This is a genomic window from Shinella sp. WSC3-e (assembly GCF_945994535.1).
In the GTDB taxonomy this organism is placed as follows: Bacteria; Pseudomonadota; Alphaproteobacteria; order Rhizobiales; family Rhizobiaceae; genus Shinella; species Shinella yambaruensis.
Genome location: NZ_OZ000536.1, coordinates 57,672 through 111,291 on the forward strand (window position 1 = coordinate 57,672; position 53,620 = coordinate 111,291).

Sequence of the window (53,620 nt, forward strand, 5' to 3'; positions counted from 1 at the left end):
TGCTTTCTGGTGGACGTGGCCTGCGGAAGACCAGTTCCACGGCAACAGTTCCGGCAGCCGCGACACGGGGATGCCAGGCATGCGAGCGAGCACGTCCGCCAGCCAGGCCTGCGGATCGATGTCGTTCATCTTGGCCGTGACGATCAGGGAATACATGAAGGCAGCACGCTCGCCGCCGCGCTGGGAGCCGGCGAATAGCCACGCCTTTCTTCCGAGAGCTATCCCGCGCAGGGCGCGCTCGGCCGCATTGTTCGACATGCAGAGCCTGCCATCGTCGAGGAACCGGGTGAAGGCTTCCCAGCGCCCGTCCTTCTCGAACATGTAGTTGATCGCCTTGGCGACGGGATTGTGCTTCGACATCTGGGAACGCTGGGCCATGAGCCAGTCGTGCAGTTCCTCGGCGATCGTACGCGCATGTTGCCGCCTCGCTACCAGTCTTTCCTCGGCGGACTTCCCGTTTATGCCTCGCTCGATATCGAAGAGCGCGTCGATGCGGGCGACGGCCTCGAGCGCGACAGGCGATATCTCGTGGGCAGGTTTGCCCTTGCGCACGTTGCCGGCGATATCGGCCAGTTCGAAGAACTTGCGCCGTGCATGGCTCCAGCAGAGCGCGCTCTTGACCGGTTCGGGGCGGCGACCCGCACGATAGAGATCGTTGTAGCCACCATAGGCATCCGCCTGCAGTATGCCGTGCCATCCGGCAAGATGCGTGTTGGGATGGGTCTTCTCCCGGTCCGGAGAAAAGTGGAAGAGCGCCGCCGGCGGCGCGCCGCCCGCAAAGGGACGATCATCGCGGACGTAGGTCCATAACCTTGCCTGCCTTGTTGCACCCCTGGCCAGAAGCGGCACGGTGGTGTCGTCACCATGCAGCCGAACGGCTGCCAGAACATGGGCACGGATCAGGTCATGGATCGGCTGCAGCGCCGTCGCGCAGGCCCCGACCTGATCGGCCAGCGTAGAGAGGCTGAGATCGACGCCTTCCCTGGCATAGCGCTCGGCCTGGCGGTTCAATGGCTGATGCTGACCGAACTTCTCGAACAGGATCGTGGCGAGCAAGTTGGGACCTGCCCATCCACGCGGAGTCGGATGGAAGGGAGCCGGTGGCTGGCTGATCTTCTCGCAGTCCCGGCAGGTGAACTTCTCCCGCACCGTCTGGATCACCTTCCACTGGCGCGGGATCGCCTCCAGCGTCTCGGTGACGTCTTCGCCCATCTTCACGATCCGGGCCGAGCCGCAGCAGGCGCATTGCGTGGGAGCTTCGATGACCAGGCGCTCGCGCAGCAGATGTTCGGGAAACGGCTTGCGGGCCGGCCGGCGGCGTTCGAAGGCGGAGACATTTGTGATCTTCGCTGCCACGCGTTCAGCCGCGATCTCGTCTTCGGTGGCGTCGGCTTCGAGTTCTTCGAGCTGCAGTTCCATCTGGTCGATCAGCCGGGCGCGCCGTTCCGAGCTCTGGCCATACTGCTCACGGCGCAGCTTTGCGATCTCGAGCTTGAGGTGCCGGATCATCGCCTCCGAAGTCGTCACGACGGCGCGCACCTGCGCGAGATCGGCCTCGGCGGAGGCGGCACGCGCTTCCGATACCGCAAGCGCGGCGCGCAATCTGGCTATCTCCGAAGCAGCATCATCCATGGCCGAAAGCTACCATGGAACCACAGAAAGCCCAACAAAAACAGTGGAACGGTTGGCGACTATCCTGCCGTTGCAGGTCGCTGCGTCCAGCGTGGATTGCGCCAGTCGATCCCTTCCAGAAGATAGCCGAGTTGCGCCGCCGACACTGGCACGGCGGAGCTATTCTGGCTGACCGGCCAGATGAACTTTCCGGCCTCAAGCCGCTTCAGGTAAAGCGACATGCCGATCCCGTCGTGCCACAAAACCTTGATCAGATCACCCTTGCGACCCCGGAAGCAGAAGACCTCACCGCCATGAGGATCGCGGCCAAGACCCTGTTGCACCTTCAGCGCTAGGCTGTTCATGCCGCAACGCATGTCCGTCACGCCGCCCGCGATCCACACCTTCACCCCGGCCGGAAAGGCGATCATGACGCATCCAGGACCGGCAACAGGCCGGCAAGGATGTTCGGATCAAGCGAGGCCGGGATCGTCAGGCGACGACCGTTCGGCAGGCCGATCTCGATCGTCTTGTCGCCGTCCGACCGGAGCGGACCGGCCATCTCGGAAGATGCCGGCGGCGGCAAAATCGAAAGCGGCACGAAGCTTGTTGATGCGGTAACGCTCAGAAGCCCGCTCCGGTATTCCCGACGCCAACGGGTCAACAACGACCGAGACAATCCATATCGCCGCGCCGTCACTGAACCCTGCCGAAAGCCTTGCAAGCTCTCTTCGACGATCCGAACCTTCTCTTCGTCCGACCAATCCCGTCGACGGCCAAGATCGTCCGCGGAATAGACCTCAATAGGGGAAATGATTGTAGCGCATGACATAAGGCATGGACTTAAAGCCAATCACCAAATCAGGGCAGACGGCCTTCGGCGGAGGCATACTGACATTCTGCATGACGGCGTATTGCACATTCGCGAAACCAAGTTCCGTAAAAGCCGGTTGGTGCCGCTGCACGCGACCGTCGTCGAGGCGCTCAAAGGCTATCTTGACGCGCGATGCCAGCTTGCAGGCGAGAGCGATTGGCTCTTCCCATCCGTCAAGCACCGACAGCTTTACCCATCGACGGTGAACTATGCATTCCGCTGCATCCTGCGACGAGCGGGCATCGCGCCGGATCGAAGTCGGCAGCCGCGCATCCATGATCTTCGACATACCTTCGCAACCCGTGTCCTGGAACAATGCGGCGCCGAACGCGGCACGATTGCCAAGCACTTCGTCGCCCTATCGACCTACTTGGGTCATGTCAGTATCCACAATACATACTGGTATCTTCAGGCGACGCCAGAAATGATGGTCGACATCGCAGCGGCCGCGGAAAAGCTGGTTGGGGAGGGCGACGTATGACGAAGCTCGCTCCACTCATCACCAGCTTTCTGCGTGACTATATGCCCCGCCAAAGGGGTTACAGTCCGCAAACCTGCGAGACCTATGCGTACTGCTTCAAACTATTGTTCGACTATGCGGCGAAACGGCTGGGCACTCGTCCGTCTTTGCTGACGATTGAGGACCTCGACGCGCCGATGATCGTCGCTTTCCTTGGTTACATTGAACACGATCGCGGCAATAGCGCGTCCACGCGCAATGTCCGGCTTGCTGCCATCAAGACGTTCATGCGCTATGTGGAGCACAAGGTGCCCTCCGCCCTGGAGCAGATCGGCCGGGTCCATGCGATCCCGGCCAAGCGCCACGACCAGAAGCTCATCCGTCACCTGACAATGGAGGAAATGCGAGCAATCCTCAACGTTCCCGATCTTGCGACACGCTTTGGCGTGCGCGACCGGGCCATGATGCACCTCTGCTTCGGAGCAGGCTTGCGGGTCTCCGAACTGGTCGGCGTTCTCGCAGAAAACCTGTCACTTCAACACGGCGCGACCGTAATGGTTCAAGGCAAGGGCCGTAAGGAGCGCTGCCTACCGCTGTGGAAGGACACGGCTCGGGACCTTCGCGCCTGGCTGAGCATCAGGGGCTTGGTCCGAGTGCCGGAACTCTTCGTCAACGCACAAGGGGATGCGATGACGCGTGCGGGATTCGAGTATATTCTCGACAAGCATGTCCGCAAGGCGGCGGAAACCTGCACTTCGCTGCGTGATCAGAACGTCTCGCCGCACCAGCTTCGACATAGCTGCGCAGTCATAATGCTACAGGCTACCCATGACATCCGGAAGGTCGCCCTGTGGCTGGGTCACACCGACATTCGTACAACGGAGGTCTACCTGCGCATGGATCCTACCGAAAAGCTGGAAGCGGTCGAGGCGGTCGTCCCGCCAGAACTGCGACGCGGACGGTTCAAGGCACCGGATGCTTTGATCGCATCGCTACTCTCGGACTTGGAAACACCGGCGTGATCGGATCGGTTACAGATCTGAGGCGGCTTCGGCGCACCGCGTGAGTCGCTTGGTTCCACCGGCATCCTGCTTGACATGGCCCGCACCATATCGAGCGGGTTTGGTGTCGTCGGCCCGGAGCATGATGGCAATGACATAGGTCAGAGCGATGACGTTGCGACAGCGGTGTTCCTGTTGATGATGAGGCGATCATCCACGTCGTTCTCTGCCGACAATGCAGCGAAGCCCCGATACGGCCTCTCATCTCGGCTGGTCTGGCGCCGGTCCGGCCTTGGCCTGCAACGGCTTCGCCGACCTTCTTCCCCTGACCGCAAGCGGCCATTCCTCGCGAAGCAACAAGCTCGGCTACCGCCGTCCTCCGCTGGCGCTGTGGTCCTTTGGATGCAGCAGGCCAACCCGTCGCCTCTTGACCGCCATCGAGGCCGCATCGGGCGGCTTCGAACAACTCTCAGGAGAAACGACAATGGCTCAGATCGGCACCTTCACCCGCGACGAAACCGGCGCCTACAACGGCACCATCAAGACCCTCACCCTCAACGTCAAGGCATCCATCAAACCCTGCGACCGCGACAACGATCGCGCCCCGGACTTCCGGGTCACAGCAACGGGTGTCGAGTTCGGAGCCGGCTGGAGCCGGACCGCCCGCGAGACCGGCGCCGAATACCTCTCGCTCAAGCTCGACGATCCGTCCTTCACAGCTCCGGTCTATGCCTCCCTCGTCCAGGGCGACAAAGGCGAGCACAAGCTCATCTGGTCACGCTGACCAGAACCACGGCGCTCCGCTCACAGCGGGGCGCCACTCCTCAACCCTCCGGAATTATGCGGAGTAAAATCCACCGCAAACACCGGCAAAAGCAGGCTTCAGCGACCAACACTCCGCAAAATCCCGCTCTCTGCATAATCGACGTTATGCGGTGCACCGCATAACACTGAGCTGGGTGCCGCCTGGCAGAAAACCTCCGAACAGGGCCGCGACTACCTCTCGGTCAAGCTCGACGATCCGAGCTTCCCGGCTCCGATCTATGCAACGCTTGCCGAAGTTGAAGGCGAGGATGGCCTCCAGCTCATCTGGTCCCGCCCGAACCGGGATTGACATCACGGGGTCCGCCACCGGCGGAGCCCTCTCCTCTTCCGAAAATCAAAGCCGGACCCGGCATCGAGCCAGGTCCGGCTTTTTTGGTCGCATACGGAAAGCGAAGAAGCTGCTCAGAATGAGCGATCGTACCAAGCGGGCATCGCTGCCTCAAGGATGAGCGGTTCCCCCATGTGTGGACGGCCCGTGGAATGCAAGACTTTTGCTTGTAAGCGACCAATTAGGTTCAGTCATGTGTCCGGCCTATAATCGTGGCATCAACGCCACTGGCCCTGATGAGATCCGCAGACGGAGAGCCAATCAAATTGTCGCGCTCGAGGCGCTGGGGGAACCCCGGCTTTCCTCCGTCCCCGGTCTAACCGGTTCGCCATCAAACTAAGTCCTTCACTCCTCCATCCGGCCACACTTGGGCCGAATGGATCTTTTCAGGCGGTGGCAAAACGATAGTTTTCCCTCCGCCTGAGTATTGCCCACGCGATGCGTGCGGTTTTGTTTGCGATCGCTACCGAAACCAGCTTGGCGGGCTTGCGATCTAACAAGCGAGCGATCCAGGGAAATGACGCAGCGTCAAGACGGGCTCTGCGCACGACGGCGGTGGCGCCGACTACCAGCAACCGTCGGATCGTGCGATCGCCTTGTTTGCTTATCCGGCCAAGCCTCTCCTTCCCACCGCTACTGTTTTGTCGTGGGGTCAATCCAAGCCAGGCTGCGAACTGACGGCCAGATTTGAACTCGGTGGCGTCACCGACCGAAGCTGCGATCGCCGCTGCCGTTAGGAAACCGACGCCGGGAATGGTCATCAAACGCCGGGCAGCCGCTTCGTTGCGGCACCACCGCAATATAATCCTATCGAGTTCAGCGATCTTGTGGGTCAGCTCCTCCAATTGCTTCCTTATGTGTTCGAACGGTTGCCAGGAGGGCTCTGGAAGGAATTCCTGGGCAGCGCTCAGCGCTTCAATTGCCGCTCTCAAGCCTAATCTTCCTTGCGACGTGACAATCCCGAATTCCGCGAGATGCCCACGCAAGGCGTTGATAAGAGCGGTCCGCTGCCGCACCAGCAGATCCCGCGTCTTATGCTGCATCAGGAGTGCCTGACGCTCACAGCTCTTCACGGGAACGAAACGCATCGTGGGACGAGTCACGGCTTCGCAAATGGCCTCGGCATCCGCCGCATCATTCTTGCCGCGCTTGACGTAGGGCTTCACATAAGCTGGCGGCATTAGCTTGACCTCGAAGCCCAGGCGGACGAGCTCACGTGCCCAATAGTGTGACGTCGAACATGCTTCCATGCCGACAAGGCAGCGGGGCAGGTGCTCGAAGAATTGTAGAAGCTGATTCCGGCGGAGCTGGCGACGGATGATGACATCGCCGGCTTCATCGACAGCATGTAGCTGGAAAACATTCTTGGCCAGATCGAGGCCGATAACACTTATCTTCTCAAAAGCCATGACGTGGTTCCTTGTCCGAATTGTGCCGACTGAGAATAGCACCTTTGCGCTGAGGTCTCGGAGGGCCGTCCACATCATCAATTTGCTCCGCCCGCCCGAAGGGCAGCTTGCGCAAATCGGCTCCCCCACTCCCCGGCTCTGCCGGTCGCTGGCGCGATCCCTGACCCCGCCATCCCCTTCTCGGAACCCATTGTCATCTTTCACAAACGTCAAGGAGACGAAGATGACCTACGAACTCGAGATCCAGATTGAGGAACTGCGAGCTGAACTGCGGGACGCATACGATGCCAGTGAGCGCCGCCAGATCCAAGCCGAGCTGGAATGCGCTCAAGCCGAGCTTGCGATCATCATTGCCGAGCAGGACGGACGCCTGGACGCGGAGCCGCCGTTCTGAGCGGCGCCACTACAAAACAAGTCTCACTTTGAAACTTTAGTGGTGCTTTGAATGAGCGTGATGGGATCAACGCGCTGCATTTCTCCTTGTCGATTGCGGTCATCGACATCGGGGACGTTGCAGTCCGGTCGTCGGGTAAGCAACCCGTCGCCACCAGAATTTTCCCCGCCGCATCGCGTCTCCTCGCGCACCAAAATTCAGGCACCTCAGGGTCCTCCGCTACGTTCCGGCCGTCCCGGTGCAACCCTTCTCGTCCCGGCCTGCGGCCTATCCCCGCGATAACCGCAATCGACAAGGAGAAACCATCATGCAGCGTCTCGCACAATTCCTCGCAGCCACCGGCCGCCAGCTCCGCAACCTCGGCAAGGTCATCTGTCACTTTTTCCGCAAGGGGAGACTCGGCCTGAAACTCGCGATCAAGATCCCGTTCTTCGTCGAGGTGGAGATCTCCTTCGAAACAGATTGGAGCAGGCACCGATAACGGCGTCTTTAAACGGCCCGCAAATGCGGGCCGGTTTCAGCACCAGGGCTGTCTGCGGCCCGTCCAAGTTCTGGCCAGGCCTTCCGATACGAGAATATCGCCGAGGCTCCTGCCGTCACGGATGAGGACGCGGAGCTTGCGACCGTATCTATCTTCGTTGCGTCCGGGCCATGCGCGAAGCTTGAAGGAACCCTGATTGACCAGTTCGATCAGGCGATCGGTCGCTCGATTTCCAAGCGCTAGCTCCGTTGCGCATTCCGGCTCGCTGATCTCGGGAGCGTCGATATCGGCAATGCGGATTTTCGTGCCCTCAATCCAGAGAGTATCTCCGTCCACGACGCAGGTGAAGCGATCACCACCGAAACATTTCCGGTATGTCGTCTTCGGACTGGTGACCATGCTCGCAGCCTCGGCAACTGGAACGATCCCAAATATGTGAGCGCCCAGCGCACAGCCGGATACTGCGATCGCGACGATGATCTTTTTCACGGGATAACGGACCTCTGGCCGAAGGCTATGGTATTCTTCTGCAATTCCATGCGTCTCAATTTGAATTCGATCCGTCAGAGATGGTTTTCATATCGCTCTTCGGTGCAACTGGCGCTAACGCCGCTGCGAGCTTTCGCGATACGTATGTTGCGCCGAGTTGATTGTACGGTATGCCCGGTGACGTTTTTGCCTGACGAGATCAAGGAATAAATCAACCGCGTCCTCCTCTTGCTCGAAGTGATGGACCTTTAGCTGACCTTTGGTTCCGATGCGTCCCCAACGCCGCATAAGACAGGCCTCTCCGAAGAGGGTCGGCTCTATCGATATGGCATAGAAGCGAGCCATATTCTTCTCAGCATCCGTGCGTTCGATATAGAGGTGATAGGGCTGGGCGATCATGGTGAGAGGATCGCGCAATCGGGCCCATGCGTCCAACGACAGTTGTGAATCGATGGTCGCGGAACGATTCAGTTTTGTGAAGTATGAACAGAAGGAGCACTAGGCGGTCCGCCTTTGGCGTACGGCTCTATTCGCTGAAGCGAACGAAGCCCAACTGTGGTCTTCGCCGATCCCGGTAACGATCCTCCCGCGATAGCCGACTGCCATTGATCAGTATCCCAGGTAATCGAGAATATCGGCGCCAGAATAGTCGGCTTGCTCGTTTGGATGAGCGATGACATCACCGGTCGTGACATCCACCAAAGCGCTATCGCTGTCGCGAACGATTGCCTCAATTTGATGGATGCGGCATTCTTCGAGGGCCTCTTCTGCCGTGACCTGTGCCTCGCAGGCTTCCCAATATCTCATCGCTCGATCTCCAGGTCCGGGTTGTCCCTCAGACCTTCATTTCCAATGGTCCACGTTTTCCATGGAAGCGGTTATCGCCAACGCAGGACTTCATGTCGGCTCGCCGGAACCACATCGCGCGACCGCATCGAAGCGGCGCATTTCCCCCTGTGAACACAATCTGCTCATCGGCCCGCATGCGCAGGACTTCGTGTGACTGGATGAATGGTCGGCTTGCCAGCTGTTTCGATCGGGTTCGTGACGAACCCCTCGCCTGAAAGCTGCGGCTGACCTGGTCGATCTCGACTGTCGTTGTTCCACAACGCCGGGAGATATAGTCCGCGGTCTCCGGATCGTTGATCGCTGAGAAACTGATCCAGCTCGCGCTTTCGAACCACTTGCTGGTGGCGTCGCGTCCGCCATAGGTTTCGCGCATCTGGCCAATCGACTGATAGATCATCAGAAGCGTGATCCCATACTTGCGGCCGGCATCGCGTGCCGTCTCAAGGATCCTCATGAAACCCAGGCGCGCGACCTCGTCGAGAAGGAACAGAGCGCGTCCGGGCATCGCCCCGTCACGATTATAGATGGCGTTCAGGAATGAGCCGATGATTACCCGCGCCAGACCTCCATGGGTTTCCAGCGTTTTGAGATCCAGGGCGACGAACACGTCGGTCTTTCCCGACGCGATGTCATCGGTCGAAAAGGTCGAACCGGACACGAGACCGGCGTAGTTCGGATAGCTCAGCCAATGTGTTTCTTTGATCGCATTGGCATAGACGCCGGAGAAGGTTTCCGGCGTCATGTTCACGAACGCTGCCACGTTCTCCTTCACAAAATCGGACTCAGAGTTGTCGTAGATTTCCTGAAGCCGCGCGCGCAGCTTCGGCTCCGGTTCCGAGAGGTTCATGCGCACGGTCCGCAGCGTCTGATCCTTCTTTTCCGTATGACCCGAGAGGCAGACATCGGCGATGATCGCCGTCAGCAACTGCAAGCCGGATGCCCGAAAGAAATCGTCCCGTACGCCGCTGGCGCGGCCGCTTTCGCTCATGATCCACGAAGCGACCGCAGCGATATCCTCTTCCTTCGTCCCGCCATGCTGTCCGATCCAGTCAAGGGCATTAAACCCGATATCCGGATCCTTCGGGTCGAGCACGATCACATCACGACCGGCCTTAGTCCGGTGCGCCTTGACCATCGGCGCCACCTCATTGGATGGATCAAGTACGATCAGCGTGCCGCCCCATTTAAGCGCCGTTGGAATTGTCACCGACGTGGTCTTGAAACCGCCGGAACCGGCGAACACGATGCCATGTGACGATCCGAACGAACCATCGAAGCAGAGCAGCGGTGACTTGCCCCCGGCACCCCATGTCTGAGGTTTATCGGCCCGAAACGAGAGTGCCGCCGTGCTGTCCCGGTCGACACGATACCGCTCTCCGATGACAATGCCGCCGCCCTCTGCGAACAGCTTCTCTGCTTGCGGCAGTTTCATCCATTCCGCCTCGCCATGCAGCGCGCGTTTACCCCGGATACGTTTCGGCTCGGAACGCGAGAATGCGGCGTTGCCGATCACCGCAACGCGAAGCGCGAAGATGCCGGAGACCAAAACTGCCGCAGCACCTGCCATCGTTGCCGGATCGATATAGGACAGGATCGACCCGGTCGCAGGCACCTGTCCGGCAAATTGTGAGAGCCGCATTCCTTCCCGAATGACGGCAAGCACGATGACGACGCCCGATCCGGCAGCGACGCCCCACCCCGCGGTCTTGATGTTGACCGATCCCTGGGCACTGAGGAGAAAGATCAGCCCGATCGCAGCACTCGCCACATAGGGCAACGCTAGGCCGATCCGGCCGAGCGTCAATTTCGCCTCCGCCGCTTTTCCGAACGTCGCGAGCCACTGTTCTATCCCCGGCAACGCGAGGGCGATGGCAATCATCATCAGCGGCGGGACAACGGCGAGCAGGATCCTAGTCGCTGTCATTGCCGAATGCCTTCGCGCCGATTGCGGTCAGACGGGATCGCTCCGCCTCATCGCCCTTGATTTTCTTTTGCGCTTCGATAAGCACACCCAGCAGAAGCGCGCGTTTCTCATAGCGCATCCCGGCTTTGACGATCAGGCCGCCCAACTCGATCTTCTCGCGAGCATCTTTCTTTCTGGCCTCTGCCGTGGTCAGCCGCTGCATCCGCTCAAGCCTCGCCAGCCTGGCCCGCAGCCGCGCCAGCACTGAGCGACGTGGCCGACGATGTTCCGGCAGACTTTTCCTTTCCGTTCGATCCGGCTTTGGTTCCCCGAAACCGCTTCGCCACGTCCTCGAACGTTGCCTGAAGGTCGGCGTCGTCGATTTCGATCTCTCCAAGTCCGGCCTTCAGCGCAATGCGGCCGATGCGTTCGGCGTCACGCGTTTCTGCCTGCTTCAGCTGTTCCTGCAAACGGGCAAGTTCTTCGCGGATTTTCGACGTTGGCTTCTTCATCGGGATGCAATCTCAGCAAGCCACGCATGCTGGAATTCGGGGTGGCCGATGAGACGGCCTGGCAGGTCGGACTATCCTGCGGAGGCCGGATCAAGGTGTACGTGGAGCCACTGGGCTGAGCGCCATGGACCAGCTTGTCCTCGAGCGTCTGAACCGCGAACGCCGCCAACGCCGGGCGGTCGTCCTTGTGACCGATCTCGGAGATGGAGGCAATCGCCTGGTGTGCAGCGGCGACATTGTCGCCGACCATGTGCTGGGCGAAGCCATCGAAACCGCCGTTCGGACCGGCAGGTCGGGCGTAGTTGAGGCCGTTGGCCGGAAGTACTTCCTCAACGTCCATGTCCCGGCGCCGCGCCTGGTCGTCATTGGCGCGGTGCATATCAGCCAGGCTCTGGCCCCGATCGCCAAGGTCGCCGGATATGACGTGGAAATCATCGATCCACGCACGGCTTTCGCCACGCCGGATCGTTTTCCCGGTGTCCCGCTTCACGCCGAATGGCCGGAGGACGTTGTGAAGGCGCAGCCGTTGGACGCCTTCACCGCAGTCGCGGCGCTGACGCATGATCCCAAGATCGATGACTTCCCGCTGATGGCGGCGCTGGACGCGGGCTGCTTCTACATCGGTGCGCTGGGAAGCACCAAAACCCACGCCAGGCGCGTCGAGCGTCTGCGAACACTTGGTGCGTCATCCGATCAGGTAAGGCGGATTCACGCACCGATCGGCCTCGATATCGGAGCCGCGAGCCCGGCCGAGATCGCGGTCGCGGTGCTCGCACAGGTGATCAGGGCGTTGCGTTCGCGAGGATGCGACGGGGAAAGGGAGAAAGCGGCGTGAAGTTCGGCCCGGTTTGCGTCATCGACGCCGAGGGCGCGATCCTGGCTCATGCGATCGTCGCCGGTGCGGTCCGTCTGCGCAAGGCGCATCGCCTGACGGCCTGCGACATCGCCATGCTCGGTGAAGCCGGTGTGGAAGAGGTCATCGCCGCGGTGCTCGATCGGGATGACCTCGACGAAGACGCAGCCGCGTCGGCCATCGTCATGGCGTTGGAGACCTCCGGCGTCGAGGCCAAACCCGCGGCGACGGGCCGCGTCAACCTGCACGCCAGCCGGGATGGGGTCTTCACCGTCGACAAGACTCTGATCGACACGCTCAACCGCATCGACCCGTCGATCACCATCGCGACGCTGGCCGACTATACCGCAGTCGAAAAGAGCCGGATGGTCGCGACCGTGAAGATCATTCCCTTCGCGGTATCCGCGCCATTGATCCGAGAGGCGCGGTCGCAGCTACGAGACCGTGAAGCCTTCGCCCTCCATGCGTTTCAACCGAAGAAAGTTGCACTTGTGCAGACCGTGCTGCCGGGGACGAAGGATAGCGTGCTCGACAAGACGGCACGGATAACCCAGGAGCGACTTGCACGCTCCGCGAGCCGCATCGTTGCCGAGAAGCGCGTGCCGCACAACAGCCATGCGGTGGCGGAAGCGATCGGGAACCTCTCGGTCCACAGCGACATGCTCATCGTATTCGGCGCTTCCGCGATGTGCGATTTCGACGATGTCATTCCCGCCGCCATCCGGTTCGCCGGCGGCGAAGTGCATCGCGCCGGCATGCCCGTCGATCCCGGAAATCTCATCGTCACCGGCCGGCTCGGCGAAAAGCCGGTGCTTGGCGCGCCAGGATGCGCGCGAAGCCCCAAGCTCAACGGCTTCGACTGGGTGCTCGATCGGCTGATAGCCGGCATCGACGTCGACAATGACATGATCGCCGGCATGGGTGTTGGGGGTCTTCTCATGGAAATCCCCGCGCGGCCGCAGCCGCGCGAACCGGCGGTGCCGTCGCGGCAAAGAAAGGTCTATGCGATCCTGCTCGCGGCGGGCCGGTCGAGCCGCATGGGAGCGAAGAACAAGCTGCTCGCGGATTCCGACGGCGTTCCCCTGGTCCGCCGCATGGCGTCGCTCGTATGTGCAAGCAAGGTTTCGGGTGTTTTCGGCGTTGTTGGTCACATGTCGGAAAGGGTGCGACAGGCACTTGAAGGCGTGGACATGGAGCTTGTCGAAAATCCGCATCATGCCGATGGGCTTGCCAGTTCGATCAAGGCCGGGTTTGCCGCGTTGCCCGACGATGCAGATGGTGTGTTGATCATGCTGGCCGACATGCCGAGCGTGTCTGCGGCCGACATCGATCGACTGATCGCAAGCTTTCATAAGCGCGAAGGCCGGGCGGTGGTTCGCGCGACGCACGGCGGCAAGCGAGGAAATCCGGTCTTGCTGCCACGCGCGCTCTTTCCCGAGATACGCAAGCTGACCGGCGACATCGGCGCGCGTCATGTCGTTGAGTCCGGTCTGGTCGATATAGTCAATGTCGAGATCGGCGCCGTCGCCAGCATCGACATCGATACACCAGAAGCGATGCTGCGCGCCGGCGGGGTGCTAGTCGACTGAAACAGGCTCGCCTCGGAGCTAGCGGAGCAAATAGCGTTGCTTGGTATAAGCTTGCCCGCTCCGGCATCCGCGGCAGCAACGCTCGTCCAACGTTTGGAGTGGCACGCGAAGACGAACCCGCTCGATAGCCGACCACCGATACGAGCAAGTGAAACGAGCGGATTGAGCCCCTCCTTGCGCTGATGCGGCGCAGAACCTGAGAGCAAGTGGGATACAACCATCGGGCGTCTTGGCAACGGTTGGATGCGTTTTGCGTTGCCCTGATCGATTTAGAGGGAGAATATCGTGATCGGCCTGCTGGCGCTGGCTTCTGCGGCTGTTTTCTTCGGTGCCGCGGTTTATATCAATTTGGCAGAGCAGCCGGCGAGGCTGAAGCTCGGCGACGCGGCTGCGTTGGCGCAATGGATGCCCGCCTACAAACGCGGATGCGATACAGGCCTCCCTGGCCCTCCTGTCCGGCGTGCTTGGTATCGTCGCTTGGTGTCCACCGTCAACGTTCTGTGGTTGCTCGGTGCGGGTCTTATCTTAGCTACCTGGCCCTACACGCTTATAGTGATCATGCCAGTGAACCGCCGTCTCGAAGATGCCATTAAGTCCGGCACATCCGGTGAGGCGCGCGCCCTGCTCATCAGATGGGGACGCCTCTGCCGGACACAGTCTTCTGAGCGCGACGGCTGCCATCGTCTTTCTCGTCGCTGCGACTTGATCCATACAGTCGAAGTTGTGGTCCGCTTCGCGGTAGCGCAATTTAGGTTCGCGCCAAGCGCTGGCCTTGGCGGGATGTGAGCAGGCTGACCTGCTGTCGCTTGGCAGCTAACCGCGAGAATGCGGTCGATTCCTTGCAGTTTTCCATTTAACCATGAGAATCTGATAGACGTGGTTCTCAAATTAACTGCCTCTGTGAGGCGTACGGGTGTTTACCAGCCTGTGCGATCAGTTTCTCGGCGGCGTCGCTGAATCGAGTCATGTTGTCGCCAAGCATGTAACGGCGGAGCATTCGGAGCATCTCAGGTCCGGCGCGTTTAACTATGGCCACGCCCGTCAATAGGCTTGCCCGCAGGTGGAGCGGCAGGATTGGCCTTGCAGGCGTGGAAAGGTCCACCCGTTCTGCGGCGACCACCCGATCGAGATCGGGGATGATGACGCCGAGGACGCGGAAGAGATAAAGCTCATGCTCTGATGGCACGGGGAAGATTATCCGCCGCATGAGCAGAAGTCGGGCGATTTCAGTTGGCGAAGCCCAGGTCCGAGCACCGCGCTCGATCTCATTGTCGAGAAGCTTCTCGCCCCGTATTGCCATGCTATGATAATGCCGGAAAGGAGAGGGGACTTCGTGCCCATCTCGGTCTCGTAGGAGGTCTCCACAGCGAGAGCATGTGATCCGCCAGCCCAGCAGCTGGCTTCGCAGCACGGGTAGGGGCGCCGCATGGACAGGATTGCAGATTGTGCAACGCTGTGACGGCCTCACGGCGATCCATCGAATGGAACGACGGCGGGACGTTGGTGAAGGTCATACGGTGTATGTCAGCCTGCTCTGCAGCGAACATGTTGGCGAGGCGAACTTCCTGGTTTTCAGCCAGATTGAGGTCAGCTGCTCGCAACGATGCGGCCTCTGGCAAGCAATGCCGAAGCATGACGAGCGACGGCACTGCGTAGAAGTCGGCATGACGTCCGATCCAGGACGACAACAACTCATCCCGATGCGGCTTGAAGCAGACCGGCAGTCTTGAGGGCGGCAATCCGGCGCTGGTGAAGCGGCTCATGCAAATGCGGCTTCGGCGTCGAACTCCGGTACCCAACGCTCAATTGCTTCATCCGTGACCTGCTCGGCCCCAGTCTCAACTGCCTCGACGGCAAGGCTGTTCATCATGTGGAATATGTTGGCCGTGATGCCCTCGGTGATCTGCAGCATTCGCCGCAATGACTTCGGGGTCAGAACAGACGGCTTTCGCAATGGCGTGTTGCGCAGGATCGACGTCACAAGTGTCTCAAACTGCTCATTTGCCGCCCATCGACTCAAGGTGAACTGCTCGAACCGTCGCGCGAGCTGGACATCACCTCCGATAGCCTCGCGGGCTTCGTTGACGCCGAAACAGACAAGTGAGATCTGCAGGCGATTGCTGAGAAAGCGTAGCGTGTTGAGGACGATGCGTTGCTCTCGGTACGTGCCGGCCAGGATATTGTGCACCTCGTCGATGACGAGAACCTGGACGCCGATTGCTTCCATAATGCGAAGGGCGGCCTGTTCCATCTGGGCGATGTCGGCGCGCGGGCGCTGTGGCGCTCCAAGCAACGTCAGAAGTTCGGCGTAGAACCGCCTTTCTCCTGGCCGGCTCGTCATCTCCATCGCCAGAACTGGCGTCTTGAGTATACCTGTCCTAAGATCAAAGCTCGGCGGATGATCGTCGCGAAAGCGCTTCATCAGCATGGTCTTGCCCATGCCGCTATCGCCATAGATGGCGACCGATGGCGACCGATGGCATCCGTGTGCCACGCGGATGATCGAGGAGCCGGTTCAGCCGTTCCAAAACTTGTTTGGCGCGGAGGTAGAGAACCCAGCGGCGTGCCTGGATGGCGCGAACGCGCCGCTCGTCGTTCTCACCAAGCCAGTAGGCTGCGTCAGCGGTGAGATGGGAAATGTCATTGGCCATGGGGGTCAGTCGGTATCCTCGACAAAGGGTACGGGTTTGCTGGAATCGACGCCGCGAAGCGAGCCCCATTCACGGTGATCCACTCTTGGCTTGCGGCTGACGGCCTTGCCGCGCCGCGGTAGTCATTCGTTGCGCACTGTCAACCAACTGGCGTCGGGCAATGGCGGTGCGCACTATTGTTCCCATATCGATTTCGCGCTTCCCCTTTGCCAACAACGAATCTCGCGATGCCTTGGCTTCGGCAAGCGTAATGGAAGGCAAGGTGATGTCGCCGTATCGGGCTTCCACGAAGTTGCCCGACAAACGCCGAACGAATATGCGCGACAAATCCCTGGGATCATATTTGATCAACAGGCGCCGCTTGCCGGTCCGTCCGACATCAGCGGCCAGCGCGGCGGACCAGTACCGCAGTCCGAAGATATGGATGCCGTTAGGCCTCAGTGTTCGTTCGTCTTCGGGCAGGAAGGTGAGCCAGAAGTGCATTCGATCCCGTGGAAGCCGCAACGGGATTGATCCCTCATGCTCGCGCCATACAGCGATCGGCGGCCGCTTGAGGCTACTGTGGATCGATTGATGGTAATCGCCGACGATGTCGAGTGCGATGTAGCGCTCGAGTTCACGCAACGTGAATGCCGAATGCTTGCGTGGATTATACTCTCCCAACTCATCAGGATTGCTGAATGTAGTGCCGGGGAGCAGATGAAGCTTGCCCATCTGTGTGCCAATCAGACGCTCGATGTGACCGCCGAACCGGGGTTCTCCCGGAGGACGCCAGTCGATTTCGATACCGGCATCCTCGCAACCTCGCTGAAAGGCACGGCTGCGGAAGTCCCGGCCGTTGTCGACATGGAGTCGATCCGGCAAGCCAGCGACGGGCCAAGGGTCCGCGATCTCGCGTTCTCGAAGCCACGCAGACTTGTCGAACACCGAATGCAACAGACATAGGCTGGTTGATAGTCGAGACGGCGCCGCCATGGTGAGATAGAAGCCGGTGACCATCCTACTGCAAACATCCATGGCCAGCGTCAGCCAGGGCCGGCCGATCGGCTGGCGGTTTTCTTCATCGACGACAAAAATATCTGCCCTGGTGTGATCAATCTGAACAACCTGCAGCGGCCTCGAAACTTCGAACCTACCCGGAACGGCAATGGTAGACTTCTCGATCTCCGTTTCACCGCGCGCTTTGGCGCGCTTGGCAAGATCGACGACTTCGATACGTGCGACGATCGTTCTCCGATGAGGCGTTGGCAAGCCCGCAACGCGGCAGCTGGCGTTAACCTCCCGCACGAGCGCCGATACGGATGGACGGGTCTTCTTCAGATAGAAACGTTTGATCTCCGCCCTGATAATGTCGTCGCGCGCCTCGTCGAGAACCCTGTGACCGACCGGGCGACCGGCTTTGCGTCCGACAAGTGAGAGTACGGTCCCGCCTTCTCGAAATAGCTTTAGCAACCGATAGGCCGATGCCTGGCTTAACCGAAGCTCGCCGGCAAGCTTACGTATCTGGCCTGTCGTTGTTGGGCCAGACTCTCGACGCAGGAATTCACGGATCACGTCCGCCTTGCGGCACGCCTCGTCCCAGTCAATGTCATCGATCTCATCGGCAAACGGCTCGGACATCGCGGCTCTCGGCGCAAAAACATGAGTACCATTATTCTCGCATTAAGTGCCAAATCAAGCGATGATTATCATCATTAACTGCCAATTATCAAATTAAGTGCTTGCGTAACTCATTGATACCATAAGAATTCGATTCTTGAGGTTTGATGGAAAGTCACAGGTGCTCTGCGTGACGTCGGCAAGGCGCTTGGCCTGCCTGAAGACATGATCGGGCAACTGTCCTCCGGCGTCTGGGGCTGGTCGGAAGGGGTGTCCGAACGCCAGTTGAAGGAGAACAATCTCAACACGGCGGACTATCGGCTGAAACTGACGCTGGAGCTTGCCCAGCAGCTGATGGGCGCGCCGCGACACCTCGGCCAGCATCCGGGCGGCTTCGTGCTGACGCAGGATCGGCTCGACGACCTCGTTCCGATCGAACCGGCTCGCATGGATGACCGGCAGGTCATCGAATGGGACAAGGACGATATCGAAGCGCTTAAGTTCATGAAGGTCGATGTGCTGGCGCTGGGCATGCTTACCTGCATGGCGAAGGCGTTTGCGCTGATGGCGGAGCACAAGGGTGATGTGCGGGACCTCGCTACCATTCCTGCTGAAGACAAGAAGACCTATGCGATGATCAGCAGGGCCGACACGCTCGGCACGTTCCAGATCGAAAGCCGCGCGCAGATGTCGATGCTGCCGCGGCTGAAGCCAAATACCTTCTACGATCTGGTCATTCAGGTGGCCATCGTGCGGCCCGGCCCTATCCAGGGCGACATGGTCCACCCATATCTTCGCCGGCGTGAGGGCAAGGAAAAGGTCGACTATCCGACGCCGGAGCTGGAGGCGGTTCTGTCGAAGACGCTCGGTGTCCCACTGTTCCAGGAAAGCGCCATGAAGGTTGCGATGGTCTGCGCCGGCTTCACCGGTGGCGAGGCCGACCAGCTCCGCAAATCCATGGCGACGTTCAAGTTCACCGGCGGTGTGTCCAAGTTCAAGGACAAGTTGGTTACCGGCATGGTCCGCAACGGCTACAGCGCGGAGCTCGCTGAAAAGACCTTCTCGCAGCTTGAGGGATTTGGAAGCTATGGGTTTCCGGAGAGCCATGCCGCGAGCTTCGCTCTGATCGCCTATGCCTCCAGCTGGGTGAAATACCACCATCCCGACGCCTTCTGCGCCGCTCTCCTGAACTCGCAGCCGATGGGGTTTTATGCGCCGGCGCAGATCGTGGCCGATGCCAGGGCACACGGGGTGGAGGTGCGGCCGGTTTGCATAAACGTCTCTCGTTGGGACTGCACATTGGAGGAGGTCGAGGGGCGTAGCTATCACGCCGTCCGTCTTGGGATGCGCATGGTGAAGGGCCTCTCCACGGCGGATGCGGCGAGGATCGTTGCCGCGCGCGCCGATGAGCCGTTCTCGTCGGTCGATGATGTCTGGCGGCGGTCCGGGGTACCGACAGCTTCACTGGTCAAACTGGCGGAAGCGGATGCCTTTCTATCGTCGCTCAATCTTCAGCGCCGGGATGCGCTCTGGGCGATCAAGGCGCTGCGGGACGAACCCCTGGAGCTTTGGGCGGCAGCCGCAGAGCGGGAGGCGCGGCAGGTCTCCGAGATAAAGGAGCCCGACGTCCGCCTAGCCCCAATGAGAGCGGGACATGAAGTTGTCGAGGATTATTCCCATGTCGGTCTAACGCTGCGGCAACATCCTGTTTCGTTCCTACGGGAGGATCTGCGGCGCAAACGTATGGTGACCTGTGCCGAAGCGATGGCCGAACGCGATGGCCGGTGGCTGATGACAGGCGGCCTCGTCCTCGTACGTCAGCGGCCCGGATCGGCGAAGGGTGTGATGTTTATGACGCTGGAGGACGAGACGGGCATCGTGAACGCCGTCGTTTGGCCAACGGTGTTCGAGCGACAGCGCCGCTTGGTTCTCTCGGCCTCGATGATTGCCATCAACGGCAAGATCCAGCGAGAGGGCGATGTTGTCCACCTCGTCGCGCAACGGCTGTTCGACCTCTCGGAGGATCTCTGCAGGCTCGGCGAGCGAGGCGACGCATTTCCGCTGCCACATGGGCGAGGGGATGAGTTCGCCCATGGCGGCGGCGCGCCCGATTCGCGCGAACGGAAGACGGCAGCAGCTCCGGCGCGCGATATCTATATTCCCGATCTGCATATTGATCGGCTCAAGGTGAAAAGTCGGAACTTCCATTGAAGGTGTGGACGATGCCGCGTAAGCATTTTCGCTTGGCCCCGCGCAATCTCGGACATGCAGTTCACAAGAAGTTCCATAATATGCTTGCGCGATATGTGATTGTAGCCGCAAAGTTAAAGTGTCCTGTTTCTGCAAAGTTGGAATGTCACACTCTCCGGTCTGAATGCGGCCTGGGAGATTGCAGATGGGATTGATAGCGATGAGCGAGCGTGACCTGCAGCGGATCGAGACTTTATCGAAGGTGGTCGCCGGGCGCATGACGATGGTGTCGGCGGCGCATGTGATTGACCTGAGCGAGTGCCAGGTGCGTCGGCTGTTGGAGCGGATACGAACTGGCGGCGCGGCGTCGATCCGGCGCAAGGCGATCGGCCGGCCGTCTAACACCCGGATCAGTGACGGGGTTCGGGATTACGCGATGACGTTGGTTCGCGAACGCTATGCGTACTTCTGGCCGACACCGGCAGCCAAGAAGCTTGCCGAGCGCGATGGATTTCAGAGTATAGCGGTTACTTTGATACGATTGCTCACGACATCAGCAAGGAACAACGGCGGCAACCGCTCTTATCTCGTCCGGCAAAGCGCCGCCACCTTTCCTTCGGGCGTACCGGTCGTCCGCCTGTGCGGTGGCTGAACTGACTGCAAAGGAGAGCGGGAGTGGCTTTGGGAGGGGGATCTTCGACCATCCCGTTACAGGGTTGCTGAACCACCGATAATAAGGCTGCACAGGTCGACGTCGAGCGCCTCGGAGATGACTGCAATTTCCCGAATGGTCAGATTTTCCCAGTCACCGGTCTGAATCAGTTCGAATCTGTTTTCTGGAACTCCAGTCAGTTGTGCGAGCTTTCGGGGACTTGTCCCCTTGTCCTCCATTCGCTGTGCGAGGTGAGAAATTATGTCCGCTGGACTCTCGATAGGCATCGGCGTTCCTCCCTTCTATGCTTGCGATGCTTAGTAGAGGCTACATCAACCATTAGGTGCGGTATTTCGACGTTCCGTAGAGCATTCCGAGGCATCCCACATACCGACAAGAATAATGCAGTTTAGCCAAGTGCGCTGTTTAGCGCCGTACGGCGGGACTAGCCGCCGGCTATGTCTTCCGATCATCCACCCAATTCGCCAGTTCGGTGTAAGGTTCAGGATCGTAGACGTATTCAGTGGGGATTGCGGGCTGCACCATCAAGGAAAGGTAGCGCCAGAGGTTCTCTTTGCTGTTGCTGGCGGCGAGGCCATAGAAGTTGCCGCTATTCCACGTGATGACGCAATGCCTGAAATGTGTGTACACGGCTGCCGCCATTTCGGCCAAAGTGACCTCGCTGTTGTGCATGGTGGCTAGCACCAGCTTGGATTTCCGTTCTATTTCATCGGTGCCGAAATACCGAGTCTTGAAGCCGAAATCCTTTTGAGACTCGCGCCCCTGATAGTCACCGGGATCGAGAGAGCGGAACTTCTCGACAAAGAGGAGAATTCCATCTTCCTTCAGATGTTGGGCCACGAACGCGATCTGTTGGCGCCTGTTGGGTGAGTACATCTGAAATGTCGTATCCTCCAGGATGAAGTCGAAGCCTCCCGTGAACTGCTCCAGGTTGCGCTCGGAATAGAGGTAATCCTTGGTCAATCGATGGAAGGGGCCGAGAAAGAAACTGGCGTGCGGGGGCTCGCCGAACGCCATGAAGCACTTGTAGTTTTCTTCATTGGGACTGCAAGATAGAGACTGGATTTTGCCTCGGCTCATTTCCGAAAGCGTGCGCGCCATCGTGCCTTCGGCGGTGCCGAGGCTATATAGCAACACGTTGGTCATGCTAAGCTGGCCGTATCGCAAGAGCGCGTGAGCCATGCGGCATTCTTCCTCCAGGCGGTACGGAATGCTGCCGTGATAATGCTGATCGAAGAAGCCCTGGCGGCGCGAATGTAGCTCGACAATTCGATGAAGCAACGCGTCGTGGGGCAAGAGGCGCGTGTCCACAATCGGTTTGCGAACCGGCACACCGGCCTTGCCGGCGGCGGTCTCGGCGAAGAAACCCGCCAGATGGTTCAAACGCGGCGCAAGGTTGCATTCGGTGAAAAATTCATTGAAATCCTGCATCACAGCACACCTCGTAGAGAAAGGGGAGGATACGAAGCTGCCAATCGAAAACGCATAAATCGGACGTAATTTCATGCACTTAGGCCTGGTTTTTCGCGAGCGGCGTCGTGGTTCCAGTGGTAATGCTGCATTTGGCAAAGCGCTTTCATGGACATGCCGTTTTTTCATGAAAGTGCCATCATTGTCCAACCGTGGGTTATCCAGCGGTTGTTTAGCAACTCAAGATCATTCTATTGTCGATACGGTTTTGAGATGATTTAGGGGGACTACTTCTCTTGGCCGAGACGCGTGACTTCCAGCCTGATGTGGTTCGCCGTTCCGATCACAGGACGCTTGTGCACCAGCATATAGACTGGGGTCTCGTGCGGGCGGATTTTGTCAAGCGAACCGGGTTGCTCCGCCAGGAGACGCGGATTGAAGCCGAACAGCACGCACTAATGATCAATCTGCAGGGTGATGCTAAATTCGGAGAGGACTATGTGGATGGGCGCCGTGTGGCCTTCACGCCGCGCCGACCAGGATCGGTTGTTTTCTTGCCGGCGCATAGCGAATGGACAGGGTGGGACGAAGGGGACGCGAGAGGTTGCTATCTCTTTGTCTCTATCGACGCTACCTTTATCGAGCAAACGCTCGGCGCCGACAATGTCATGGGATTGCAGCCATCCATCGGGTTTCGCGACGGCATGATCGAGACGTGTCTTCAGACGATCGCAACGGAACTCAAGAATCCCGATCCGGCCAGCGTTATCATGGTAGAGAGCCAAGTGATCCAGATGTTCGTCCAGATGGTCAGACTGAACGGTCTGTACTTGGAACCCGCCAAAGGCGGCCTCTCGCCGTTCTACCTGAAACGGGTGGTGGCCCTGATAGATGCTCGCCTGATGAACCCGCCGAGCCTTGACGAGCTCGCCGGAGAAATAGGTGTCAGTAGGCGTCATTTCTTTCGTGCGTTCAAGCAGTCGACCGGGATGACTCCCTTCGCCTTTGTAGCGGATCTCCGGCTGAAACGCGCTGTCGATCTTCTTCGGGCGACGGATCGCTCCGCCACCGACATTGCACTCGATTGCGGATTCGCGAGTTCCAGTCATTTCGCGTACGCCTTCAAGCGTGCCTATGGTGCTGGCCCGTCGGAGTTTCGTCGAAGGTGGAGAATTTGACGGGCTGTCGGCAGATTATTTGGCACTTTTTCGACAATGTCGTCACGGTTCGAAAGCGGTGTCGCGGGGAGGCCTCTTATCAATATGGCATATCGACCGAAAAGGCCCCGCCAATGTACCCACCAGGTAGTGTCGTAGATCCTCGGACCGCCACTCAAGCATCGCGGTCGTTCAATTGGTTCCTGGCGAGCACTTTCATTTCGGCCGTTGGGCGAAACGGGTACCAAATAGGCTGCGCGTGGATCCTGGTGACGCAAGGATATGGCGCTGCCGCAGTCGCGGCTTTTTTCGCGATCATCAGTGTCACGGAGCTGCTAACGAGCCCCTTCGCCGGCTGGCTTTCAGATCGGTACGACCGCCGCCTCCTGTGTGTTGTGGCTGACGTTTTCCGGTTTGCTGGTGCATTGGCGCTGGCGGTGCTTCTGATCGTAATCGATACGCGCTGGGCGATCTGGTTGTCTGCAATATTATTCGCGACATGCGACCGGATTGCACTTACATCGTCCCAGTCGATGATACCCGCCGTTGGCGCCGGCCTGTCACTACCAGCCGCGAACTCGATGGTGTTCTTTCTCATGCAGTCGGGGAGCCTCGCCGCGGCAGTGCTCACCGGTGTGCTCCTGCACTTCTCCATTCCGACCTACACATTTACTCTACTCGCGGCGGCATTCGTGCTGTCAGTTTGCTTCATGCTGGCAGTGCGGCGCGAGCTGTCTCCTCAATCTGGCACCGGCGCAGACCCAAGATCGGCATTTCAGATCGATGCGCATTTGCTTCAACTTGGTGCTATCTATGCGCTCCTCTATACCGGAGGGGTGCTCGTCAGCGTTACCGGTCCGAGCTTCGTGTTTGTCGAGCTGGCAGGCGACGCGATTGACTTCGGGCAGTTGGAGGGCGCCTGGTCAGCAGGATCCATCCTGGGGACGCTCCTCCTAATCCCGCTGATACGTGCGGTAAGGATTTCTATCCTACAGCTTGTGATCCTTGCCCTGACTGCGATCTCGTTCGCCCTTCTGAAGGTTCTGGATATACCGTGGGCCCTCCTGATTTTCGCTATCCTCGGCGCGCTCTATAATTTGGGCAGGGTCGGAACTGAGGTCATGCTGCAATCCTCCGTTCCTCAGACAGCCCTTGGCCGTGCGAAAGGCGCATTGCATAGCGTTGGCGTTTTGCTTGGGGTGGTCCTGTTTGGGGTGGTTGCAGCCGTGGGGGACGAGATCGCGCCTTCTACCATTTTCCTTGCGTTCTCCTTTATCCTTGCAGTGGGAACTTTGGTTTTGACTATCTGTCGTGTCGCCGACAGGCGATGGACCGCAGGCAAGGGCTAATCTGGCGACGGTTCCAACCGCCGCGGGCCTCACCCATTTGGGTGTGAGTGCCAGAATATCACAATCGTGCCGCGATAGTGATCTTTGGCGGCAATTTTTCCTCACATATCCCTAGCGAAGCACCGTCGGTTTCTCTATTTTCAACGTGAGGCAGTACGCGCTGCCTTGGGGCGTCGAAACCCCTCCGTGCGATTGATGCTGGTCGATTCAGCATCACACTCTCTGATCTTTGGGTCGGGGAGCCTGTGACGTATGTCCAGGTTCTCCGGAACTAAAGGCCACAGGGCTGTCACGGACAGTTTCGAACTCCCCGATCATTCGGAGGTTTAGTGAGTTTCGCGGGGGCGCACCGCGACAAACTCTCTTTCCGGGGAGCGACCGATGTGGAATCGGCAATTCGCGACAACAGCCAGACGTTTACCTGCACTCGACTTGTCTTCGATCAATCAAGTTCGAGATCCCGCCGACCAGAACGGTGGGCGCGTGTCATCGCTTATCGCTTCCATCGGCGACGGCCTACCTCAAATCGGTGAGGTCCGATGCCTGTGAACGCTGCGACCTCGACGCCGGATTCCGTTTTCAAGACCGGCAGTTGCCGAACCATCTCCCGCGAGAACAAGTCTTGGGGCCGTGTGCAAGCCGAACTCGTTCGGCGGACCGGACTGGAGAAGGAAGAAACCGCAATCACGTCAGCCCGGCATCTTGTCGTGCTCAATGTGCAAGGCGAATCCGAGCAAGGCCAACACTTCCTGGACGGAAAACCCGCCAGCTTCGTGCGTCGAAAGCCAGGTTCAATTCTCTTTGTTCCAGCCGGATGCAACTGGCAGGGATGGGAAGCTGGCGCATCAACGGCGGCTTATCTTTCGCTTTCCGTCGAACCGTCTTTTGTGACGGACCTTCTCGGTCGCGCCACGCCCAACCTGCAACCATCGCTGTCGCCGGATCTGGGTTGTGAGGATCCAGTCCTCATGAATGCGGCGCGTGGGATCGGAGCAGAAATACAGGACCAAGGGCCACTCAGCGTGCTTCTGGTCGAAAGCTACGTAGCAACGATTTTCGCACAGCTGCTCCGCAGGCAGAGATACGTTCCCTCCGTCCGCAAAGGCGGGCTGACGCCGGCAAGTCTCAATAGGGTCATCGAGAAAATCGAAGAGAACCTCGACGTTGGTCTATCCCTTTCTCAACTGGCCGAACTGGTGAGCCTCAGCATCCCCCATTTCTGCAGGGCATTTAAGCAGACAATCGGCTGTCCGCCATATGCCTTTATCGTTCGCCGCAGGATCGACAGGGCAAAAGAATATCTGCGCCATTCATCAATGTCCGTTACCGACATTGCATTGGCCTGCGGCTTTTCGAATTCGAGCCACTTCTCGAATGCGTTTCGTCGAGAGGTCGGAATGACACCCGTAGCCTATCGTGCAGCCTGGCCCAAAGAAGCGATCGGATGATTTCTTGATCAGATCGTGCAGATGCATCAATCCACGGCAAGCGCGATCCTTATAGAATCTGCATCCTCGGCAAACAACAGCCGAGGGCTCCAGAGTGAACATCAAAACCATACTCGACGATCCAAATTGTAGCCCACCCGCCACGCGGGTGGCGTTACATGTCCGCGATCTTAAGAAGCGGTTCGGCCGCTTGGAGGTAATAAGGGGGGTCTCCCTCACGGCCCATCGCGGCGATGTCATTTCTATCCTCGGCAGCAGCGGCTCGGGAAAAAGCACGTTGCTGCGATGCCTGAATTTCTTGGAGGAGCCGAGCGGCGGTGAAATCTGGATATCCGGACGACAGATCAATATGCGGGCCGGCCTGACGGGTCAGCGGGAAATCAATGCCTTGCGCATGAAACTCGGGATGGTGTTCCAGAGCTTCAACCTCTGGTCTCACATGACCGTCCTCGAAAACATCGTCGAAGCGCCGATACACGTCCTGGGTCTTCCCAAACGGGACGCCCGTCTTCGGGCGGAGGAACTGCTGCTGAAGGTTGGTCTGGCCGACAAACGTCATTCCTATCCCTCTCACCTTTCCGGCGGGCAGCAACAGCGTATTGCGATTGCGCGTGCCCTGGCGATGGAACCCGAGATCCTTCTTTTTGACGAGCCGACTTCGGCACTCGATCCGGAACTGGTGGGCGAGGTGTTGAAGGTCATTCGGTCGCTTGCAGAGGAGGGGAGGACGATGCTCATCGTTACCCATGAACTCGGCTTCGCGCGGCAAGTGTCCAACCGGGTTGTGTTCCTCCATCAGGGACAGATCGAAGAAGAGGCCGAACCCGAAGGATTCTTCGGCAACCCCACGTCACTCCGCCTTAAGCAATTCCTGTCGGCGCAGCGCGAGGAGTTGCGCCAATGATCGACCTGCAGGGCTTCGGCGATCAAATCGCTGCCGGGACGGTAACGACGCTACGCGTTGCGACGACAAGCCTAGTTTTTGGGATCGGTGTCGGTCTCTGCGGCGCGATGGCAAAATTGAGCCGGTTCCAGATAATCAAGCGACTGGCGGATGCCTACACCACAATTATTCGGGGTGTTCCCGAACTCCTCCTCATCCTTATCCTTTACTTCGGCGGCACTGTCGCGATGACGGCAATTTTCGGCCGCTATGTCGAAGTCGATGCTTTCGCAGCTGGCGTATTCTCGCTGACCATCGTGTTCGGGGCTTACGCCACGGAAGTCTTTAGGGCCGCGATCCGAGCAGTGCCGGTGGGTCAGATCGAGGCGGCACAGGCGCTCGGCCTGTCTACGACCCAGACCTGGCGGCTCGTGATCCTCGCGCAAATGTGGCGATACGCACTGCCGGGTATCGGAAATCTCTGGCTCACCTTGCTTAAAGATACGGCCCTCATCTCCGTAGTGGGCCTCGAGGATCTGATGCGCAAGACCGGTGTGGCGGCGGGTTCAACCCACGATCCTCTGACCTTCTATTCCATTGCCGCCGGCCTCTATCTCTCCTTCACCTCCGTTTCCCTGGTCGGCCTGACCTTGCTCGAACGACGCGCAAATCGCGGCGTCCGTATCGCAGAATGAGTAAACAATCATGAACTGGCACCTTATCGTCGACGTTCTGCCGCTCTTGGCTGAGGGAGCGCTGCTAACGGCTCAACTGACGGTCATCTCCGTCTTGTTTGGTCTCGTGATCGCGTTACCGCTCTCGCTGATGCGAGCATCGACAGTGACTGCGCTCTCTCGCCCGGTGCTCCTCTATACATTCGCGTTCCGTGGAACGCCGCTCCTCGTTCAGCTTTTCCTGATCTACTACGGTGTGAGCCAGATCGAGTGGATCCGTTCGAGCTTTGCCTGGGCCATACTGAGGGAACCCTTTTGGTGTGCGCTCATCGCGTTCTCCCTCAACAACGCCGCTTACACGACCGAAATTCTCCGCGGTGGGATACTCGCGGTGCTTAGAGGTGAGATCGAGGCGGCAAAGGCGCTCGGCATGCCCTACATGCTTCGGACGCGGCGTGTTGTTCTGCCCATCGCCTTTCGCCTCTCGCTTCCAGCCTACGTGAACGAGGTGGTCCTTATGCTGAAGGCGAGTTCTCTCGCCAGCACGATAACCATGATGGAACTGACCGGAACAGCCCGGAAGATCGTGGCGCAAACCTTCTCTCCCTACGAAGTCTTCATTTCTGCGGCCATGATCTATCTCGGTTTCACATTCGTGGTCGTCCACCTCTTCGGACGACTGGAGCGACACATCACAGTCCACCAGCGCCGCGTTCAGGCTGAGAACGATAATCGTGAGATTGCCCAAAATTCACAGGAGAAACTTGCGATAGGGAAGGTGGCGCAATGACCGCTCTTCTGGTCCCGCTCTCGGAAGAATATGATCCTGGATACGCCGAGGCCGCCCTTTTGCGGGGAAGCTGGTACGAGATCGATCTAGGTGCAATAAGGCACAACTACCGGCAACTCCGCGCTCAGCTACCGACGAACGTCAAGGTCTATGCGTGCCTGAAGCGGAATGGGTATGGGTGCGGTGCGGGTCCGGTAGCCGGCGCGCTGGCGTCCGAGGGTGCAGATGGTTTTGCGGTCGCCTCGCTTCCAGACGCCGTTTCCATCCGCAGGATGGGTGTAAGACATCCAATCCTTCTTTACCCAGGAGCCCTGCCGGCAGCGGGGCTGATGGTGGAGGCACTCGATCTGACGGTGAGCGTTTCCAGTATCGATGAACTGGAGCGCTGGCGGTCCGCGATGACGAGAACCCGCGTCTTTATCAAGGTGGATCTAGGCTTCTTTCGTGCAGGCGCGACGCTGCAAGAGTCAGGCGGGCTACTTGCCGCGGCCCACGCACATTCGGATGTGCAGGTCGACGGCATCTATGCACACATGAGCGAGTTGCCAACGTCAAAGCCATCGGACGCTGCCAATCAACTCGGGCGAATGCAGGCAATCTTGGCTGGAGCGGAGGCACGCGGAGACCGGCCCATCATTGCCATGATGTCGAGCACTGAGGGCGTTCTCACATATCCGGATATGGATCTGGATGCGGTCGACCCGGGGGCTCTTTTTGTTGGCTTGCCGGAGGGTCAGCAACCCGCGCGCCATCTTACCTTGCAACCAGCTTTGAAGACCATCTGCACCACCATCGTCGCCGTGAAGCGCCTCGATGTCTCGCTCGGTCCCATTCCGGAAATTCCTGGGTTTCAGCCGGGCATGGTCCTCGGCGTCCTTGGCATGGGATGGGGGGACGGCCTTCCTCGACTAATCCCGCGCGATGCCGAAGCGATCGTTGGCGGTAAACGAGCTCGACTGTTGCCGCCGGCACATCTCGAGCACCTGCGTATAGACCTCACAAACGTCCCTGAAGCCCGGTTCGGCGACAAGGTCGTGCTGCTCGGCAGACAAGGCGATCAAGTGATTACCCACGAGGAAATCGCGGTGCTTTGGGGAACTGACGTTGTCGGCCTCTACGCAGGCCTGCGTGACCATATACCGCGAATCTACACTTGAACCACAACACAGATCCAAAAGGGGAAGCAAATGAACGGGTTTAAGATGGTAATGCATATTTTCGTTGTCGGCTTGTTAGCCGGAGTGGCCCATGCCGAAGACGGTAAAACGATCAGAATTGCTACAGAAGGCGCCTTTCCGCCGTGGAACACAGTCGATACGTCCGGTAAGCCAATCGGCTTTGACATTGATGTTGGCGAGGCGCTCTGTGCACGCGCGAATCTGAAGTGCGAGTTCATAACCCAGGCATGGGACGGGATTATTCCGGCACTGACGGTCGGGAAGTACGATGCCATCATGGCTGGGATGTCGATAACTGAGAAGCGCCGGCAAGTTATAGCCTTCTCAGAGCCTTATGCACTGACTTCCAACTACTTCGTCGTCTCCAAATCGCTCGAGCTCCCTGTGATGGACAGCGAGGCAAAGCTCGATCTTTCATTGGAATCGGAGGCCGGTAAGAGCCTCCTCGCGGACTTGGAGGAAAATCTGAGGGGCAAATCGATCGGCGTGCAGGGCTCCACGAACGCGGAGGCCTTTATCAGGGGGTATTTTGGCGACATTGTCGAGGTCCGCACTTATGACAAGCAAGACAACCTAAATCTCGACCTCGTCGCTGGTCGGATTGATGGCGGCCTGGCGGATTTCTCTGTTTGGACGGCATTCCTGAATTCCAAGGATGGTGGCTCTGCACATCTATATGGCCCTCGTATTTCCGGGGGATTGTTCGGTCCTGGTGTCGGGATCGGGCTAAGGAAGGGAGACGACGTGCTGTCAGGAAAATTCGATGACGCCATTCGAGCCATCGAAACAGATGGTACGTTAAGGGCAATCAGTCTGAAATGGTTCGGTGCGGACCTGGTTTCACATTAGGTTCAGTGCAACTATCAGTCCGCCACGAGCATTGTAGGCGTATGGCGGACTGAGTTAAGATTCAAGCCGAAGCGCCGATCTTTGGGAAGCGGCGCGGCGCTTGCGCAATGTGGCTGAAATCAACTACGTTTGCGGGACGTATTCACGGCGTCATCAATAACGCCCGCATCCGCACCGAAATTCCGATAGAGAAATCGTCCGTGGCTAGGAAGGTCACGTGGCAACGCTAGATGTCGATGGCGAAAGTTATAGTCGCTGACCCAACATAATCGGAAGTGGTACTGACACATTCATTTTATCTGATCATTCGTGAGCGAGCGCCAACGCTATTTCTTTCCGAACCTTGTTTAAGAGCCGCTTTTTTGGGAGAGAAATATTAATTATGGTCAAGACTTTCTCGATCGCATGCTCTGCTTCAGCCGTTCGAAGAGCACTTGCGTCCAACGCTGATTTAAAGTCCGGGGCTTGTCCTGCTAAGGACGGCTCGCATCTCTTGCCGGGGCGCGGTATCTCGTCGGCAGAATCGCGCAGTTCATGATGTTGCTCGGTGTGCGATTGACCCGTCGGCTTCTTCGTGACCACCGGGCTGTTCCCAGCAAATTTCGCTCCGGGTGTCGATTTGATCTGGGAAGGGCTGGCAAGGGAAGGTACGGCCCCTGATTTATCATGTTCGAAAATATCAGGATCATGGTTCGTTGGTTCCGTCGGTGGCGCGCGCATCTGCAACCAGGCGCGTTTCAGCAGTTCGTTGTCCGCATAGTAAAAATTCCGAACCCCAAAAATTGGCTGCTGATTTCGAAGCTTGATGATGCACCGCGTCTCGTTCATCGAACCCAGTTCGTCGGGGCGCATCAGCGGCCGCATCGCAGTCTTGTGCGACATGGTGGCGCCCTTGCGATCAAACAGGGTCACACCCGTCGAAACCGCCTTGTCGACCGTCACTTCCTTCCGCTCGCCGAGCAACTGCGACACATAGCGCTGATCCTCGGGGTCTTGGGCGCCGAAGAAAATCTGAGCGCGCGCAGAGTTGACGAGCGTCTGCCGACCCTCGCGGGTATATACATTGTCGATCGACCGCAACGACTGGACGAAGAACCAACAGGGAATGCCATAGCCGCCGAGGACGGTGGCCACGGTCAATGCGTTTTCCAGCTTCCCCAAATTCTGGAACTCATCAAGCAGGACGAGCACGCGCCGCTCACCGCGTTTCATCATGTTGCGCGACATGTAGTCCATGAACTGAACCATCAGCACATTGAAGATCGGCCCGATCGAGGCGATCTGCTGGATGCGGAAATCCAGATAGAGGCTCATGTTCTCGCGGCGCATTGCCCGGATGTCGAACGTCGACCGGGCCGTCGCGCGCAGGATGCGATTGTTCTTGAACGGCCGCACCGCCGCGGCAAGCGAACCATAGACCCCATCGAATTGCTTGCTGGCCATGACGGCAAAGCGGGCGAGGGTGGTATAGGTGAAGGAGCTGATCCACGCGGCGCGAAGCTCCGGATTGGCAACCTCTTCCAGCCACTCGCGAAGCGGTTGGTCGCCACCCTCGACAACGTTGAGGACCGTGCCGAGGTTCTTGTCCTTGTCGAGAATAACGGGGTTTTCCAGCACCCAGGATGTGACGCCGGCAAACAGCGCACGAGCGTCCGAGATCCAGTAGGCATCGCCCTTTGGCGTCGGCAGCAATGCCGTCGCGATAGAGTTGATGTCGATATCGCGCTGATCGGGATCGATCGCGACAAAATCGAGCGGGTTATAGCATTCGGTATCGCCGTTTTCGTCGGCCGGCGAGAAGCGCAGAACGCGGGAGAACTTCGAGCGATAACCGGCCGTCGCCTCATAGGTCTCGCCGCGCATATCGAGCACGACGATGCTGTCCGGCCAGAGCAGGCAATTCGGCACGATGAGCGAGGCGCCTTTGCCTGACCGGGGAGGGCCGATGACGAAGCCGCCGACGTCATCGCCGTCGATCCAGAGCTTCTTGCCACCGAACAGCATCGGCTTCAGAAACCGCCGCCGGCCGGAGCCGCGCTGCGTGAACCCGCCCGGAACCTTGATCAGGCTGCCGCCGATCCGGCCGACAAATACGCCGCCGGTCCTCGTGAGGCCAAGGGCGCGCGCGTCCAGCGGGCTGAGAAACCGGGCATCCGTCGATTTCTTCTTGCCGGTCATCGCGGCGAGAAGCATGGCGCCGCCGGCGATGAGACCAGCCGCGGCCGCTGTTGCCGGCCGATGCCAGTCGCCGGCGGCAAGATCGAGCCGCGCCGCCCGATAGGATGTCAAGATATCGCCCTGTAGCGCCTGGAACATCCAGGTCGAATTGTCGAAGGCATAATAGAGACCGGCATAGGCGAGGGACGCGACGAATGCGGCCGCAGCCCCAGCGATGACCAGCCCGAACAGCAGGATCGCCGGATTCATAGCCTGTCTCCCTTGGTGAACACGATTTCCGACACGACACGCCGGCCGTCCGGAAGGCGCGCGAGCTGGACGACGACAGGGATGACTTCCTTCAGGTAGTCGCTGATCTCCTGCTTCTCGAGCGCAACGCCGCTCTGCATGACCATCAGCGCCAGGCGGTCATAAGCCGAGCGCGCCGAGTTGGCGTGGACAGTCGTCAGTGAACCCGGATGGCCGGTATTGATCGCCTGCAGGAACGAAAACGCTTCGGCGCCGCGCAGCTCGCCCAGCATCAACCGATCTGGCCGCATGCGCAGCGAGGCTTCCAGCAATTCCTGCGGCGTCACCTTGGCGCGGCCCTGGTCGCCCTTCGACGCAAGCAGCGCGACCGTGTTCAGCGTGATCGGCTTCAGCTCGCGTGTGTCCTCGATGGTGACGATGCGCTCCTCGTCCGGCAGTTCCTTCAGGAGCGCATTGAGAAACGTCGTCTTTCCGGTCGAAGTCCCGCCGGAAACGGCGATCGAGACGCGCGAGCGCACCGCGGTCCGAAGGAACAGCATGGCATCAACATCGCCCTGCATCATAGCGGCAAGCTCTTCCTCAGCCGCCGAAAGCGTGAGCTGCCGCCCAACCTTGGTCTCCTCGAACGCACCGCGGTCTTTATAGACATCCAGACCGATATCGTGGATCACCTGCTTGCGGATCGAAATCGCGCCACCGTCGGGGGCAGCCGGCGGCAACACGCACTGGAAACGTTCGCCAGTCGGGAGCGATGCCGACAGGATGGGGTGCTCATCGTTCACGACCTGGTTGGTGGAGCCTGCGACGCGCTCGCTCAAGGTCCGGATCCACTCACTAGAAAACTGCGCATCGACCACGCGCTCCATGCCGCCGACGCCGAGCCGTTCGATAAACAGCTCGCCGGGCCGGTTGACCGAGATTTCGGAGACGCGCTCATCCGCGAGAAACGGCTTCAGCCGCTCCAGCGCTTTGTCGAGAAACGGGAACGGATTCATTTGTAAACCGGCGCGACTGGATAGTAGGGCGTCGGATCGACATTCCGTCGGATTTGCCCACCGCGCTTCAGCCGCATCATTTCCTGCCGGACCGGATCGGCATAAAAGTCGGAGAAATCGAGATCGCGGCGCAGATAGACGATGATCGGCTCGCCTTGGGCGACATAGATCGTCGGCGGGATTTTCGAGTTTTCCTTGAACGCCTCGTTGGCGATGTCCTGGAGGATAGCAGACGACTTCTCTGCGGCGATCGAGCGCGCTTCGGCGGCCGTGCGGCTTGGCTCGGTGGTGATCGTCGTGACCGCGCCGGTGATCGGATCGACCGTTGAGATCGAGCGGGCGCTTTCCGTCGCGGTATCGCCAATCGCCGAGACATATTCCGCCGCGCCGCCGATCACCGACAGCATGATCGCGGAGCCGAAACGCTCCCAGAAATGCGTGTCGATCTTACCGGTCAATCCGGCTCGGCCGAGCCGGTCGGCGCCGGGCGAGGCGATCTCGACGGACAGGCCGTCGGAGCGAATAACGCGGGACCAGACAATGAAGATGCGCTTCTGCCCGCGCGCCAGGCCAGATTTGTATTCCCCAATCAGCCGGGAGCCCTTCGGAATGAGGATGCGAGCGCCATCGAGCGACCGAACATCCTCGCTCACGACGGCGCGCACCATGCCCGGCAGGTCGGTGTTGATCGCCGTCTCCAGGAATCCTTGGATCATCGTGCCCTGAGCAACGAGCGCGTCGGTGCGATCGAAGCGGGTCGCCTTGACGATACCGGCGGTCTGCTTTTCCGACTGGGCGAGGAATGCCTTGTTCGCATCGCTTTCCGCGCCGGGAACGGCGACGAGTTGGCCATCGTCGGCAACCATCACATTCTGGTCGCCGGCCGACAGGCTTTCGCGGCCGGAGCCGTCGACGATAATCTGCTCGGAGCGCAGCCGCTCCCACCGCGCCTTCTCTTCATCTTCGCGGCGTTTGGCCTCCAGCGCGGCAAGCCTCGCGTCCTCTTCGGCGCGCTTGCGCGCCTCTTCCATCCGAAGCCTCTCTTCCTCGGCGCGACGACGCGCCTCCTCGATCTGGCGCAGCTTTTCCAGATCATCACCCTGGTTGACGGTGACGTCGACCGTGGCGGAATCCACGGGCTTCTTCTCCTCGACCGGAATCTGCACCAGGTTCGGATCGGCTGCCTGCTTTACCGGCTCGTCAGGGAAATCGCGGATGCTGGAATTCGACGTCTCGAAGGTCTCGCCCGTGCCTTCGGTCAAGTTGGAGGTTTGTGATCCGGCTGGCCAGTTGACATAGGCCAGGACGCCAGCGCCGACGAGAAGCAGCACAGGGAGGGCGAGCTTGCCGAGGCGCCCGTTGCGGTCGCTCGCGACGCTGCTTTGCCCGTCGAGATGGTCGAAGTCGATCTTGCTCATCGCTGGCGCTCCTCTTTGCTGCCGAGACGCTTCGGCCCATAGGCGTCCTCGATGAGATCGAAGGATTGGCGATTTGCCTGCCGGTTGTAGAGGCACAGCCACTTGTCGCCGGCCCGCAAGGTGAACTGCGCCGCGATCTTGTCGATCACCACGTACTTGCCCTGGGTGCGCAGGTTGACGAGCGATTCCTGTCGCTTGCCTTCGACGACGAAGATGGCGGGGATTTCGTCGGGAAACTCCAGATACATATGCGTGCCGTCATCAAAGGCGACGCGCGGCTTCAGGCTGGTGTCGCCCTTGAACACATAGTCGTAGTTCAGGCGGTTCGGATCGAGATCTTTGAGCAGCGGATCTTTGGCGCTCTCCTGCGCAGCGGCCAGCAGCCGGGCGTTGACGTCTTCGTCGGGATATTTGAACCGCACCTGGAATGCCGCGCGCAGGTCGGCCGCAGCCGACCCCTTCAGCAGCAGGGCATAGACGCGCTGGTTGGTGACGATGTTGACGTTGGTCTCGGCGTTCTCGCGAAGCGGCTTCACGAACAGGATGCCGGAGCCTTTCTTGGGGACGATCGACCAGCTGGCCGTGTCGCCGGCTGAAATTGTCTCGATCACCTCGGAACTACCGAGCTGGATCATCGTCGAGACGCCGAGACCGGCCGGCACGGTCACGACGGAGTTATTGTTGAAGGTGATGTAGCGGATGCGAGGATCGGCGGCCATCGATGGGATCGCCATGGCAAGAAGGGCAACCGCCGTGAAGGAGATGAGAGATTTCCGCATCAGCGCGCAGCCTTGTCTGCCGGCAGCACTTCGGGCAACGATTCCTGATCGCGCCTGTATTCGACGACCTGGAAGCCGAGCGGATTGTCGAACCGGTATTCGTTCTTCAGCGGCGCCGTCGTGTAGCGGAAGCGGACCACCGAGACCCAGTGCTCGCGACGGAGGGTGTTGTCGCGCCGCGTTTCCGTCGAGAAGCGGACGGTCGCGGTGGAAGCGTTGAGGAACGACACGGACTTGATGGTGACGGCGATACGGGTGTTGCGGCCGAGCACCTTGTCCTTCGATTGCGGGTTCGAGGGTTCGAAGTCATGGCGGAGGTCCGTCGCGGCCTGCCCTGTCGAATAGAGCTGGGCGAGATCGTAATTGTCCTTCAGCGCCCGAGGATCGTAGGTCTCGCGCGCCCGGATATAGCGCACGATGTTCGCCGTCTTGATCGCGTCGTTCTCGGAAAGCTTGCTCTCGTTCAGGGAGCGAGCGACTTCGACGAAACCGGTCGTCTTGTCGGCGATCACCACCACGGCCTCGAATTGCTTCAGCGGAACGAGGAGGTTCAGGGCCGAAAGGCTGAGCAGCGTGGAAATGCCCGCGACCGTCGCGACGGTCCAGGCGATCTTTCGCGAGCGACGCTCCTTGCGATACAGCTCCGCCTCCCATGAGGCGCCGGCTTTCCAATAGGCGGTCAGGTCGATCGGCGGAGTTTCGGGTGTATGTTCGGTTGGCTCTGCTTTGCTCATTTGGACTTCCGATAAACCGCCAATCCCGCGGAGTTAAATATAGTTTATTCGTCAGGCCGAGCGATCACCTCTACCGGCCAAATCGGTGCTGAGGTGAGGGCTGGTTTGCCTGGATTCGTGGAGCGTTCAGTCCGTGGTACAGTCGTCCGAAGACCTAGCTGCACCACTTCATCAGCCTTTTCTTCGACGCTGTATTGGAGAAGTGGAAGGAGCGATCATCCTTCACCTCGATGCGGACCGTGTCGCGGTCGCCGTCGGGTTCATCGGACCCGGCTTCGACCCACAGCACATCGAGAACATAGGTTCCGCCGACCTGTTTGACGGAAAGAACTTTGCCGGCAGTCTTGTTCGCGCCGATTCCCTTGTCCTCGACATAGATGAACGCTGCGGCTGCGGCTTCGCAGCCACCTTCGGCCGGTGCATACGCGCCGGTCAACAGAGGCAGGATCGAGCTTGGCGATTGAGACCATGCCGTAACGGGAACAAGCAACGCGAGCGCAATCATCGTCGAGGTGATGTTGCTCATCACGAATCCTCCGCGATCAAAGGCCGAACAAGGCGGCGAGGCTATGAGCGTATCCGGCCAGCGTGTTGTAGAGATCGATGCAATACTCGGCGAAGGGCTTGAAGAAAATGACAGTGACCATGAACACCAGATAGCCGAAGCCACCGCCTTTCTTTGTTTCGGTGCGATCGCTTTCAGCCATCTCCTCGTTGTGACGGTGTTGCGCGTCCATGGCGGCGGAGCGCCGACGATCATCTTGCCAGGGCTGATCCACGGCCTTTCTCCCTCGGATAAACTATAGTTATAAAGAATGCGCATGAAAGACTACCCTAAAGTTGCCCGTTTTTTTCAGTTTCTCGCTGGATAGCGCGGGCGCGCGCTGCCTGCACATCCGACGATGTGCGGCGGCGCCCAAGGCCGGCCCGCAAGATTCGGGCGCGTCCGGTCGCCTGGCGTTCAGCATAGGCGACCGAGCGCCGGCCGCCCATGAAGGCGGAATCACCTTGCCCCAACACACTGCCCCCAACGATGGATGCGGCGAATGACGGGATAAACCGAAACACCACTATCCCGAGCAGGCAGACGATGACAAACGGCGCGACATAGGAGAGCTTGCTTTCGGTTGCGGTGTTGTTGGCCGTGTTGATCGCCAGCTCGATCAGCTGGTAGAGGAATGCGAGGAACGCCATCATCAAGGTCTGCGTCACCATCATATTGACCATTAGCAGCAGCCAGCCGTCGGTGAAGCGGAAGGTCCAGCGGTAAAGCGCCAGGATGATGAACACCGGCGCCAGCGCCAGGGTGATGAACAGCATCAGCTTGGCGGCGAGGATCGCGGCCGCCGCAACGGCGATGAAGGTCATCGCGACGACGAAGACGATCGCACCGATAAGAGCGCCGACATATTCGAAGGTGCCGGTAGCTACCTGCTCATAAATCTTACCTGCGGTCTCGAACACGGCGTCGAGGATCTTCACGACGCCAGTCGTGTCGCCGGTGCCGCCATCGAGCGCACCACCGGAACCAGCGATCGATTCGATAATCGTGTCGGAGATGAGGTTTGGCACCTCCTGCACGAGCTTATAAATCGTGGCGGAAAATGCGCCCCAGTTCGTCGCCATATAATAGATGAAGAAGGCGCGGCCAAAGCGCCACGCCGCCTCCGGCACGGAGAAACCGTCGCGGCCTGCGAGGATCATATAGCCCCACCAGAGGACATAGAGGGTGAGCATCGACCCGAACAGGACATTCACCTGAAGCGCGAGGCCGTCATAGGCGTTCTTGATGAACGTCTCGCCGATGGCGTCGAGCTTCGAGAAGATGTCCGAGATGATCGTGGTCGCCGCCATCCGTCTATTCCTTCAGGACGGGCGCGAAGGCGTCGTTGACCGGTATGGCCGGACCGCACAGATCGTCGGCCTCGATATAGCCGGAGATCGGTGGGCAGGGGGCTTTCTTCTCACCCTTCGTCTGGCAGCCGGCGAGCAGCGCGAGACCGGAGAGCATGATGGCAACGGGCAATCGCATGCGGCCTCACTTGAACGGGTTGACGTCTTTGTACTGCAGCATCTTGGCCGTCTCCGACTGCTGGGTCAGCCGCATCTGCATTTCGGTGTTCAGCGCCGAGACCGCGCCATTCGAGACACCGACCAGCTCGTTGATGGTGCGCGCCGTCTCCAGCTGCATGCGAGTGTTGGCGTCGACCGAGCCCTTCACGTCCTCGGCCGAGCCGATCTGGCCGGTGGCCGACTGAAGCGATTGCTCGCGATGAGACACACCTTTCGATGCCTGCTGCGTCAGCGCCGAGAGCAGCGCCACGGTATTGACCGCGCCGGAAAAGGCATTGTTCATCGCGCCGGCATCCTCGCCTTCGACGATCGCCTTGACCTGTTTAACCAGCTGCAAGCCGTTGATCAGCGTCGCTGCGATATTCTGCGCGTCTGAGCCAAGCCCACCGAACGACAGCGTGCCGCCGTTCATGATCGAGCTGAAGGACGGTGCGGCCGAGACCGACATGTTGCCGCCGAGGCCGGTCGAAGAAATCCCCATCGAGCCGTCGCGGCTACCGGAGAGCGCGCCGAGGATCTCCTTGGTCTTTTCGAGGATGTTGGTGTTGGTTTTCATGATCTCGCCGGTGTTCTCGGCATTTTTCTTGGCGATGGCGAGATTGGTGTTGTCGATCACCGGAATATCGGCGAGCGCCGGCGTTGAGAAGGCGAGGGCGGCGGAGACGATAAGCAGCTTGTTCATGGGAATCCCCTTAATCGGCCGCTTTGGCGGCGTTCTGGATGGATAGAAGATTGTTGCCGATCGAGCGGTCGCTGCCGCCGGACGAGAGAATTTCGTTATCGGCGTCGGCGGCCGCGACCACGGCGCAGCGCGGCCAATCCTCGCGCGGCACCTTCATCTCTTCGAGGATGACCGGATCGCAGCTGTAGGGGTTGACCTTGCTGTCGGATTTCAGGGTCTTGGCCGTCTCGGACGTTTTCGAAAGCCGCATCTGCATGCGCGCCTGCAGCAGCTCGTTGAACAGGTTGCGGGCCGTGATCAGGTTGTTCAGCAACTCGGCATTGACGGCGCGGGCCTGCGTGTTGTCGTCCCAGGCATCCTGATAGATCTCCGACGCGCCGACCGAAGCCGACAGCGCATCGATGCGGCGGCCTGCCTCCTGGACGCGTGCGGTGCTTGCGTCGATCCCCGAAACGGCACGGTTGACCGCGCCGGCCGCGGTGCTGTTGGAACTGCGGGTCGCTCCGGAACCGTAATCGACATAGGATTTATAGGACGGCGAGGAGATGTCCTCGATGTTCGAGCCGCCGGCGAATGAATTAAACCAGCCATGGTTCCGGCCGACCTTGCCGGCCCAGTTCTTCTGCTCCGCCGCGGTCGAGCCGTTGTACCAGGACGCGAGGCAGGCATAATCGGTGCTGCCGCACTTGTTGACGCCGATGCCGAGGTATTTGACGCCGCCCTCGATGTTCTCCTCGTTGATATCACGGTCGAAACCCATGCCCTTGCCGGTACGCTTCGTCAGCTGCATCACGCCCTTCACGCCGGTCGGAGAACCCGAGCAAGTCGAAATTCCAGACTCGGCATGCGCCACCGAAAGGGCAAGGCCGACCGGAACGTTGTGCTTTTTCGCATAATGCTTGATCAGCTCGACGTTCTTGGCGTCCTCGTTCACGGCTTGCGCCGGCGAGCGATAGAGGCGGCGGTTCTTCTCCTTCTGGGAGATGTTGCAATTCGTCACCGTCTGCTTTTCGAGCTGGTCGACCTGCGTTTCGGAGTCCTTCTTCGAATGGTCTTCGTCCTCGGCACGCTTTTCCTTCATGTCATCGTCGATCACGGGAATGTCCGCGAAGGCGACGGGCGCCGGCGCGGTGACGAGCGCGGCAGAAAGGAGGAGCAGGATCGTTCTACGCATCGGTCGCCTCCGAGATCGTCCAGCCACAGAAATGCGGGAGCCACGCGCCCGGCTCGTCGCCATAGGCCTGGCGGAGCGTTTGGCACTCGCGAACCGTCTCCGGTCGTCCGGACAAGACCTTCACCAGGTCGGGCATCGCCGACAGGTCGAGCCGCGCGATCACCGAGTCCTGGGCGTGTTTGATGAGGAAGGTGCGGCTCGTCTTGTCCGCCTGCTTCACGAACCGAAATTCCTTCTCGGAGAGGCCGAACGCCTTGCGGTAACTTTCCTCATCGGCGGAAGCGTTCGGGAAAAAGATATTGGTCATCGTCTGTTCGATGATTGTGTTGCGGAGGTCGGAGCGCACGACGTCTGCGGCCGACTGCGTGCCGAAGCCGACGATGCCGTTCATTTTGCGGATCGTCTTCAGCCAGTCCTTGATGAAGCCGGAGAAGACCTCGTCATTGAGCAAGCGCCAGCCTTCGTCGAGGAAGATCATCGAGGGGCGGCCGTCGAGGATTTCCTGAATGCGATGGAACATATAGAGGAGCGCTGCCGAGCGCGTGCGCTTGTCGGACAGGATCTCCGTCATGTCGAAGCCGATCACTGAGCCGGCAAAATCTAGTTTGTCGTTCGGGTTGTTGAACAGCCAGCCCTTGTCGCCCGTGGTCCATTCCTTCAGCCGGTCGGCGAGGTCGCCAATGCCGGAGCGCATCCGCCCGCGCAGCGCCTCGGCCAGCATGTCGAGACGCCGCTGTGGCCGCTCGAAGTCGGTGTAGATGCTGTCGACCGCATCGGAGATCACCGCCATCTCCTCGGCATTCAGCACCCGGTCCGAGGGTGTGACGAGGTAGGAGACCAGCGTCTTGCCGAAGCTCCGGTTAGTCGGGGTGTCGTCAAGCTGCAACGGCGCAAAGCCGGTCGGTTCGCCCGGCGATAGCCGCTCGTAGCGGCCGCCCATCGCGCGCACGAAGATCTCGCCACCGCGATCCTTGTCGATGAAGACGCAGCGCGGGCGCGGTTCGACGCGCATGCCCTGGGCCAATAGGAAGGACAGCGCCACCGTCTTGCCCGAGCCGGTCGGGCCGATGACCGTGAAGTTGCCGACATCCGCCTCGTGGAAATTGAAGAAATAGGCGGTCTGGCTGGTGGTCTCCAGCAGCGAGATCGGCAGCCCCCAATGGACCTTCTGCGTCTGACCGGACGGGAAATTGTGCGCGGAGAACAGGCCGGCGAAGTTGACCGACGAGATCAGCCCTTGCCGGGCGATGTATGAAAAGTTGGTCGGTAATTGTGCCCACCAGGCCGCCTCCTGATTGAGGTCCTCGCGAACAGCAACGACGCCCATGCGTGCCAGTTCGGCAGTGACATCGGCGACGGCTCGGTTGAGGCGCGACAGGTCGCGCTCAAGCACGCCCACCGTCATGTGATGTTTTCCGAACACCACTTCACCTGAGGCCAGCCGGTCACGCGCCGTCTCGATATCATCCTCAACCGCCGTGCCGCCATCGTCGGAATTGGAAATCTGCCGGCTGATGGTGGCGATCGCCTCCGTGACCGTTGTCCGGTCCTCCGGGGCGAAGGAATGCGTGACGATGAGTTCGTAGGGGAGGCGCAGCAGCCCGTCGAGCTGGCCGGGCGTCGTCATTGGCGGGTATTCCTTGATCGACACCATGGCGGCGACCTTTGAGGTCGCGCCATCCGCCGACCAGATTTCCGTCGCCTTGCGGCCGAACATGATCCGGCCAGTCCCGATATAGTCGGCGAGCGACATGCGGGGGAGGGGCATCGTCCGCTCGTCGCCAGCGGCAAGGATCTTGGCGAAGAACTCGGCGGGCTCAGAGTAGAGGCCGCCGTCACGGGTGACACAGGAGAGGATTTCCGGACGGTAGGAGCGGAAATCGCCGACAATGCCGGACACCATGTCCTTCAGGTCGCGTAGCGCTTCACCTCGTGCTTCGACCTCGTTGTCGGCTATGCGGAAGATGTCGAACATGCGGTCGACCTTGCCGGCGCGGCCGGTCATCGGCCGGCGGATCACGGTCACGTAAAGCTCGTTGACGAACATCGTTCGGTGCTGCAGCCCGTCCATGTAACGGGCATTCAGCTCGTCGGCGAAGGGGTTGTCGAAACCGCCGTCGATTGCCGGCTTGGTCTGTCGCCGGATTATGGTGGCGTAGAGCGCGAAACGTGATGATCCAAGCGAGCGGACCGTCATGTTGCGGTTTGCGAGGCGGGCATTGATTTCCGACTGATCCATCGTCTGGTATGGCAGGCCGGATAGCCGGATCACCTGCAACAGCAGGCCGGATTTGGTGACGATCGTTTCTTCGTCGACATGGCGGAGGTAGGGCACGTGGGTGCCGATCCCGAGATCACGGGCGCGCTCGCGGCCGAACTTCAGATCGTGATTGACGATATTCATGGGGCGTAGCTCCCCGCTTTCCAGAAGCGTCGGTTACGGATCGCCCGGCGTATCGACAGGAAAACCTGCGCCACGCGGACGATGTGGATGTCCCGCTGGCAGAGGTACAGCGCGATGAAATGGACGGGCAGGACGACCAGCGGCGCCAGGAAACTCGACGACGCGATGAAGACGACGATCCCGAAAATGCCGTTCACCACGAACACGATGATATCGACCCCGAAATACATCGGCGGCCGGGTCAGCGGCTGAATCAGTGGTTCAACATCGGGAGTGTCGTCACGCATGTCAGACGCCCCCCGCCGCCTTCATGGCATCGACCAGCTCGGCGGCGCCGAAGATGATGGCGATGCCGATGACGATGGAAATCGCACCCTGCCAGGCCATTCGCCCGGTCAGAAAAAGGAATCCGAGAAAGCAGACGGCGATGATCGCGAGCGAGCGCGCAACATTGCCCTGCAGCACGCCGACGAACCATTCGAGGATGCCTTCGACAGGGGCTGCCGACTGCGCATAGGCGGATTCCGGGACCAGCGCGATGGAAGTCGCAAGTAGCGCCAATGACAGGAGGGCCTTGCCGCGCGGGCGCGTCGTGTTCGGGAAAATGCTCATTCTGATGTCCCTCTGATCTTGGGAGGATGAAGTTGAGGACCGGCGCTATTCGGCGGTCCAGACGTGTTGGTCGCGCCAGGGAGAGGGCGCGAGCGCGACCGTCTCTTTGCGAGGGTTGCTGTTCCCGCGGCGCTTCTCATCGGCCGCCGACGCCTTGCCGTTCAGCGTCCAGCGGTTCATCACCTTGACAATGTACTGGGCCGTCTCGTTGAACTCGGGAATGCCGCCCTTCTGATAGACGCGCTCTGGACCGGCATTGTAGGCGGCGAGCATCAACAGCGGATCGTCGAACTCGCCATAGAGCTTCTTGAGGTAGCGGACGCCGGCGCGGATGTTGGATTCCGGATCGCATCGGTCCGTCACGCCATAGTCAGAGGCGGTTTCCGGCATCAGCTGCATAATGCCGACGGCGCCGGCGTCGGAGACCTGGTGCCTGCCGCCGGCGCTCTCGACATCAACCACAGCGAGCGCCAGATCGGGGTCCAGTTCTTCCTCATTGGCGATTGTCCGCACCAGTTCCAGAACGCCGTCGCTATCGACCGGCTCACAGGCTTGCGCGGTAGTCGCCGACGTCGAAATGAGGAGCATAAGCAGGGTTGTTTTCAATGCGCTTGTCCGGGTTGCCGTATCGTCGAGTAAATTATAGTTATCTCGCGTAGGATTCACCTGTCAATTCGGAAATGGCTATGGCTGCTATGCACAAACAACTCAAAGTTCTCGGTTTGGCTGGCCTGCTGCTGATCGGAGGCGTGTCTTTCGCCGTCGCAGAAGGCGAGAATCCCTATGTGGAACCGTCTCCCGAATACCTCCGCCAGTTCGCGGCGCAGGGTTCGAAGGTATTCGCGCTGGAGCGTTACGACGCCGAAGGGAAACTTGCGGCGCGGTCGGTCGAGAAGCTGGAAGGACAGGTCGAGATCGACGGTCCGGTTCATCGAACGATCGCGGGCAGGAAGATTGCCTTGCGCGGCCTGACCGCCTGCCCGAGCGAAACCGTCGTCTACAATCGGGTGCAGACCTGGAACTGCACGGAGGCGGCGCGTGACTATACCGATGCGGTCTACAATAGACGGGCCAGCGTCATCCTGTGCAAAACCTTGCTGCTTGCGCCTGCCGATGGGCAGACCACACCGGCGTCATGTTTCGTCCTCGTCGGAGGCAAGGGCGTGCCGTTCAAGACCGCAAACGACGATGACAGCATGGTCTTCCTCGGCCTTGCCGCGATCGGGCGGACACCGGACGGCCGCTCCCGCCGCCCTGACCTTGAGGTGTCGCATTCACTTTCACGATCGATGGGATTCCAGAATGCGGATTGAGCTTTTGGTGGCCATCGCCGTGCTAGCCGCCTCTTCTGCCGCCGCGCAGGAGCAGACCATCTCGTTTCCGGCCGCCGTCACCTTTGAGACGGGCGATACCTGGGCCTATAAAAGCCGGAAGTTCAGGCTGTTCGGCGTTCAGGCATGCCTTCGTGGAACGACCTATCGCTCACCTAAGGGAGAAGATGTCGATTGCGGGATGCGTTCGATCGCGTCCATTGCTGCACTGTTCTCGACCGGCTCCGTCGGCTGCCAGCCGCTCGGCGACGCCAAGGACGGCGCCACCTTCGTCGTCTGCGCGGCCGAGATCGATGGGACGACCGTCGATGTTGGGACCGCGCTCATTTCCTCGGGCGCTGCATTTGCCGCCGTATTCCCCTCCGGAGCGCCGGTATCGTCGGCCTATGCCGTTGCTGAATCTGCTGCGAAGGAAGACCGAAACGGCCTGTGGGCTGGAACCTTCGTTCATCCCGCTTCCGTGATGCTGAGGCAGGAATAGTCACTGCCTCCAGAGATCGACGTGAAGGGTCTCGCTGATAATCGCGATTTCCCGAAGCGTCAGCTTGTTCCACGCTCCTTTCCGGAGAAGTTCAAGGCGCTCTTCGGAGATGCCAGTCAGCTCGCCGAATTCGTCAGGCTTGGTTCCGCGGCGGTTAAATTCGTTGGCGAGGAGTTTCACCAGCTCAGCGGCATTCTCAATGGCCATTTACGGTCATCCTTTCCTGTCACCGTCCCTGCGCCGCCGGCGTCCAGGAGGATGATAGTTCGCTCTGTCCGTTGCGCACGCATGTCAGCGCAAGTGCAGTCGATGAGGTGATAGCGGGCCGGGCGAATCCTCCGCCAAGCCCAATGTCGCGCGCAACCCGTACACGAGTCAAAAGCGGTGTTTTCACGGCATGGGTAGGTTTATGTTTGTTTCGTCCGTAAAATATAATTAGCTTTGCGACTCGCTATGTCAGCGAACGAGCCAAGGAGGCCCTATGCCGTAGACAAAATAAAACCCGCCTCGGAGAGACAGGTTCAGAGACACACGATGATGTGCGGAAAGTCTTATAGCCACCGATTTTCTCGCACATTGAAGAGACCGCTGCAAGTTAATTCTTGCCACGAATACGTGCGTCTTGGACTTCTCTCCGCCGCCGATAAAAAGGAGAGATCATGCTTGCCGCATCCCCGACGGCCTATGGGCCGAACCTATTGGCGCGCCTGCTTGCAGCGCGCACCCTTCAGCAGATCGACGAGTGCGCAAAATCCGCCTGGATCTTGAATGGAGAAGGGCTATTGGGCGACAACGAGATGGAGTATCTAGCGCCGGTCATCGAGCATCAACGCAGAACGGTTCGAACGGAACCCTGGTCGGGCAGGGGGCCGGTCGGTCCCGTCGCCCTGTCGGCAATTCGACCGAATTGCCGGCGGCTAAACATTCCCGAGGGCAAACGAGCGGCTGGCCGGCTGCGCCGCCGCGCGCTCGCCAAGGATTGCATCATTCCGACATGCATCGCCAAGACGCTTACCGTCAGCAAGCTGGCGGTTCTCGCTGTTATCGCCTGCGCCGTCATCGACCATGGGTTTTCCGGCATGTCGCTTCCGGAAATAGCCGCTCGCGCAGGCGTCGGATGCACGACCGCGCGCTACGCGATCCGCGACGCGGCGCAGATGGGACTGGTCACCGTTACGGAAAACCGGATGAATCGAAGGTGGCATCGCCCGAACACGATCCGGATCGTCTGCCGTCGCTGGCTCGACTGGTTGGCCGGCCATCGAGCAATTCGCAAGCGCGGGCGCCCGGAAACGTCAGCACTTCGCCCTTGGTGGTCGACCCCCCTCAAAAACTTGAGCGCCACGATAGAGATTCACAGATTCAGCGTTCATGGAAGCGTCCCCTCCAAGGTGGCGGTGAATACGATTCCACAGTTGAGGTGCGCGTGGTTTTCAAACCGGCCGGGAATACGTGACGGAACCAGCGGTTCGACATGAAGGGAGCGGCAGAACGGAGGCCCCTTCGGTCCCGCACGGCTGGATCTACGGGTAAGTTCCATGGTAGTCCACGGGCGCGAAGACGAGGAATGTGTTGCTCGCCCAACCGAGCCCTCGATGGTGTTGATGAAGCGACAGGCTCCTGAACAATCGCCCCCGTTGGACGAGCCGAACGTCTCTCACCTGCACAGCGCATGCCTGTTGTGGGCCTATGATCTTCGTGCGGACCCGAGGCGACGAAGCAGGCGCTTCTGTATGAGCCGGCACGCCACCTTATCTGCTTCAGCCTTGCGATGACGAGGGCGAAGAGGTCTACGTGCAGGTGTGGGAGGCGATACGACGTCGAACTCGCGAGGGCCTATCAAGACGGATGTCGGTTATAACTTTCCCAAGCGACAGACGAAGGTGCGTTTGCCACCTTCAGCCTAATCACCTACTAGGTAATAGAATCAATAGCTTAGTTCCATAATGAAACTTACACGATATGATATAACGTGACAAAAGTCGGGTATGCGTTGGTTGATCGGTCTTTGAATATCCTCTAAGAGTCTGGGCGCGCCGACAACAGCGATGGATGATGGAATGTCTGAAGCGTCAAACAGTAGGCCGCGTGCGCCCCGCCTCTGGTGGGAGGCAGTCCTGTTTGTTGTGGCCGTGTTCGTACCGTCAACGATTTATCCATTCGCCTCCGCTGCCAGCTCCGCCGTAACCCCGTTCGGCACCTCATTGGCAATCTCTGGTACAGCGATCGTCCTCCTTCTGCTATCGGTTTTCAGGGATATCGGACCGACCTTCGTCGAAGAGGCTGAGGCAGCGTTTCAGAACCGTCACGCGGCGGACATCTACTCCATCCCGGTGATGTTCGACGTTAAGCTAACCCTCGTGCCCGGCTTCTCTCGTCTTAGAGCGAAGAGGGCAGACAACAGCGAGACTATCGGCGCTTGGGCGCTGAGGCTCAAACACAGTCGTCAGGTCGCATAAGGCACTGGGATGGAAATATAGCAGGGTCCAGACGCGATCATCAGCGACTTTCATCAGGCGGCACAATAACCAGAGGCGGCGGCGCACTATTTTATCGGCTTGCAGATCAGTGGTCGAAGCTCCTGAACGATCACACCTGCTTTCGGCGATAGCATAACACCGACCCAGTTGTCGGAAAATGCCCCTGCCCCATCGGCTGGTGAAAGCCAGAGCACTTCGTTCGTATCGAGCTCGATTTTTACCTCGCTCACGATCGGGCTGTCCGTGACCGTTTGAACATAGTGACGTTTGATCTGATGGGCCTGGCCCTCGCCGTCAACCAGATGGTTCTCGCGGTAGGCCAACTCTAGCCTTCCCGCCTCGCCGCTTGATGCGCAATCGACCGATCGCTCGCATCGTATGACCGAGGTGAATTTGCAGGACCACGTGAAGCTGCTGCGCCACATCGGATTGTCCCCCGCGCTTGCGGTGGTCGCGTTTAGCAGCAGCGCCGAAATCAGCGGATAGTTCAACATCCATCATCCCCTATTGGTCCGAACGCCACGTCCGGCTCATTGATACGGGGGAAAATGATAAACTATATTTCACATTTGGTGCAGCGCCTTTTTACGACGACGAAAGCGACCTGGGCCACCTGATTCAGCTATCTTTTGGTCGAACGCCCATCAACAGCTCCTCCATCGGGACCTTCAGATTTAAGCTGATCCGCGCAATGACCTGCAACGATGGGTTCGCCGTAGCGTCAAGCATGCTGAAATAATACGGCGTGGTAATCTCGCAGAGTTGCGCAAATTCCTTTTTTGTCAGGGCACGCTTCTCTCGCTCGCGCTCCATGACGATCGCCATGTTTCGCAGGATCATCGTCCCCAGGTCAGTGTCGGTCTTCTTGCGCTTGATCGTCGTCATCGTATAAACTATAATTTATTTATTGTTGTGTTTCTAGAAAGGGTGGCCGATGCCTGTCAATTCCAAACCTGTCTACGTCACCGTCGGCGTGCTTCTCGCGGTCGCCGTGTTCGCGGCCCCCGCCGCGGGCAGCGAATGGGGTTGCGAAGTCTTGCTCTGCGCTTCGTCGTCCAATCCATCTTGGAGAGGCGTGCCCGCCTGTTTCCCACCGATGAACCGCCTGATGTCTGCGATGAAGAAGCCCGGTTTCAGTTGGCCCGCCTGCCCGGAGGCAGCCAGCGGAGCGCCGGGTTTCGAGCAATATGCGGAATGCCCGGAAGGATATCAGGTGGGCAGCAGCAGAGACCGCAACGGCTTCGCCAGGGAAGGCGATCTGTGCATCAAGACAGTCAACGTTTGCCAAGGCAACACGCACAGCCTCTACAACTCTGATCGGCAGCGGAGCTGCATACAAACCGTCTCCATGTCTCGACCGCTTAGGTCAGAGCCTTATTTCTTCGACATCAAGAATGACACCTCTGGCCAAACCGAGCGGCATTGGTTCGAGTTGCACAAATAAACGGATTCTAGCGGTTAAGGAAGGTTTAAATCCATGCGGACTGTCAACCGTCACACCCTGCTCGGCCACGTCGGAAACATCCTGAAACTAAAAAATGTGCTGAAGGTGAACATCGCCACCAATCGCGAATGGCAGGCCGACGGCGAGCGGAAAACCGCCACCGACTGGACACAGGTAACGATCCTCGACAAGAAGCAGGCCGCGTGGATCGAAGAAAATGTCGGGCAGGGCGATCTCGTCTATGTCGAGTCCCGGATCTCGAATTTCAGCTACGAACGCGACGGGGAACAGGTTTACACCACCGATGTCATCGCGCAGCTCTTCAATCTCCTCGCGAAGAAGCCATCCTGACTGCAGGCCATGGGCCACCGCCCGTTCCGGTCGGCCGCGCTCTGTGCGAAGCACGAAGCCAGCCTGCGGCCGTCTTCGCCGATCTCGGTAACGATCGCTTGTCCGGTCGGTGGCTACGCTCCCGGCACTGAGGCCCGTCGCCGGGCCGCACCTTTGTTTCCGCCCCATGACAGCGCCGGTCGTTCGGATCAAGGGGCAGGCGCGGCACAGCCGCTTGTCGCGCCGGCGAAAAAACGGCTTTCCGCCTGCGGCCGAACCTTCCGTTTTTTCCCCGCCACGACCCCTTGACCTGTCCGACCGTCGCCGCAGGGCGAGCTGTCGCCCTCCCCGCTCCGTCCGGGGGAATGTCAGAGGCCATTCCCCCGGAAAGACCGGGGAGGCTTCGCCCGAAAGGGGCTTCCCTTCGGGAAACGGGAAAACAGGAGACAGACAATGAGCATCTACACCGAGACCGCCCGTTTCGACACCGGCCGCGCCCTGACCGAAACCGAAATGCGCCGCATCGCGCCGTCGATCTTTGCCGTGACCGCCCATGAGAGCCGGTCCGAGCGTTTCAAACCAATCCCGACCATCGAGGTGCTGCGCGGCCTCATGAACGAAGGTTTCATGCCGGTCGGCGCGAAGCAGTCCCGCAGCCGTATCGAGGGCAAGGCCGATTTCACCAAGCATCTTATCCGTATGCGCCGCATCGGCGACGGCAAGGTCTATAATGTCGGGGACACCGTTTGCGAAATCCTCCTCAAAAACGCCAATGACGGAACCAGCGCCTACGAATTGATGGCTGGACTTTTCCGCGTCCGTTGCCTGAATTCCTTGGTGACGCAGACCGGCACCATCGACGCCATCAAGGTCCGCCATTCCGGCGACGTGCAGCACAAGGTTATCGAGGGCACCTATCGTGTCCTCGGCGAAGCCGAACGCACCCTTGCCGCCCCGCAGGATTGGTCGACCATGCGCATGAACTCCGAGGAGGCAAGAATTCTGGCGGATGCCGCCCATGTTCTTCGCTTCGGAGACAATGAAGGTGAGACCACCACGCCGATCAAGCCGGAACAGTTGCTTGTTCCCCGCCGCCACGACGACCGCGCCAACGACCTCTGGACGACGTGGAACGTGGTTCAGGAAAACGCCATCAAAGGAGGCTTGCGTGGCGTCGGCCGCGACGACCTCGGCAGGCCGCGCCGCGTGAAATCCCGCGCCGTCAACGGGATTGATCAGGATATCAAGCTCAACAAGGCCCTGTGGTTGCTGGGCGAAAGGATGGCCGCGCTAAAGGCGTGAGCAGACCTATTATTCATACAGGGACGCCCGGCCGAAAGGTCGGACGTCTTTTTGCGTTTGTGGAACCGCGACTTGGTCAGCGCCGGTTGCCGTATGCCTGCCCCTCACCGCGTCGAGCGGCGCGGGGCAGGACGAGGGGTGCCCCAAAGCCCCATCCCTCGAACTCCCTTCCCGCCCGTCAGGCCGGTGAGTTTTGGCTTGCGGCCCAGATCTCAGGCCGCCACGCCTCGATAAGTGCCTTGATCTCCGTTTGATAGTCTTCCGGATAGAACGCTTCGGATTGGCGACCGAGGCAGATGAAGACCGTTCCCATGTCGGCGGCAATCGCCTGATCGACGCCGAAGAGGTCCGCCAGATCGAAACCGCCGAGGCTGCCGGCGTTCCACCATGCCAGGATAAACGCCGCCACGCGCCGCGACTGCCCGGTGTCGCTTCTCGCGATTTTCAGTAGCCGTTCGAAGGCAGCGCGTTCATGGCCGGACATAGCCATGTTATTCTCCCTATTATCGGTCGGCGCCTACGCCTGATGGCGGCGGAAACTGGTATTGCGCTTAGCTGAGTTCTTGGGCGAGCCCGATCAGCAGCCCCTCAGGCCCTCGGATGTAGCAGAGCCGATAAACGTCCTTGTAGTCGACGACTTCGCCGACGAGCTGCGCGCCGTGCGTGTGCAACCGTTCGAGGGTCTCGCCGATATCGTCGACGGTAAACATGACGCGGAGGTAACCCAGAGCGTTGACCGGGGCAGTTCGATGATCTGCGATAACGGTTGGTCTGAGGAAGCGGGAGAGTTCGAGCCGGCTGTGGCCGTCGGGCGTCCGCATCATGGCGATCTCGACATGCTGGTCGCCGAGACCAGTGACGCGCCCGGCCCACTCGCCCTCGATCATCGCCCGTCCTTCCAGTTCAAGGCCGAGTTCGAGAAAGAAATCGATCATGGCATCGAGGTCTTCGACCACGATCCCGACATTGTCCATTCGCTTCAGCGCCATGGTTCCGATCTCCCAGGTGTCGTTGCAATCTATATGCGGTCACTTGTCCGAGCAACGTCGCCCGTGGAACCTTCCAGCCATCCAGGCGAAGGGATGACAGGTGGCTACTTTGACGATGTCGGGGAGCGGGTGTAGTCTGGCTGTACATCGGTAGGAGCCTCAGCCATGCGTCTTGGAGTGCTCGTAGCCGGCCTGATCATGGCCCTGATCCATACCGGGGCAGATGCCCACAACTGCAAATGCCGAAATCGCGGCGTCATGTTCAAGCTCGGCGAAACATCCTGCCTTCGTGTCGACGGCGGTTCCTATCTTGCCCGCTGCGAGATGAAGCTTAACGTCTCTTCCTGGACCAAGCTTCAGGAAGGTTGCCCCGTGAGCGAACGGGTGCTGCCGCGACCGACGCTCGTCAACTGATCGCTTCATCAGGCGGCGTCGGGTGCCGGGCCTATCGTTTCGATGACCGCGTAATTGATGATGGCAGCAAAACCGTCATTCAGCAAAGCCATGATAGCGGCGGCCGTCATCGGAACGGTTTCGATCTTTTCCAGGCAGAGCGGACTATCGTCGGGATCGAGACCAGCCAGCAGATCAGCACGCAAGTCCAGCAACGCCTGTCTCGCCGTGTCCCTGTCCTGGAAGAAATAGGCCGGCACGGAAGGGTCGTCCCAGCGGTGTTCGCCAAGGTGCGACTTGCCGGTCACGGTATAGAGGATGGGGGTTGGCGCCGTCTCCATTGCTTTTCTCCTTCAGCGAGTCATCCCTGTCGGATCGGAGCGTCGCTGCAGGATTGGCATCGGCAACTCGCAGAAATGCCAGTTGGGCCACCGCCCGTCCCGGTCGGACGCGCTCTATGCGAAGCACGGAGCCAGCCTGCGGCCGTCTCCGCCGATGCCGGTAACGATCGCTTGTCCAGTCGGTGGCTACACCCCCGGCACTGAGGCCCGACGCCGGGCCGCACCTCTGTTTCCGCCCCATGACAGCGCCGGTCGTTCGGATCAAGGGGCAGGCGCGGCACAGCCGCTTGTCGCGCCGGCAAATAAACGGCTTTCCGCCTGCGGCCGAACCTTCCGTTTTTTCCCCGTCACGACCCCTTGACCCGTCCGACCGTCGCCGCAGGGCGGGCTGTCGCCCTCCCCGCTCCGTCCGGGGGAATGTCAGAGGCCATTCCCCCGGAAAGACCGGAGAGGCTTCGCCCAAGGGGGCTTCCCTTCGGGAAACGCAAACTCAGGAGACAGACCATGACCGAACTTTCCAACTTCATCCGCGTCAACGAAGACAACACGATCAGCGGGAACATTGCCTCGATCTCTTACGACCTCGATATCAGCGGCGAACCCTTCACCAGCACCAATGCGAAAGCGCCGCTCTATCGCCTCTTTGCCAAGTCCCCGCGTGGGCGGCGCATCGAAGTCGGCGGCATCTGGAAGAAGAAGAACCAGAAAGGCGGCGGCTATCTCAGCCTCTCCGTGAACACCGGCCATGGCCGGCTCAATGCCAATCTCGGCCGCTTTCCCGGTCAGGACGACGAAGACCTGA

The 53,620-nt window shown here is 59.8% G+C and carries 60 protein-coding genes and 6 pseudogenes (2 of these 66 only partly in view); 29 read left to right on the forward strand and 37 right to left on the reverse strand.

The window, feature by feature from the left end; genetic code table 11:
- The 3 genes in view from tnpC to tnpA are tightly spaced (at most 59 nt apart) and all read right to left on the reverse strand, a layout consistent with a single transcriptional unit that may run on beyond the window.
- A protein-coding gene (gene tnpC, locus AABF56_RS34165; RefSeq protein ID WP_256121439.1) for an IS66 family transposase crosses the window boundary here: on the reverse strand, window positions 1-1,632 show its 5' portion. The gene continues 6 nt to the left of window position 1, outside the view; only the first 1,632 of its 1,638 coding nucleotides appear in the window; it begins with the start codon at window positions 1,630-1,632; its stop codon lies beyond the left edge, outside the window.
- A gap of 59 nt (window positions 1,633-1,691) precedes the next feature.
- Window positions 1,692-2,042 (reverse strand): IS66 family insertion sequence element accessory protein TnpB, encoded by a 351-nt coding sequence (gene tnpB, locus AABF56_RS34170; protein WP_062594513.1) that lies wholly within the window; start codon window positions 2,040-2,042, stop codon window positions 1,692-1,694.
- The gene (tnpA, locus tag AABF56_RS37855) at window positions 2,039-2,443 is read right to left on the reverse strand and encodes an IS66-like element accessory protein TnpA (RefSeq protein ID WP_423734667.1); all 405 of its coding nucleotides are present in this window, start codon (window positions 2,441-2,443) and stop codon (window positions 2,039-2,041) included. Before tnpA ends, tnpB begins: the two co-directional genes overlap by 4 nt.
- A gap of 82 nt (window positions 2,444-2,525) precedes the next feature.
- Between tnpA and AABF56_RS34185 the strand changes: the two genes are divergently transcribed.
- The 4 genes and pseudogenes from AABF56_RS34185 to AABF56_RS34200 all read left to right on the forward strand — a co-directional run.
- The gene (locus AABF56_RS34185; RefSeq protein ID WP_338341952.1) at window positions 2,526-2,966 is read left to right on the forward strand and encodes a tyrosine-type recombinase/integrase; all 441 of its coding nucleotides are present in this window, start codon (window positions 2,526-2,528) and stop codon (window positions 2,964-2,966) included.
- On the forward strand, window positions 2,963-3,967 hold the full coding sequence (locus AABF56_RS34190) for a tyrosine-type recombinase/integrase (RefSeq protein ID WP_272809327.1): 1,005 nt from the start codon (window positions 2,963-2,965) through the stop codon (window positions 3,965-3,967). The genes AABF56_RS34185 and AABF56_RS34190 overlap by 4 nt, the downstream gene beginning before the upstream one ends.
- Before the next feature lie 463 nt (window positions 3,968-4,430).
- Window positions 4,431-4,730, forward strand: coding sequence for a DUF736 domain-containing protein (locus AABF56_RS34195; RefSeq protein WP_024318408.1), 300 nt, complete (start codon window positions 4,431-4,433; stop codon window positions 4,728-4,730).
- Window positions 4,731-4,892: 162 nt separating this feature from the next.
- A pseudogene (locus AABF56_RS34200) lies at window positions 4,893-5,060 on the forward strand (DUF736 domain-containing protein); the annotation flags it as partial.
- A 425-nt stretch (window positions 5,061-5,485) separates the two neighbouring features.
- On the opposite strand, the gene AABF56_RS34205 reads toward AABF56_RS34200, so the two are convergent.
- Window positions 5,486-6,508, reverse strand: a complete 1,023-nt coding sequence (locus AABF56_RS34205) for an IS110 family transposase (RefSeq protein ID WP_050746837.1) — start codon at window positions 6,506-6,508, stop codon at window positions 5,486-5,488.
- 223 nt (window positions 6,509-6,731) lie between these two features.
- Here AABF56_RS34205 and AABF56_RS34210 point away from each other — a divergent pair, with 223 nt between their 5' ends.
- Window positions 6,732-6,902, forward strand: a complete 171-nt coding sequence (locus AABF56_RS34210; protein WP_272809326.1) for a hypothetical protein — start codon at window positions 6,732-6,734, stop codon at window positions 6,900-6,902.
- A 307-nt stretch (window positions 6,903-7,209) separates the two neighbouring features.
- Entirely contained in the window at window positions 7,210-7,383 is a 174-nt protein-coding gene (locus AABF56_RS34215) for a hypothetical protein (RefSeq protein WP_272809325.1), read from the forward strand.
- Window positions 7,384-7,419: 36 nt separating this feature from the next.
- On the opposite strand, the gene AABF56_RS34220 is transcribed toward AABF56_RS34215, so the two are convergent.
- The 6 genes from AABF56_RS34220 to traC form a co-directional block, all read right to left on the reverse strand.
- Window positions 7,420-7,872: a thermonuclease family protein gene (locus tag AABF56_RS34220; RefSeq protein WP_336314416.1), complete on the reverse strand. Its 453-nt coding sequence runs from the start codon at window positions 7,870-7,872 to the stop codon at window positions 7,420-7,422.
- Between the two features lie 114 nt (window positions 7,873-7,986).
- A complete protein-coding gene (locus tag AABF56_RS34225) occupies window positions 7,987-8,271 on the reverse strand; it encodes a WGR domain-containing protein (protein ID WP_272809324.1) in 285 nt (94 codons plus the stop codon).
- A gap of 210 nt (window positions 8,272-8,481) precedes the next feature.
- Complete coding sequence (locus tag AABF56_RS34230) at window positions 8,482-8,679, reverse strand: hypothetical protein (RefSeq protein ID WP_272809323.1); 198 nt, start codon at window positions 8,677-8,679, stop codon at window positions 8,482-8,484.
- 28 nt (window positions 8,680-8,707) lie between these two features.
- A complete protein-coding gene (gene traG / locus AABF56_RS34235; protein WP_272809322.1) occupies window positions 8,708-10,645 on the reverse strand; it encodes a Ti-type conjugative transfer system protein TraG in 1,938 nt (645 codons plus the stop codon).
- On the reverse strand, window positions 10,632-10,847 hold the full coding sequence (gene traD / locus AABF56_RS34240) for a type IV conjugative transfer system coupling protein TraD (protein ID WP_272809321.1): 216 nt from the start codon (window positions 10,845-10,847) through the stop codon (window positions 10,632-10,634). The genes traG and traD overlap by 14 nt, the downstream gene beginning before the upstream one ends.
- A gap of 4 nt (window positions 10,848-10,851) precedes the next feature.
- Window positions 10,852-11,136 (reverse strand): conjugal transfer protein TraC, encoded by a 285-nt coding sequence (gene traC, locus AABF56_RS34245; RefSeq protein ID WP_272809320.1) that lies wholly within the window; start codon window positions 11,134-11,136, stop codon window positions 10,852-10,854.
- Window positions 11,137-11,153: 17 nt separating this feature from the next.
- On the opposite strand from traC, the pseudogene AABF56_RS34250 reads away from it, so the two are divergent.
- The 4 genes and pseudogenes from AABF56_RS34250 to AABF56_RS34265 all read left to right on the forward strand — a co-directional run.
- A pseudogene (locus AABF56_RS34250) lies at window positions 11,154-11,255 on the forward strand (XdhC family protein); the annotation flags it as partial.
- Between the two features lie 5 nt (window positions 11,256-11,260).
- Window positions 11,261-11,971, forward strand: coding sequence for an XdhC family protein (locus AABF56_RS34255; RefSeq protein WP_272809319.1), 711 nt, complete (start codon window positions 11,261-11,263; stop codon window positions 11,969-11,971).
- On the forward strand, window positions 11,968-13,578 hold the full coding sequence (locus tag AABF56_RS34260) for a molybdopterin-binding/glycosyltransferase family 2 protein (protein ID WP_272809318.1): 1,611 nt from the start codon (window positions 11,968-11,970) through the stop codon (window positions 13,576-13,578). The genes AABF56_RS34255 and AABF56_RS34260 overlap by 4 nt, the downstream gene beginning before the upstream one ends.
- 285 nt (window positions 13,579-13,863) lie before the next feature.
- Window positions 13,864-14,284 (forward strand): annotated as a pseudogene (locus AABF56_RS34265) (DUF1772 domain-containing protein).
- 177 nt (window positions 14,285-14,461) lie between these two features.
- Here the strand turns inward: AABF56_RS34265 and AABF56_RS34270 are convergent.
- From AABF56_RS34270 to AABF56_RS34285, 4 genes and pseudogenes are all read right to left on the reverse strand, one after another.
- Window positions 14,462-14,878 (reverse strand): hypothetical protein, encoded by a 417-nt coding sequence (locus tag AABF56_RS34270; RefSeq protein WP_272809316.1) that lies wholly within the window; start codon window positions 14,876-14,878, stop codon window positions 14,462-14,464.
- A gap of 1 nt (window position 14,879) precedes the next feature.
- Window positions 14,880-15,341 carry a TniQ family protein gene (locus tag AABF56_RS34275; RefSeq protein ID WP_272809315.1) on the reverse strand — a complete coding sequence of 154 codons (462 nt, stop codon included), beginning with the start codon at window positions 15,339-15,341 and terminating at the stop codon, window positions 14,880-14,882.
- Window positions 15,338-16,229: pseudogene (locus tag AABF56_RS34280) on the reverse strand (TniB family NTP-binding protein). Before AABF56_RS34280 ends, AABF56_RS34275 begins: the two are co-directional and overlap by 4 nt.
- Before the next feature lie 69 nt (window positions 16,230-16,298).
- Entirely contained in the window at window positions 16,299-17,849 is a 1,551-nt protein-coding gene (locus AABF56_RS34285; protein WP_272809312.1) for a Mu transposase C-terminal domain-containing protein, read from the reverse strand.
- A gap of 159 nt (window positions 17,850-18,008) precedes the next feature.
- On the opposite strand from AABF56_RS34285, the pseudogene AABF56_RS34290 reads away from it, so the two are divergent.
- Both AABF56_RS34290 and AABF56_RS34295 read left to right on the forward strand, forming a co-directional pair.
- Window positions 18,009-20,039 (forward strand): annotated as a pseudogene (locus AABF56_RS34290) (helix-hairpin-helix domain-containing protein); the annotation flags it as partial.
- Between the two features lie 184 nt (window positions 20,040-20,223).
- A pseudogene (locus tag AABF56_RS34295) lies at window positions 20,224-20,553 on the forward strand (helix-turn-helix domain-containing protein); the annotation flags it as partial.
- A 173-nt stretch (window positions 20,554-20,726) separates the two neighbouring features.
- Here AABF56_RS34295 and AABF56_RS34300 read toward each other — a convergent pair.
- Window positions 20,727-20,957, reverse strand: coding sequence for a helix-turn-helix domain-containing protein (locus AABF56_RS34300; protein ID WP_338341953.1), 231 nt, complete (start codon window positions 20,955-20,957; stop codon window positions 20,727-20,729).
- Window positions 20,958-21,126: 169 nt separating this feature from the next.
- Window positions 21,127-22,122, reverse strand: a complete 996-nt coding sequence (locus AABF56_RS34305; protein WP_272809311.1) for a class I SAM-dependent methyltransferase — start codon at window positions 22,120-22,122, stop codon at window positions 21,127-21,129.
- Window positions 22,123-22,397: 275 nt separating this feature from the next.
- On the opposite strand from AABF56_RS34305, the gene AABF56_RS34310 reads away from it, so the two are divergent.
- The 8 genes from AABF56_RS34310 to AABF56_RS34345 all read left to right on the forward strand — a co-directional run bounded on the left by AABF56_RS34310 (window position 22,398) and on the right by AABF56_RS34345 (window position 30,429).
- Window positions 22,398-23,279, forward strand: coding sequence for an AraC family transcriptional regulator (locus AABF56_RS34310; protein WP_272809310.1), 882 nt, complete (start codon window positions 22,398-22,400; stop codon window positions 23,277-23,279).
- Window positions 23,280-23,392: 113 nt separating this feature from the next.
- Window positions 23,393-24,607: an MFS transporter gene (locus AABF56_RS34315; protein ID WP_272809343.1), complete on the forward strand. Its 1,215-nt coding sequence runs from the start codon at window positions 23,393-23,395 to the stop codon at window positions 24,605-24,607.
- Between the two features lie 539 nt (window positions 24,608-25,146).
- Window positions 25,147-26,055: a helix-turn-helix domain-containing protein gene (locus AABF56_RS34320; protein WP_272809309.1), complete on the forward strand. Its 909-nt coding sequence runs from the start codon at window positions 25,147-25,149 to the stop codon at window positions 26,053-26,055.
- A 94-nt stretch (window positions 26,056-26,149) separates the two neighbouring features.
- On the forward strand, window positions 26,150-26,959 hold the full coding sequence (locus AABF56_RS34325) for an ABC transporter ATP-binding protein (protein WP_272809308.1): 810 nt from the start codon (window positions 26,150-26,152) through the stop codon (window positions 26,957-26,959).
- Window positions 26,956-27,633 (forward strand): ABC transporter permease, encoded by a 678-nt coding sequence (locus tag AABF56_RS34330; protein WP_272809307.1) that lies wholly within the window; start codon window positions 26,956-26,958, stop codon window positions 27,631-27,633. Before AABF56_RS34325 ends, AABF56_RS34330 begins: the two co-directional genes overlap by 4 nt.
- Before the next feature lie 10 nt (window positions 27,634-27,643).
- Window positions 27,644-28,402 carry an ABC transporter permease gene (locus AABF56_RS34335; RefSeq protein WP_272809306.1) on the forward strand — a complete coding sequence of 253 codons (759 nt, stop codon included), beginning with the start codon at window positions 27,644-27,646 and terminating at the stop codon, window positions 28,400-28,402.
- A complete protein-coding gene (gene alr / locus AABF56_RS34340) occupies window positions 28,399-29,559 on the forward strand; it encodes an alanine racemase (protein ID WP_272809305.1) in 1,161 nt (386 codons plus the stop codon). Before AABF56_RS34335 ends, alr begins: the two co-directional genes overlap by 4 nt.
- 30 nt (window positions 29,560-29,589) lie before the next feature.
- Entirely contained in the window at window positions 29,590-30,429 is an 840-nt protein-coding gene (locus AABF56_RS34345; RefSeq protein WP_272809304.1) for a transporter substrate-binding domain-containing protein, read from the forward strand.
- Between the two features lie 303 nt (window positions 30,430-30,732).
- Here AABF56_RS34345 and AABF56_RS34350 read toward each other — a convergent pair whose 3' ends face one another.
- From AABF56_RS34350 to AABF56_RS34420, 15 genes are all read right to left on the reverse strand, one after another.
- On the reverse strand, window positions 30,733-32,856 hold the full coding sequence (locus AABF56_RS34350; protein WP_272809303.1) for a type IV secretory system conjugative DNA transfer family protein: 2,124 nt from the start codon (window positions 32,854-32,856) through the stop codon (window positions 30,733-30,735).
- Complete coding sequence (gene virB11, locus AABF56_RS34355) at window positions 32,853-33,851, reverse strand: P-type DNA transfer ATPase VirB11 (protein ID WP_272809302.1); 999 nt, start codon at window positions 33,849-33,851, stop codon at window positions 32,853-32,855. The genes AABF56_RS34350 and virB11 overlap by 4 nt, the downstream gene beginning before the upstream one ends.
- Window positions 33,848-35,269, reverse strand: a complete 1,422-nt coding sequence (gene virB10, locus AABF56_RS34360; RefSeq protein WP_272809301.1) for a type IV secretion system protein VirB10 — start codon at window positions 35,267-35,269, stop codon at window positions 33,848-33,850. The genes virB11 and virB10 overlap by 4 nt, the downstream gene beginning before the upstream one ends.
- On the reverse strand, window positions 35,266-36,048 hold the full coding sequence (locus tag AABF56_RS34365; protein ID WP_272809300.1) for a TrbG/VirB9 family P-type conjugative transfer protein: 783 nt from the start codon (window positions 36,046-36,048) through the stop codon (window positions 35,266-35,268). Before AABF56_RS34365 ends, virB10 begins: the two co-directional genes overlap by 4 nt.
- On the reverse strand, window positions 36,048-36,782 hold the full coding sequence (locus AABF56_RS34370; protein ID WP_272809299.1) for a virB8 family protein: 735 nt from the start codon (window positions 36,780-36,782) through the stop codon (window positions 36,048-36,050). The genes AABF56_RS34365 and AABF56_RS34370 overlap by 1 nt, the downstream gene beginning before the upstream one ends.
- Before the next feature lie 154 nt (window positions 36,783-36,936).
- A complete protein-coding gene (locus AABF56_RS34375; protein WP_272809298.1) occupies window positions 36,937-37,308 on the reverse strand; it encodes a hypothetical protein in 372 nt (123 codons plus the stop codon).
- Between the two features lie 16 nt (window positions 37,309-37,324).
- The gene (locus tag AABF56_RS34380; RefSeq protein ID WP_272809297.1) at window positions 37,325-37,561 is read right to left on the reverse strand and encodes a hypothetical protein; all 237 of its coding nucleotides are present in this window, start codon (window positions 37,559-37,561) and stop codon (window positions 37,325-37,327) included.
- A gap of 55 nt (window positions 37,562-37,616) precedes the next feature.
- Window positions 37,617-38,636: a type IV secretion system protein gene (locus AABF56_RS34385; protein ID WP_272809296.1), complete on the reverse strand. Its 1,020-nt coding sequence runs from the start codon at window positions 38,634-38,636 to the stop codon at window positions 37,617-37,619.
- 4 nt (window positions 38,637-38,640) lie between these two features.
- Window positions 38,641-38,814: a hypothetical protein gene (locus tag AABF56_RS34390; protein WP_272809295.1), complete on the reverse strand. Its 174-nt coding sequence runs from the start codon at window positions 38,812-38,814 to the stop codon at window positions 38,641-38,643.
- A gap of 6 nt (window positions 38,815-38,820) precedes the next feature.
- The gene (locus AABF56_RS34395; RefSeq protein ID WP_272809294.1) at window positions 38,821-39,537 is read right to left on the reverse strand and encodes a type IV secretion system protein; all 717 of its coding nucleotides are present in this window, start codon (window positions 39,535-39,537) and stop codon (window positions 38,821-38,823) included.
- A 10-nt stretch (window positions 39,538-39,547) separates the two neighbouring features.
- Window positions 39,548-40,711 carry a transglycosylase SLT domain-containing protein gene (locus AABF56_RS34400; protein WP_272809293.1) on the reverse strand — a complete coding sequence of 388 codons (1,164 nt, stop codon included), beginning with the start codon at window positions 40,709-40,711 and terminating at the stop codon, window positions 39,548-39,550.
- Window positions 40,704-43,115, reverse strand: coding sequence for a VirB4 family type IV secretion/conjugal transfer ATPase (locus AABF56_RS34405; RefSeq protein ID WP_272809292.1), 2,412 nt, complete (start codon window positions 43,113-43,115; stop codon window positions 40,704-40,706). Before AABF56_RS34405 ends, AABF56_RS34400 begins: the two co-directional genes overlap by 8 nt.
- Window positions 43,112-43,402 carry a type IV secretion system protein VirB3 gene (locus AABF56_RS34410; protein WP_272809291.1) on the reverse strand — a complete coding sequence of 97 codons (291 nt, stop codon included), beginning with the start codon at window positions 43,400-43,402 and terminating at the stop codon, window positions 43,112-43,114. Before AABF56_RS34410 ends, AABF56_RS34405 begins: the two co-directional genes overlap by 4 nt.
- A 1-nt stretch (window position 43,403) precedes the next feature.
- Window positions 43,404-43,727 (reverse strand): TrbC/VirB2 family protein, encoded by a 324-nt coding sequence (locus AABF56_RS34415; RefSeq protein ID WP_272809290.1) that lies wholly within the window; start codon window positions 43,725-43,727, stop codon window positions 43,404-43,406.
- 45 nt (window positions 43,728-43,772) lie between these two features.
- Window positions 43,773-44,333, reverse strand: a complete 561-nt coding sequence (locus AABF56_RS34420; protein WP_272809289.1) for a lytic transglycosylase domain-containing protein — start codon at window positions 44,331-44,333, stop codon at window positions 43,773-43,775.
- Between the two features lie 80 nt (window positions 44,334-44,413).
- On the opposite strand from AABF56_RS34420, the gene AABF56_RS34425 reads away from it, so the two are divergent.
- Both AABF56_RS34425 and AABF56_RS34430 read left to right on the forward strand, forming a co-directional pair.
- Window positions 44,414-45,040: a hypothetical protein gene (locus tag AABF56_RS34425; RefSeq protein WP_272809288.1), complete on the forward strand. Its 627-nt coding sequence runs from the start codon at window positions 44,414-44,416 to the stop codon at window positions 45,038-45,040.
- Window positions 45,030-45,539 (forward strand): thermonuclease family protein, encoded by a 510-nt coding sequence (locus AABF56_RS34430; protein ID WP_272809287.1) that lies wholly within the window; start codon window positions 45,030-45,032, stop codon window positions 45,537-45,539. Before AABF56_RS34425 ends, AABF56_RS34430 begins: the two co-directional genes overlap by 11 nt.
- On the opposite strand, the gene AABF56_RS34435 is transcribed toward AABF56_RS34430, so the two are convergent.
- Complete coding sequence (locus tag AABF56_RS34435) at window positions 45,540-45,746, reverse strand: hypothetical protein (protein WP_272809286.1); 207 nt, start codon at window positions 45,744-45,746, stop codon at window positions 45,540-45,542.
- A gap of 452 nt (window positions 45,747-46,198) precedes the next feature.
- Here AABF56_RS34435 and AABF56_RS34440 point away from each other — a divergent pair, with 452 nt between their 5' ends.
- Together AABF56_RS34440 and AABF56_RS34445 are read left to right on the forward strand one after the other, a co-directional pair.
- Window positions 46,199-47,017, forward strand: coding sequence for a hypothetical protein (locus AABF56_RS34440; RefSeq protein WP_272809285.1), 819 nt, complete (start codon window positions 46,199-46,201; stop codon window positions 47,015-47,017).
- Between the two features lie 582 nt (window positions 47,018-47,599).
- The gene (locus AABF56_RS34445) at window positions 47,600-47,998 is read left to right on the forward strand and encodes a hypothetical protein (RefSeq protein ID WP_272809284.1); all 399 of its coding nucleotides are present in this window, start codon (window positions 47,600-47,602) and stop codon (window positions 47,996-47,998) included.
- A gap of 86 nt (window positions 47,999-48,084) precedes the next feature.
- Here the strand turns inward: AABF56_RS34445 and AABF56_RS34450 are convergent, their stop codons facing one another.
- Window positions 48,085-48,513, reverse strand: coding sequence for a hypothetical protein (locus tag AABF56_RS34450; protein WP_272809283.1), 429 nt, complete (start codon window positions 48,511-48,513; stop codon window positions 48,085-48,087).
- Window positions 48,514-48,637: 124 nt separating this feature from the next.
- On the reverse strand, window positions 48,638-48,904 hold the full coding sequence (locus AABF56_RS34455; RefSeq protein ID WP_272809282.1) for a helix-turn-helix domain-containing protein: 267 nt from the start codon (window positions 48,902-48,904) through the stop codon (window positions 48,638-48,640).
- A 49-nt stretch (window positions 48,905-48,953) separates the two neighbouring features.
- Here AABF56_RS34455 and AABF56_RS34460 point away from each other — a divergent pair, with 49 nt between their 5' ends.
- The 3 genes from AABF56_RS34460 (at window position 48,954) to AABF56_RS34470 (ending at window position 51,095) form a co-directional block, all read left to right on the forward strand.
- Window positions 48,954-49,463: a hypothetical protein gene (locus tag AABF56_RS34460; RefSeq protein WP_272809281.1), complete on the forward strand. Its 510-nt coding sequence runs from the start codon at window positions 48,954-48,956 to the stop codon at window positions 49,461-49,463.
- Window positions 49,464-49,496: 33 nt separating this feature from the next.
- Complete coding sequence (locus AABF56_RS34465) at window positions 49,497-49,814, forward strand: single-stranded DNA-binding protein (protein ID WP_272809280.1); 318 nt, start codon at window positions 49,497-49,499, stop codon at window positions 49,812-49,814.
- Between the two features lie 492 nt (window positions 49,815-50,306).
- Window positions 50,307-51,095, forward strand: coding sequence for a DUF932 domain-containing protein (locus tag AABF56_RS34470; RefSeq protein ID WP_272809279.1), 789 nt, complete (start codon window positions 50,307-50,309; stop codon window positions 51,093-51,095).
- 178 nt (window positions 51,096-51,273) lie between these two features.
- Here AABF56_RS34470 and AABF56_RS34475 read toward each other — a convergent pair whose 3' ends face one another.
- Window positions 51,274-51,585, reverse strand: a complete 312-nt coding sequence (locus tag AABF56_RS34475; RefSeq protein WP_336314415.1) for a DUF7673 family protein — start codon at window positions 51,583-51,585, stop codon at window positions 51,274-51,276.
- Window positions 51,586-51,646: 61 nt separating this feature from the next.
- Complete coding sequence (locus tag AABF56_RS34480; RefSeq protein ID WP_272809278.1) at window positions 51,647-52,084, reverse strand: VOC family protein; 438 nt, start codon at window positions 52,082-52,084, stop codon at window positions 51,647-51,649.
- Window positions 52,085-52,249: 165 nt separating this feature from the next.
- Here AABF56_RS34480 and AABF56_RS34485 point away from each other — a divergent pair, with 165 nt between their 5' ends.
- Window positions 52,250-52,498, forward strand: coding sequence for a hypothetical protein (locus AABF56_RS34485; RefSeq protein WP_272809277.1), 249 nt, complete (start codon window positions 52,250-52,252; stop codon window positions 52,496-52,498).
- A gap of 8 nt (window positions 52,499-52,506) precedes the next feature.
- On the opposite strand, the gene AABF56_RS34490 is transcribed toward AABF56_RS34485, so the two are convergent.
- Window positions 52,507-52,818: a hypothetical protein gene (locus AABF56_RS34490; protein WP_272809276.1), complete on the reverse strand. Its 312-nt coding sequence runs from the start codon at window positions 52,816-52,818 to the stop codon at window positions 52,507-52,509.
- A 504-nt stretch (window positions 52,819-53,322) separates the two neighbouring features.
- Between AABF56_RS34490 and AABF56_RS34495 the strand changes: the two genes are divergently transcribed.
- On the forward strand, window positions 53,323-53,620 hold the 5' portion of the coding sequence (locus AABF56_RS34495; protein ID WP_272809275.1) for a DUF736 domain-containing protein. It continues 23 nt past the right edge of the window; the window shows 298 of its 321 coding nt (coding positions 1-298); its start codon is at window positions 53,323-53,325; the stop codon falls past the right edge of the window.

What these genes read in the sequence shown, in the direction of transcription:
- AABF56_RS34405 (WP_272809292.1), bottom strand. Translation starts at nt 43,115, where the DNA reads ATGAATATCGTCAATCACGATCTGAAGTTCGGCCGCGAGCGCGCCCGT.
- AABF56_RS34320 (WP_272809309.1), top strand. Translation starts at nt 25,147, where the DNA reads ATGCCTGTGAACGCTGCGACCTCGACGCCGGATTCCGTTTTCAAGACC.
- AABF56_RS34390 (WP_272809295.1), bottom strand. Translation starts at nt 38,814, where the DNA reads ATGCGATTGCCCGTTGCCATCATGCTCTCCGGTCTCGCGCTGCTCGCC.
- AABF56_RS34440 (WP_272809285.1), top strand. Translation starts at nt 46,199, where the DNA reads ATGCTTGCCGCATCCCCGACGGCCTATGGGCCGAACCTATTGGCGCGC.
- AABF56_RS34425 (WP_272809288.1), top strand. Translation starts at nt 44,414, where the DNA reads ATGGCTGCTATGCACAAACAACTCAAAGTTCTCGGTTTGGCTGGCCTG.
- AABF56_RS34410 (WP_272809291.1), bottom strand. Translation starts at nt 43,402, where the DNA reads ATGCGTGACGACACTCCCGATGTTGAACCACTGATTCAGCCGCTGACC.
- AABF56_RS34430 (WP_272809287.1), top strand. Translation starts at nt 45,030, where the DNA reads ATGCGGATTGAGCTTTTGGTGGCCATCGCCGTGCTAGCCGCCTCTTCT.
- traG (WP_272809322.1), bottom strand. Translation starts at nt 10,645, where the DNA reads ATGACAGCGACTAGGATCCTGCTCGCCGTTGTCCCGCCGCTGATGATG.
- tnpA (WP_423734667.1), bottom strand. Translation starts at nt 2,443, where the DNA reads ATGTCATGCGCTACAATCATTTCCCCTATTGAGGTCTATTCCGCGGAC.
- AABF56_RS34205 (WP_050746837.1), bottom strand. Translation starts at nt 6,508, where the DNA reads ATGGCTTTTGAGAAGATAAGTGTTATCGGCCTCGATCTGGCCAAGAAT.
- alr (WP_272809305.1), top strand. Translation starts at nt 28,399, where the DNA reads ATGACCGCTCTTCTGGTCCCGCTCTCGGAAGAATATGATCCTGGATAC.
- AABF56_RS34490 (WP_272809276.1), bottom strand. Translation starts at nt 52,818, where the DNA reads ATGGAGACGGCGCCAACCCCCATCCTCTATACCGTGACCGGCAAGTCG.
- AABF56_RS34300 (WP_338341953.1), bottom strand. Translation starts at nt 20,957, where the DNA reads ATGCCTATCGAGAGTCCAGCGGACATAATTTCTCACCTCGCACAGCGA.
- AABF56_RS34335 (WP_272809306.1), top strand. Translation starts at nt 27,644, where the DNA reads ATGAACTGGCACCTTATCGTCGACGTTCTGCCGCTCTTGGCTGAGGGA.
- AABF56_RS34285 (WP_272809312.1), bottom strand. Translation starts at nt 17,849, where the DNA reads ATGTCCGAGCCGTTTGCCGATGAGATCGATGACATTGACTGGGACGAG.
- AABF56_RS34270 (WP_272809316.1), bottom strand. Translation starts at nt 14,878, where the DNA reads ATGGCAATACGGGGCGAGAAGCTTCTCGACAATGAGATCGAGCGCGGT.
- AABF56_RS34485 (WP_272809277.1), top strand. Translation starts at nt 52,250, where the DNA reads ATGCGTCTTGGAGTGCTCGTAGCCGGCCTGATCATGGCCCTGATCCAT.
- AABF56_RS34450 (WP_272809283.1), bottom strand. Translation starts at nt 48,513, where the DNA reads ATGTTGAACTATCCGCTGATTTCGGCGCTGCTGCTAAACGCGACCACC.
- AABF56_RS34400 (WP_272809293.1), bottom strand. Translation starts at nt 40,711, where the DNA reads ATGCGTAGAACGATCCTGCTCCTCCTTTCTGCCGCGCTCGTCACCGCG.
- tnpB (WP_062594513.1), bottom strand. Translation starts at nt 2,042, where the DNA reads ATGATCGCCTTTCCGGCCGGGGTGAAGGTGTGGATCGCGGGCGGCGTG.
- AABF56_RS34465 (WP_272809280.1), top strand. Translation starts at nt 49,497, where the DNA reads ATGCGGACTGTCAACCGTCACACCCTGCTCGGCCACGTCGGAAACATC.
- AABF56_RS34445 (WP_272809284.1), top strand. Translation starts at nt 47,600, where the DNA reads ATGTCTGAAGCGTCAAACAGTAGGCCGCGTGCGCCCCGCCTCTGGTGG.
- AABF56_RS34230 (WP_272809323.1), bottom strand. Translation starts at nt 8,679, where the DNA reads ATGAGATATTGGGAAGCCTGCGAGGCACAGGTCACGGCAGAAGAGGCC.
- virB11 (WP_272809302.1), bottom strand. Translation starts at nt 33,851, where the DNA reads ATGAATCCGTTCCCGTTTCTCGACAAAGCGCTGGAGCGGCTGAAGCCG.
- AABF56_RS34305 (WP_272809311.1), bottom strand. Translation starts at nt 22,122, where the DNA reads ATGCAGGATTTCAATGAATTTTTCACCGAATGCAACCTTGCGCCGCGT.
- AABF56_RS34350 (WP_272809303.1), bottom strand. Translation starts at nt 32,856, where the DNA reads ATGAATCCGGCGATCCTGCTGTTCGGGCTGGTCATCGCTGGGGCTGCG.
- AABF56_RS34480 (WP_272809278.1), bottom strand. Translation starts at nt 52,084, where the DNA reads ATGGCGCTGAAGCGAATGGACAATGTCGGGATCGTGGTCGAAGACCTC.
- AABF56_RS34315 (WP_272809343.1), top strand. Translation starts at nt 23,393, where the DNA reads ATGTACCCACCAGGTAGTGTCGTAGATCCTCGGACCGCCACTCAAGCA.
- AABF56_RS34370 (WP_272809299.1), bottom strand. Translation starts at nt 36,782, where the DNA reads ATGAGCAAAGCAGAGCCAACCGAACATACACCCGAAACTCCGCCGATC.
- AABF56_RS34395 (WP_272809294.1), bottom strand. Translation starts at nt 39,537, where the DNA reads ATGAACAAGCTGCTTATCGTCTCCGCCGCCCTCGCCTTCTCAACGCCG.
- AABF56_RS34385 (WP_272809296.1), bottom strand. Translation starts at nt 38,636, where the DNA reads ATGGCGGCGACCACGATCATCTCGGACATCTTCTCGAAGCTCGACGCC.
- virB10 (WP_272809301.1), bottom strand. Translation starts at nt 35,269, where the DNA reads ATGAGCAAGATCGACTTCGACCATCTCGACGGGCAAAGCAGCGTCGCG.
- AABF56_RS34210 (WP_272809326.1), top strand. Translation starts at nt 6,732, where the DNA reads ATGACCTACGAACTCGAGATCCAGATTGAGGAACTGCGAGCTGAACTG.
- traC (WP_272809320.1), bottom strand. Translation starts at nt 11,136, where the DNA reads ATGAAGAAGCCAACGTCGAAAATCCGCGAAGAACTTGCCCGTTTGCAG.
- AABF56_RS34190 (WP_272809327.1), top strand. Translation starts at nt 2,963, where the DNA reads ATGACGAAGCTCGCTCCACTCATCACCAGCTTTCTGCGTGACTATATG.
- AABF56_RS34255 (WP_272809319.1), top strand. Translation starts at nt 11,261, where the DNA reads ATGGACCAGCTTGTCCTCGAGCGTCTGAACCGCGAACGCCGCCAACGC.
- AABF56_RS34215 (WP_272809325.1), top strand. Translation starts at nt 7,210, where the DNA reads ATGCAGCGTCTCGCACAATTCCTCGCAGCCACCGGCCGCCAGCTCCGC.
- AABF56_RS34470 (WP_272809279.1), top strand. Translation starts at nt 50,307, where the DNA reads ATGCGCCGCATCGCGCCGTCGATCTTTGCCGTGACCGCCCATGAGAGC.
- AABF56_RS34345 (WP_272809304.1), top strand. Translation starts at nt 29,590, where the DNA reads ATGAACGGGTTTAAGATGGTAATGCATATTTTCGTTGTCGGCTTGTTA.
- AABF56_RS34375 (WP_272809298.1), bottom strand. Translation starts at nt 37,308, where the DNA reads ATGAGCAACATCACCTCGACGATGATTGCGCTCGCGTTGCTTGTTCCC.
- traD (WP_272809321.1), bottom strand. Translation starts at nt 10,847, where the DNA reads ATGCAGCGGCTGACCACGGCAGAGGCCAGAAAGAAAGATGCTCGCGAG.
- AABF56_RS34455 (WP_272809282.1), bottom strand. Translation starts at nt 48,904, where the DNA reads ATGACGACGATCAAGCGCAAGAAGACCGACACTGACCTGGGGACGATG.
- AABF56_RS34225 (WP_272809324.1), bottom strand. Translation starts at nt 8,271, where the DNA reads ATGATCGCCCAGCCCTATCACCTCTATATCGAACGCACGGATGCTGAG.
- AABF56_RS34330 (WP_272809307.1), top strand. Translation starts at nt 26,956, where the DNA reads ATGATCGACCTGCAGGGCTTCGGCGATCAAATCGCTGCCGGGACGGTA.
- AABF56_RS34195 (WP_024318408.1), top strand. Translation starts at nt 4,431, where the DNA reads ATGGCTCAGATCGGCACCTTCACCCGCGACGAAACCGGCGCCTACAAC.
- AABF56_RS34435 (WP_272809286.1), bottom strand. Translation starts at nt 45,746, where the DNA reads ATGGCCATTGAGAATGCCGCTGAGCTGGTGAAACTCCTCGCCAACGAA.
- AABF56_RS34365 (WP_272809300.1), bottom strand. Translation starts at nt 36,048, where the DNA reads ATGCGGAAATCTCTCATCTCCTTCACGGCGGTTGCCCTTCTTGCCATG.
- AABF56_RS34415 (WP_272809290.1), bottom strand. Translation starts at nt 43,727, where the DNA reads ATGAGCATTTTCCCGAACACGACGCGCCCGCGCGGCAAGGCCCTCCTG.
- AABF56_RS34460 (WP_272809281.1), top strand. Translation starts at nt 48,954, where the DNA reads ATGCCTGTCAATTCCAAACCTGTCTACGTCACCGTCGGCGTGCTTCTC.
- AABF56_RS34475 (WP_336314415.1), bottom strand. Translation starts at nt 51,585, where the DNA reads ATGGCTATGTCCGGCCATGAACGCGCTGCCTTCGAACGGCTACTGAAA.
- AABF56_RS34275 (WP_272809315.1), bottom strand. Translation starts at nt 15,341, where the DNA reads ATGAGCCGCTTCACCAGCGCCGGATTGCCGCCCTCAAGACTGCCGGTC.